We start from the raw sequence: 57671 nt of genomic DNA on the forward strand, positions 1-57671 counted from the left end.
AGCCAAGAACTGAAGGATCAAGTTGATGAATTTAGAGAAAAACTGGACGAAGAATATGGTGCAAAAGATGCGATTGTTTTGATGGAAGCAACAAAACGGTTCTATCCTGAAAATAATCTGGCGTCTCATGTTCTTGGCTACCTGAATAAAGAAGATGACCCCGTCTATGGCCTGGAGCTCTATTATGATGAGAAGTTAAAAGGACAAGATGGCAAAATGGTGTATCAGGCTGACAGGAAAGGCGTAGAGATTAATAATTCAACGGTTGAGTATACCCCTACTGTTAATGGTAAGAATTTGAAGCTAACCCTTGATGATACGATCCAGTTCTATATAGAAGAAGCAATGAAAAAAGCGGTGGATCAGTATGATCCGATCAGTATGACCGTTATCGCAGCCGATCCAAACACAATGGAAATCTTAGGAATGGCTAATATGCCAAATTATAATCCGAACACGTACTGGGAATCGGAACAAGAAGATTTTTATAATCACGCGATCCAATCTATTTACGAGCCTGGTTCTACCTTTAAGATTGTAACCCTGGCAGGAGCCGTAGAAGAAAAACTGTTTAATCCAAATGCTACCTATGAATCCGGCAGTGTTACAGTAGGGGGTCGCACGATTAGTGACGTAAGTCGTAGTTGGGGGACAATAACCTATCTCGATGGAGTCAAACGTTCCAGTAACGTTGCGTTTGTTAACCTCGGGTATAAAATGCTTGGCGGAGAAAAACTACGCAGTTATATTGATAAGTTTGGATTTGGTGTAAAAACAGGAATTGATTTGCCTAATGAATCTGCTTCGCCGATTCGCGAACTGCATTATGCTGCAGATATAGCTGCGGCTTCATACGGACATGGTCTCGTACAAGTTACGCCGCTTCAGCAGGTTGCTGCCGTTTCAGCTATTGCTAATGGCGGTAAATTATTGGTTCCGCATCTGGTCAAAGAGATAACAGATCCGAATACGGGTGAAGTAGAAAAGGTAGAGCCTAAGGTAGTAAGACAAGCGATATCGGCGTCTACTTCCAAAACAGTTAGCACTTATCTAGAACAAGTGGTTGCTGATCGGGAAAAAGGTTCTGGAAGAAAAGCATATATTGATGGTTATCGTGTCGCAGGTAAGACAGGGACGGCGATAAAGTATGTGAATGGTAAATATGATCATTCGAAGGCAGTTGTATCCTTTATTGGTTTCGCGCCTGCAGACAATCCTAAAATTGCAATGATCGTCGTAATTGACCAGCCGAATGACCCCACGGTAGGGGGAGGAACCGCAGCAGCTCCTGTATTTAAGGAGATCATGTCAAAGTCCCTTACGTATCTGGGTGTACCAAAAGAAACGGCATCTAAAGATGACACCGATAAATCAACAGTGGTGAGCAAAAAAGCACCGGATTTGGTTGGGAAATCGGGCAAAGAAGCAAGATCACAGCTTCTTGATCAAGGGATTGCTTATGAAACTCTTGGTAAGGGAAGTGAAGTCATTAAGCAATATCCAGAGTCGGGTACTGCTTTACAGCCTGGGCAGCGTGTCTATTTGTTAACAGAAGACAGCGATACGATGGAAGTACCGGATCTGACGGGAGAATCCCTGCGGGATGCCCTGGAAGTACTGACTCTAATTAAAGTAGGAGTTAAAGTCGAAGGTGAAGGTTTCGTATCTGAACAAAAGGTAGAAGTGTCCGGCGAACAACGGACGGTTATCCTTAGGCTAAAATCGGCCAAAGAAACTGTTACTGGAGAAACAGGAGAAGATGTGCTTTCTTCGGAAGAGGCAGAGGGTTTGAATAAAACCAATGCCGGTACTGAAAATAAAGAACCAGCGGAATCAACGGAACCTGAAATAAGCGGTACTACAGCTGAAGAACGCGGTGATAACTAAAGGCTTGTTCTATTCCCTGATTGTCCTGAATATTCATAATGATGAATGATATTGTGAATGAAGGAGACAAGTCGGGGGGAGATGAATATGGCCAAAGTGTCCAGCGTGATGCTTCGTCGCCGTTTACTATGGTGCATGCTGATACTTCTTATTTTATTTACAGCACTGGTCGTACGTTTAGCTTATGTACAATTTGTCAAAGGGCCAGCGTTATCGGAGGAAGCGGAGAACTTGTGGCGAAGAGAAATTCCGTACACAGCAAAAAGAGGACAAATCCTTGATCGGAACGGGGTATCTCTTGCTTACAACATTACAACGCCATCCGTGATGGCTATTCCTGTACAGATTAAGGACAAGGAGCAGACGGCTACGGCTTTAGCACCCTTACTAGGTATGACGAAGGAAAAAGTGCTGGGTATTATCTCGAAGAAAGAAAGAATAGTTCAGATCAAGCCCGGGGGCCGCAAAATTACGATGGAGAAAGCACAGCAGATTCGTGATTTAGAGCTTCCGGGCATTGTTGTAGCTGAAGATAATAAACGTTATTATCCTTTTGGGGATCTTGCAGGTCATATTCTTGGGTTTACCGGGATTGATAATCAGGGATTGACCGGTGTTGAAAAAACGTATGATGATAATCTGAACGGAATTGGGGGAGGTATTGCCTATCTCTCTGATGCCGCAGGCAGATTGATGCCGGGATCAAGCGAGACTTATCAAGCTCCTCAAGATGGACTGAACCTCAAACTTACGATTGACCAGCCGATCCAGTCAATTATTGAACGTGAACTGGATCAAGCAATGGTCAAATTTCAAGCGAATTCGGCTCTTGCCATTGCGATGAATCCTAAGACAGGCGAAATACTGGGGATGGCCAGTCGCCCAGGCTATGAACCCGGTCACTATCAGGAATATGACGCTGATGTATATAATCGGAATTTACCGGTATGGATGACATATGAACCGGGTTCTACCTTCAAGATTATTACGCTGGCGGCTGCCCTTGAAGAAAAGAAAGTGGACCTTAAAAATGACAGGTTTTTCGATAAGGGATTTGTTGAAGTCGGCGGAGCTAGACTTCGGTGCTGGAAGAAAGGCGGCCATGGCAGCCAGACCTTCTTACAGGTTGTGGAAAACTCCTGTAATCCAGGGTTTGTTGCTCTAGGTCAAAAACTTGGCAAAGAGTCACTTTTCAAGTATATTAAAAACTTCGGTTTCGGCTCTAAAACAGGCATTGACCTTAGTGGAGAAGCCTCTGGAATTTTATTCAAACTCTCGCAGGTAGGACCTGTAGAGCTTGCTACGACTGCTTTTGGTCAAGGGGTATCTGTTACTCCTATCCAGCAGATTACGGCCGTCTCTGCCGCCATTAACGGCGGGAAACTGTACAAACCATTTGTAGCTAAGTCCTGGGTTGATCCGGTGACAGGTAAAATAGTAGAAGAGACGAAGCCTGAAGTCGTAAGGCAAGTCATATCAGAAGAAACATCGAAGCAGGTTCGAGAAGCTCTTGAAAGTGTAGTCGCGAAAGGAACAGGCCGCCCGGCATTTATTGATGGATACCGAGTAGGCGGAAAGACGGGTACGGCGCAGAAGGTAATTAATGGAAGGTACTCGTCAACGGAACATATTGTTTCCTTCATCGGCTTTGCTCCAGCGGATGATCCGCAGATTGTCGTATATACGGCCGTTGATAACCCAAAAGGAATTCAATTTGGCGGCGTGGTTGCCGCGCCGATTGTACAGAACATTCTAGAAGATTCGCTTCATTATTTACAAGTACCGCCTCGGAGTGATCAGATCGCTAAGGAATACAAATATGGCGAAACACCGATCGTTACTGTTCCTGATCTTACAGGAGCAACAGTACAGGACCTCTATGAGGATCTTAATATGAACTTCATGCTGTCGAAATCCGGGTCTGGAAAAACCGTAGTAAGTCAAGCTCCAAAGCCAGGAGCAAGGGTGGAACGCGGCTCGACCATTCGAATCTACATGGGCAGTGAACCAGAAGATGCGCACCAGAGCGAAGAGAAAAAAAAGGCAGATAATGAAAAAGAAGAGCCTTAAGGTTTTTACTCATCTATCTATGGACCATACTGGCAAGTAACGGATACAATAGGTAAGGATGACGTCTTATTTCATGGAAAGAAGGAATACATGTGCAGTTAAAACAATTTGCTTCCCTGCTGGCAGTATGTGAACTCTCCGGCAATGGAAACACAGAAATCAAAGGAATTCAAACGGATTCAAGACAAGTTCAAGAAGGGGATATGTTTATATGTCTGCCTGGTCATACCGTAGATGGTCATGATTATGCTGACAAAGCAGTAAGCCTCGGTGCAGTTGCACTTGTCGTGGAGCGTAAACTTGAACTCGATGTACCTCAACTCATCGTAAGCAGCTGCCGGTTTGCAATGGCCGTTTTCTCGGATCATTTTTTTGGACACCCGAGTCAGAAGCTGAATATGATCGGCGTTACAGGTACAAATGGAAAAACAACGACAACTTATCTGATTGAACAAATATTGAATGATGCGGAATCAGAGACTGGCCTTATTGGCACGATTCAGATGCGTTATGCCGGTCAAACATTCCCGATGTCAGGAACCACACCAGAAGCTCTTGATCTGCAGCGCAGTCTTCATCATATGGTAGAAGCAGGCGTGAAAAATTGCGTCATGGAAGTTTCTTCTCATGCGTTGCAGCAAGGCCGCGTAAAAGGTACGGAATTCCGGACTGCGGTGTTTACAAACCTCACTCAGGATCACCTGGACTATCATCACACGATGGAAGAGTACCGTGGAGCGAAATCTTTGCTTTTTGCTAGATTAGGCAATGGATTTGAAGATGACCTTCATAAACGCAAGTATGCAGTTCTTAATGCAGATGATGCAGCATCGGTTTATTTTGCAGATTCTACTTCAGCTGAAGTGATTACATATGGAATCGATGCGAATGCTGATGTGCGGGCTTCTAATATTAAAATTACAGCACGAGGCACTTCCTTCCACGTGGATTCCTTTAAAGGAAGTACGGATGTAGAGCTTCGTATGGTAGGTAAGTTTAATGTGTATAACGCGCTCGCAGCGATCACAGCAGCTCTGCTTGAAGGAATTGAGCTTAATTCGATCAAGCGCAGCCTTGAAGCCATTCCAGGTGTAGATGGCAGGGTAGAAGCGGTAAACGAAGGTCAGCCTTTCGCCGTGATCGTAGACTATGCTCATACACCGGATGGACTTGAGAATGTACTGCGTACAGTTAACGAATTTGCTGAAAAAGAAGTATTCTGTGTCTTTGGATGCGGTGGAGACCGGGATCGCACAAAACGTCCAATCATGGGTCAAATCGCTGCTAAATACAGTGACAGAGTGTTTGTTACTTCTGATAATCCTCGGACAGAAAACCCGGATGCCATTCTTGAAGATATCAAGCAGGGTTTGATAGCAAATGCGGTTCCATCCGAAAAATATGAACTGATTGTTGACCGTAAGTCAGCTATTAAACGTGCTATTGAACTGGCAAGCCCAGGCGATGTAGTATTGATAGCGGGCAAAGGTCACGAGACTTACCAAATTATCGGAACTGTGAAAACAGATTTTGACGATCGGCTCGTGGCGAAAGAAGCGATAAGGGGAATAACAAAGTGATAAAAAGAACGTTAGAACAAATAGCACATATGTGCAGCGGCACCCTTGTAAGAGAAAGTGACCGTGAAACGCTCATTAAAGGAGTATACACGGACTCACGTAAACCATCGGCGGGACAATTATTTGTTCCGCTGACAGGGGAGCATTTTGATGGGCATGAATATGCTTCTAGCTGCCTCGGTTCGGGAGCTGCAGGGACACTGTGGCAAAGAGACCATGGAGATGCACCTGAAGGTGCTGTTATCCTCGTTGATGACACGCTGACGGCACTTCAGGAGATTGCGGCTGCCTATCTCAAAGAGAGCGGTGCTTCTGTAGTTGCGATTACGGGCAGCAATGGGAAAACAACAACGAAAGATATGGTGTACTCCCTTTTATCTACTACCTTTAAGGTACATAAGACACAAGGGAACTTTAACAACCATATTGGACTGCCTTTAACGATCCTCAGTATGCCGGAAGATGCGGAAATTGCGATTTTGGAAATGGGGATGAGCGGGCGTCAGGAAATTGAACGTCTAACGCAAATTGCTTGTCCAGATGTGGCCGTTATTACGAATATTGGAGAAGCGCATCTGTTACAGCTGGGTTCTAGAGAAGAAATTGCGCGGGCTAAGCTGGAAATTATGGCAGGACTCAAAAATGGCGGCCTTCTGATCTATAACGGTGATGATCCTTTAGCTGATCGTGTTCTTGCAGAACCCGCGACCAAAAAACCAATGGAATTTAAACGGTTTACTTTTGGTATGAATGCGACAAATGATGATTTCCCTACGGGAATGATGAATCACCCGGAAGGAATGGTATTCACTTCGGTTCGATCCGGGGAAGAAGCATTATCTATTCCTCTGATTGGCGCTCATAACGTGGTGAATGCACTCGCTGCGCTTGCTGTAGCAAGACATTACGGCGTGTCCTACGAAAACATGAAAAAAGGTCTATCCGAGATAAAACTAACAGGAATGCGTATTGAGGTCATAAAAGGTACAAGTGGGATTACGGTACTTAATGATGCTTATAATGCGAGTCCTACCGCGATGAAAGCTGCGATTGATGCGCTTGCCGGCCTTTCTGGCTATTCTCGCAAAGCAGCAGTTCTCGGCGATATGCTTGAGCTTGGACCAATGCAGGAAGAACTTCATGAAGAGATTGGACAATATTTGACACCTGATAAGCTCGATCTGGTTTTCACATATGGTCCCCTGTCTTCTTACATTGCCAAAGGCGCACGGCAGCACATGCCTGCGGAAGCAGTGTTCGCTTTTGAAGATAAGGATGCTTTAATTTCCCACCTTAAGGATAGAATGAGTTCTAAGGATGTAGTGCTTGTAAAAGCATCCCGGGGAATGAAGCTGGAAGATGTGGCGAATGCCTTAATTACGGAACCATTACAGATCTGAAGTTAACTAGAGAGGTGTTTTCATGGATTTTCAATTAATGCTCTTAACAATCGGGGTTTCTTTTATTCTTGCAGTGATTGCAGCCCCTTTGCTTATTCCGCTTTTAAGAAGAATGAAGTTTGGACAGCAGGTCAGAGAGGATGGTCCGAAGAGCCATCTTAAAAAATCAGGCACGCCTACGATGGGCGGAGTTGTCATCGTCTTGGCTTTTACACTTGCATTCCTAAAGTTTGCTCCTGTTAAAAATACCGATTTTTATGTTCTGCTCGTGGCTACTTTAGGGTTTGGTCTCATTGGATTTCTCGATGATTATATTAAAATTGTCGCTAGAAGATCACTTGGTCTGACAGCAAGGCAAAAACTCATCGGTCAATTGGTTTTTGCTGCAATTATGTCTTTCTTGCTTATTCAAAACGGACATAGTACGGAAATTTCCGTGCCAGGAACGGATTTTGGTTTTGATTTTGGCGGCTGGTTTTACTATCCGTTTATTGTCATCATGATGCTTGCCATTAGTAATGCAGTTAACTTTACAGATGGCCTTGATGGATTGCTTTCTGGAGTAAGTGCCATTGCATTTGGTGCATTTGCGATCGTGGCAATGCAGGCAACTTCCCTTCCTGCTGCGGTATGTGCTGCTGCAATGATCGGTGCAGTACTTGGTTTTCTAGTATACAATGCGCATCCTGCCAAAGTATTTATGGGTGATACAGGTTCACTGGCCATTGGCGGTGCAATTGGCGCTATTGCGATTGTTACGAAGACGGAACTTCTGTTTCTAGTCATCGGCGGTGTTTTCGTTGTGGAAATGTTGTCCGTTGTCATCCAGGTCATTTCTTTTAAAACAAGAGGGAAACGGGTATTTAAAATGAGCCCGATCCACCATCATTTCGAATTGTCTGGGTGGTCTGAATGGCGTGTTGTTATTACGTTTTGGGCCGTAGGACTGCTGCTTGCAGGACTCGGACTCTTCATCTACAAGGGGTTGTAATTATGAATCATCCGGAGAATTACAAAGGAAAGAACGTCGTGGTCCTTGGCCTTGCCAAGAGCGGCGTTCAAGTTGCTAAAGTGCTCCATCAAGCTGGAGCTTATGTGACAGTAAATGACCAAAAAGAAAGAGAACAGTGTCCCGAAGCATCCGAATTGGAGGCTTTGGGAATTTCTGTTCTATGCGGAGGTCACCCAGATGACCTCATTAACGAAGAGGTTGCTCTGCTCGTGAAGAATCCGGGCATTCCTTACAAAGTGGCACCAATTCAGAAGGCACTTGAGCTTGGTATTGAGGTAGTCACTGAGGTAGAAGTAGCTTATCACTTGTGCAAGGCACCGATCATCGGTATTACCGGCTCAAATGGAAAGACAACAACGACCACTTGGGTGGGAATGATGCTGGATGCTGCCGGCTTATCACCGATTGTTGCCGGTAACATTGGAACACCTCTTTCAGAAGCGGCTACCGCAGCTACAGAGAAGGATATTATGGTTGTTGAGCTGAGCAGTTTTCAGCTAAAAGGGACGACAGACTTCAAACCGGCGATAAGCTGCCTTCTCAATGTCTCTGAGACTCACCTTGATTACCACGGAGGAATGGAAGATTACGTAGCTTCAAAAGCAAAACTCTTTCGGAATCAGACGGAAAAAGACAAGGCTGTTCTAAACTGGGATGACCCGGTATGCAGACAGCTTATTCCTTATATCAAAGCGGAATTAATTCCTTTTTCGATGACGGAGACTCTCCAAACCGGTGTTTATGTTGATCCTCCTTATGTAGCCAATGTAGAGGATGAGATCAATAGAACCGTTGTTTATCGGGATAAGGAAGGCAAGGTTCATCCGATTATAACAGTGGATCAGATCGCAATCCCAGGACGATTTAATGTTGATAATGCACTTGCATCTTGTGCCATAGCTATTGCTGCTGGCGCATCACCGGATGTGCTTCACGGGCCGCTATCTGCTTTTAGAGGGGTAGAACATCGTCTCGAGTACGTTCTTACCCGTAATGAAACGGCATACTATAACAATTCCAAGGCAACCAATGCCAAAGCGACAACGATGGCACTTACCTCGTTTAAGAAACCAATTGTCCTGATTGCAGGGGGGCTTGACCGAGGATCGGATTATATGGATTTACTTTCTGTTTTCAGTGAAAGAGTAAAAGCTGTCGTTTTGCTGGGTCAAACGAAAGGCAAACTGGCGGAAGTTGCGAAACTTGCCGGATTAAAGGCAATAGAGGTTGTCGATAATGAAGTAGATGCCGCTGATACACTAAGAAAGGCTGTTTCGATAGCCGCTTCATTAGCTGTACCTGGAGATGTGGTTCTATTATCCCCTGCATGCGCAAGTTGGGATATGTATTCTTCCTTTGAAGAGCGTGGACGCATTTTTAAAGAGGCGGTGCATAACCTGTAAGTAGGGGGGTTGGATAAGCCCCTACTACATATGTAAGAGGTGGCCTCCAATGAAACAGACCCGTCCAGCGCCTGATTTTTGGCTGATCATCTGCATTGTATCTTTACTTGCCATCGGTCTTGTAATGGTATACAGTGCGGGTTCTGTCCTCGCTTTCCGTCAATACGGCGACTCTTTCTATTTTGTGAAGAGGCAGTTGTTATTTGCGGGGCTGGGGCTAGCTGCCATGTTCTTCACTGCAAATGTGGATTACCGGATTTGGCGCAATTATGCAAAGTATATCCTTATTTTTTGCTTTATCTTGCTTATTATCGTATTGATCCCTGGAGTCGGCGTTGTTCGCGGCGGAGCGAGAAGTTGGCTCGGAATCAGTTCGTTCGGTATTCAGCCCTCCGAGTTTATGAAGCTCGGGATGATCTTATTTCTGGCCAAATGGCTCAGTAAAAACCCGGATGAAATTAAAAATTTCACATCGGGATTATTGCCGCCGCTTGCTTTAATGGGAAGCGCATTTGCTCTTATTATGCTTCAGCCAGACCTTGGTACCGGCACGGTAATGATGGGAGCTTCTATGCTGATTATTTTTACGGCGGGGGCAAGAATGAAACATTTACTGTTGCTTGGTTTGGGTGGTTTAGTGGGTTTTGCGGGCCTTATCGCAGCAGCACCTTATCGTCTGCAGCGGATCACCGCTTTTCTTGATCCCTGGTCAGATCCGCTGGGCTCTGGTTATCAAATTCTCCAATCCCTATACGCGATCGGTCCGGGGGGCCTTGGAGGGCTGGGTCTTGGAATGAGCCGACAGAAATATAGTTATGTTCCGGAACCGCAAACGGACTTTATTTTTTCTATTCTAGCGGAAGAACTAGGGTTTATAGGCGGTCTCATCGTACTTATGCTCTTTTTGATGCTGGTATGGAGAGGGATGCGAGTTGCGATGACGATTCCGGATGCTTTTGGAAGTCTGCTTGGGGTAGGTATTGTGGGAATGGTTGCTGTTCAGGTCATCATTAATATTGGAGTTGTTATCGGGCTGATGCCTGTTACGGGAATTACGCTCCCGTTAATCAGTTATGGAGGTTCATCCCTGACGCTGATGCTTACAGCACTAGGAATTTTACTTAATTTATCACGTTATGCGAGGTGACGATATTCATGCGCGTTGTACTAACCGGCGGAGGAACAGGCGGACATATCTATCCGGCTGTTGCTGTCGCAAGACAATTAGAATCAGAAGATAACACGGCGGAATTTTTATATATCGGAGGTAAAAAGGGGCTGGAAAGCAAACTTGTTCCACAAGAGAACATCCCTTTTCAATCGATTGAAATATCTGGTTTCAAAAGAAAGTTATCTTTTGATAATGTGAAAACGATCCTTCGTTTTCTTGAAGCAGTAAAGGAATCTAGAAAAATGCTGAAGGAATTTAAACCTGATGTAGTGGTGGGTACTGGCGGTTATGTATGCGGTCCTGTTGTGTATGCTGCAGCAAAGCTGGGCATTCCAAGCATTATACATGAACAAAATGCGATTCCTGGGCTCACCAACAAGTTTTTGAGTCGGTACGTCGATACGGTGGCTGTCAGCTTTGAAGGAGCTGAGAAAGCCTTCTCTTCCGCAAAGAACACCATATATACGGGTAATCCGCGTGCTACTACGGTACAACATGCGAACCCAGAGCGTGGATTTGCTTCGCTTGGAATTCCGAAGGGAAGTAGAGTAGTACTGATTGTTGGAGGCAGCAGAGGAGCTAAAGCAATCAATGATGCAATGATCCAAATGGCGGATCAGCTGAAGAACCTAGGCGAGATCCATGTGGTATACGTAACAGGAGATGGCTATTATGAATCAACTCTTCAGGCAATAAAGGAGCGTTTAGGACATATTCCAAGTTATCTGCATGTTCTACCGTACGTGCACAACATGCCTGAGGTGCTGGCAGCTACCTCGTTAATCGTTAACCGGGCCGGCGCTTCTTTTCTTGCGGAGATTACCTCGCTTGGAATTCCTGCTATACTCATTCCTTCACCAAATGTAACCAATAACCATCAAGAAGCGAATGCAAGAACGCTTGAAAAAGCGGGAGCAGCTCGGATGCTGCTTGAGAAGGACCTTACGGGCATCTCTTTATTTCAGAATATTGATGAAATTATGAAAGATGAGAAGATTCAGCGCTCTATGATGGAAGCTTCAAAGCGTCTCGGAAAACCGGATTCTGCCTCCTTATTAGTAGCTGAAATGAAACGTATTGCGAAAAATAAATAAATAGAATATAAAAGTCTCCATGGAATGTAAAACGGTTCCTGGGCGATTGTCACACACAAGGTACTCCTTACATAAGATACCTTATCAATTGTGACATTCCCCTTTTGGACGAAGTAAATGTCCGGGTGTGTCATAAACAATACTATTATCCGCTGAACTGACTTAATGGGATGGCAAAGCAGTGTCTAGATCACGCTGATGCGCTTCCTAGAGAGAAACAGCAGAGGACGTTCTACCTTGTGGATGCTTCTCGATCAGGCATGAAATGGACGGTATAAACCGGGTCGAAGCGATCAAGAACTAGGGTGAACGGGTAAACTCGGAGGTGATACACTTGGACAAATTGGTGATTGAAGGCGGGAAACCCCTATCAGGATCCATACGTATCCATGGAGCTAAAAATGCTGCTTTGCCTATCATGGCAGCAAGTTTACTTGCAGAAGGAAACACGCAGCTCCATAATGTACCTCATTTGCTCGACATTGAGGTGATGTTACACATTTTAGAACGGCTCGGATGTGGTGCAAAACATGACTCAGGAAAAGTAACCATCGACACATCCTTAGTCAGTTCTGCTAGAGTACCGGAAGACTTAATGAGCAAGATGCGCTCCTCCATTTTTTTAATGGGTCCTTTGCTTGCAAGATTTGGAGAAGTGTCCATCTATCAGCCTGGAGGATGTGCGATCGGAGAAAGAAAGATAGATCTGCATTTGAGGGGACTCGAGGCGCTGGGTGCGGTGATTGAGGAGAAGGATTCTCAAATTACCTGCCGTGCTAAAAAACTAATCGGTGCAGATGTACAACTTGATTTTCCAAGTGTCGGGGCCACGGAAAATATCATGATGGCTGCTGCGACAGCCAGAGGGACGACAACGATCACGAATGCAGCAAGAGAACCCGAGATTCAGGATCTTCAAAATTTCCTGAATGCAATGGGAGCGAACATTATCGGAGCGGGCACGAGTACCATTACGATTAACGGAGTCGATTCATTAACCTCTTGTACCTATGAGATTATACCGGACCGGATTGTGGCAGGTACAGTGCTGATTGCTGCTGCTGCAACAAGGGGGAATGTCACTCTTACTCACTGCAATCCAGCGCACTTAAATTCTCTTATCCATGTGCTGAAGCGAGCCGGTGTTCAAACGAGTGTATGCAATGATATAATAAACGTAAGCTGTTTGGGGCGACCTAAAGCGGTTGATCGTATTGTTACTTCACCATACCCTTCGTTTCCTACAGATCTTCAATCACAGGTTATGGTGTTGCTCAGTTTGGCAGATGGATTTAGTGTGATGAAAGAGACCGTCTTCGAAGCCAGATTTAAGCATGTTAATGAACTGAATGTAATGGGTGCTGATATTTCTGTTGATATGAACGCTGCTTTTATACGTGGTGTTCCGCGGCTTTATGGGGCCACAGTAGAAGCAACCGATTTACGCGCCGGTGCTGCGCTTGTTATTGCAGGACTTGCCGCACAAGGGAGAACCGTCGTTGAACAAGTGCATCATATTGATCGGGGTTATGATCAAATTGAGCAGTTGTTTCAATCACTTGGGGCTTCTGTGGAACGTCAGCCGGTGAGCTTTGTTGCACCTTAATTGTTGTCCCCTTTGTCAGTGAGAATAACGATGCTTATATATATTCCAATCAGTATCATTTTAAGCACAAACTTGCCTTGAAAGTCCCCTCTTTTTGAGGGGACAATAGGGCTTTTATGGAGCGGAGATTTATGCCAAAAAATCAATTGCCCGCTCTCAAAAAAGAGAGCATGCCAAAACGTAAAACAAGCCGTAAATTAATCATGATCCTCATCCTTTTATTTATTGCTATACTTGCTGTTATATTTTTCAGATCGCCAGTTAGCAAAATTTCTCAGGTTCAGATTGATGGAAATGTGTTTACTACTAAAGATGAGATTTTAGCAAAGAGCGGCCTTAAAGTGGGTAATCCGTTTTTTAGTGATAACGGCAGTGATATAGAGAAGAAGTTGGAAGAGATGCCTTCTGTATCTGAGGCAACAGTGGACAAGCAGTTCCCGGGTACAATCGTAATCCACATTAAAGAATACGATCCAGTAGCTTACGAACTGGCAGCAGACGGACAGCTTCATGCTATTTTATCCAGTGGAGTGAGTGTTACGCTTCCTGATAGCGGAATTTCCGTAGAAAAACCGATCTTGACACATTGGGAGGATGGCAATCCGCTAAAAACAGAGTTGTCTGAGATCCTTAAGAACATACCTAATGAACTTACCACAGATATTTCTGAAATTATGCCATCGCCTACCCCGTCGTTTCCTGATCGGATTAAACTTTACACAAAATCACAGTTTGAAGTAATTACTACGGTGTCCTTGTTAGAAGACAAGGTAAGCTATTTGAATCAAGTAATTGAAACGGAAAAACCAGGGATCATCACTATGCTTGAAGCTGACTCCTATGAACCCTTTATTCCAGACACAGAGGAAGATGAGGAAGTAGAGACAGCTGAATGATCCAAATTTATGCAATTCTAATGGAAAACAATGGACGTGTGAAGATAGCACTTTCTGATCGTATGAAAAAATGTTACACTTTACACTATATGCATCTTGCTATCATTTCCTTCTTTTTTCTTTGAAATTTGACTAGAATCGTTTGTGACGGTTAAACTCGTGAACAAACTTAGAGACAATTAGGAGGTTCACCTCCTATCAACTGAGTAAAGGCAGTTAACAGGAGCTTATTATCTCCACCCTGAAGGCACCCAAAAAATTTGTTGAAAAAAGAGGGAAAGCCTTAAACGTGTTGAATATGTAGAGAGTGTTTGTTTAAAAGAACGTATATTAATCGGAGTCAGGAGGTGCCACAGACTTGAGCAACAATGACATCATTGTTAGTTTGGACATCGGTACATCCAAAGTTCGGGCTATTATTGGGGAAATTAATAATGGAACCTTTAATATTATTGGAGTTGGATCTGCCGACTCAGAAGGAATTCGTAAAGGTGCAATTGTAGACATTGACCAGACTGTACAATCGATCCGCAACGCAGTAGATCACGCGGAACGTATGGTTGGTATTCAAATATCCGAAGTTTATGTCGGGATCTCTGGAAATCATATCGGGCTTATGACAAGTCACGGTGTTGTGGCAGTATCAAATGAGGACCGCGAGATCGGTGAAGAAGACATGGAACGGGTGTTGAAAGCAGCAGAAGTCATCGCGATCCCGCCGGAACGCGAGATCATAGATGTTGTGGCAAGGCAGTATGTAGTTGATGGTCTTGAAGGAATTCAGGATCCTCGCGGTATGATCGGTGTTCGTCTTGAAGTGGAAGCGACGATCATTACAGGGGCGAAGACTGCCATACATAACTTGTTGCGCTGCGTTGAGAAATCAGGACTGAAAGTGAAAGATCTGGTGCTCATGTCTCTTGGATCAGGGCTGTTGTCCTTATCCAAAGATGAGAAAGGAATGGGTTCTGTACTGGTTGATATCGGTGCAGGAATGACCACGATTGCCGTGTTTGAGGAAGGCTCGATGGTTGCAACTTCGACACTGCCAATCGGCGGGGAGTTTGTTACTAACGATATTGCTTACGGACTGCGAACCTTGACAGAGCAAGCTGAGAAGGTCAAGCTTAAGTATGGTTGTGCTTGGCTTGATGATGCAGCTAGTGATGTTGTATTCAAAGTAACACGTATTGGCAGTAACGTGGATAAAGAATTTACTCAGGAAGATTTGGCAACGATCATAGAACCTCGTGTGCAAGAAATCTTCCAATTAATTCATCAGGAAGTGAAGCGACTGGGTTATACAGAGCTACCTGGAGGTTATATACTAACAGGCGGTACTGTAGCGATGCCAGGTGTGTTACAGGTTGCTAGACATGAACTTGCTGCTTCCGTTAGAATTGCAGTGCCGGATTATATCGGTGTGAGGGATCCAGGCTATACGAGCGGTGTGGGGATTTTGCATAATGTCATTCGTGGTATCAAAGTAAGACCAGCGAATAATAATCCTGGTGGCGGAGGCAATAACAAAAAACCAACCAATCGAGTTAAGCCGAATCCGGCTCCGGAAGAAGAACAAAAACCGGGGTTTTTCGAACGCTTAAAAAATATGTTCAGTGAATTGATATAGCATGTCTGAATCCATTTCATAGATCCTTGAACGATTCGTTTTCGAGTGATCTTTACGAAATGGTATTGTTCGTCGATATATGAAATGGTCTGGATTCATTTTCGGAACGTGGACGAGCCATCCATGCACACATGAGGGGGAGATGGAAAAGTATGTTGGAATTTGATTTCGATATGGAGAGCTTGGCTCAGATAAAAGTAATAGGTGTCGGTGGCGGCGGAAGTAATGCGGTTAACCGAATGATTGAAAATGGTGTGCAAGGAGTCGAATTCATTACGGTGAATACGGATGCTCAAGCACTGCATTTAGCCCGCTCAGAACACAAACTTCAAATCGGTGATAAGCTCACAAGAGGACTTGGCGCTGGTGCCAATCCAGAAGTAGGTAAAAAGGCTGCAGAAGAGTCTCGTGATCTGATTGCGAATACCTTAAAAGGTGCGGACATGGTGTTCGTTACTGCTGGTATGGGCGGAGGTACAGGAACAGGTGCTGCTCCTGTTATCGCTGAAATCGCTAAAGAGTGCGGAGCATTAACAGTTGGTGTGGTTACACGTCCATTCACATTCGAAGGACGTAAACGTTACAATCAAGCAGAGCACGGTATTGAAGCCCTCAAAGAAAAAGTAGATACACTGATTGTGATTCCAAATGATCGTTTGCTTGAGATTGTAGACAAGAAGACTCCAATGCTTGAAGCTTTCCGCGAAGCGGATAATGTTCTTCGCCAAGCAGTACAAGGTATTTCTGACTTGATTCAAGTTCCGGGTCTTATCAACCTTGACTTTGCCGATGTTAAAACCATTATGACAGAACGCGGTTCTGCACTTATGGGTATCGGTATGGCTACTGGAGAGAATCGGGCTGCAGAAGCTGCACGCAAAGCAATTATGAGTCCGCTCCTGGAGACTTCGATTGAAGGAGCACGCGGTGTTATCATGAACATTACAGGTGGTTCTAACCTGTCCTTGTATGAAGTAAATGAAGCAGCCGAGATTGTTACATCTGCTTCTGATCTAGAAGTAAATATGATCTTTGGTGCGATCATTGACGAGAACCTGAAAGAGGAAATCAAGGTTACGGTTATCGCGACAGGATTCGAGAGTAAGCCGGAGCCTATCCCGCAGTCTACTCGCAAACCGGTTCAATCTACTGAACCGCAAGAGAGCCGTCCGTCAAACAACCTGAAACCGTTCAGTAATGCACCGGGTTCGGATCAACTTGATATTCCGACGTTCTTACGTAATCGCTCGAGAAATAATGGCAGCAATCATAACGAATAATAAACTTTTTATGCATAACGAACTGTAGTCCATTGGACTGCTGGCAGACTGTAGACAAACTAGCCTATAACTAGTTTGTCTACAGTCTTTTTTATTTTCTTTTTACGACAAAAATAGTACAAATCACTTCCCACGTTTAGACAGACTTTGAGATATCTTCTCCTTATACTGAATGTATTCATGATTTACGTAAGGCAGGTGAGAGAACCTGGTTGTATATATCGACTTGATTTTTCTAACGAACCTGCTTATTGACTGGGTGCTGTTGTTCCTTACCGCTTGGATGCAGAAGAAAAAGCCAAAATGGTGGCGAATGATTATATCTTCAATCATCGGGGCTTTGTATGTAGTAATGATGTTTGTTCCGGAACTTACTTTTTTGTACACATTCTTAATCAAATTCACATTATCCCTGTTTATGATCTGGACCACATTTGGATTTCATAGTTTACAAGCATTTACAAAAACAATAGGGACGTTTTATGTAGTTAACTTTGTGGCAGCGGGCGGCATACTCGGCGTTCATTATCTGCTGCAGAGTTCAGCTGATTTATTTAATGGCATTTTATTTACGACAACAGGTGGCATCTCTTTTGAACTTCAAGTTGGCTTTTGGTTTGTGTTTATTACTTTTTTTGCGGTTCTGCTTGTTTTTAAAGGAGTACAGTCTAGTAAAAGAAAGACGGAACAAATGTCTGTTTTTTTCGGAGATATGATTGTTGAGATAGGGGGAGTGGAAGTCACTTGTACAGGGCTCGTGGATACGGGGAATCAGCTTACAGATCCACTCACACGGACACCGGTTACCGTGATGGAAGCTTCCTTGTGGGAATCCTATCTGCCCCCTTCTTGGAAAGGGAGAATCTCAGAAGTTTCAGCAGACACGTTAATTATGGAGCTCGAAGAAGAGTTCATCTGGCAGGATCGTCTTAGGCTGATCCCTTACCGGGGGATTAACAAAGGAACAACGTTTATGCTTGCACTTAAACCAGACTCGGTAAAAGTAATAATGAACGGGACTTGCTATACACCAAGGCGTACCCTGATTGGACTCGATGGAGGGAAGTTATCTTCGGAAGGGAAGTATCAGGCCATCATTCACCCGGAATATGTGCAAGAACCTGCTGTAGTCAATACAACGGCCGGTCAAACAGAAAAGCCGCTGAACGTGGTATAGGAGGAAGTGTACATGCTCGTCAAATGGAAACTTGCCGTACAGCTGCAATATTACAGATTCTTATTTTTGTTTGGGCTAAAAAGCGAAGAGATTTATTATATTGGTGGAAGTGAAGCACTGCCCCCGCCCCTGACAAGGGAAGAGGAAGAATTTTTACTGCAAAAACTGCAGACAGGTGACCCTGCGATCCGGGCTATGCTGATCGAACGAAACATCCGGCTTGTCGTATACATTGCTCGCAAATTTGAGAATACCGGCATTAACATTGAGGATTTAATCTCTATTGGGGCAATTGGACTAATCAAGGCAGTGAACACGTTTGATCCAGAGAAAAAAATTAAGCTGGCGACCTATGCTTCCCGGTGTATCGAGAATGAAATATTGATGTACTTGCGGCGTAACAGTAAGATCCGGTCCGAAGTGTCTTTTGATGAGCCGCTGAATATTGACTGGGATGGAAATGAACTGCTGCTGTCCGATGTACTGGGTACCGAGAACGATACGATTTACCGAAATATTGAAGAGCAAGTGGATCGTAAACTGCTGCACAAAGCATTAGACAAGCTGACAGATCGAGAGCGCATGATTATGGAACTAAGGTTCGGGCTGCAAGACGGGGAAGAAAAAACACAAAAAGATGTTGCGGACATGCTGGGCATTTCCCAGTCTTATATTTCTCGGCTCGAAAAGAGAATCATTAAGCGGCTGCGTAAGGAATTCAATAAAATGGTGTAAAATCAAGTCTTGGTTATAACTGGTAAGGTTTTGATTTTGGAATAAAAACACCGCTCAGGGAGATAATGTACATTAATGTTTCTCCTTGGGAGGTAAATCACGATGACTCGTAATAAAGTCGAGATTTGTGGCGTGGATACCGCGAAACTGCCGGTCCTAACCAACGTAGAGATGCGTGAGTTATTTACAAATCTACAGCAAAATAATGAGCGCTCAGCTAGAGAGAAATTGGTGAATGGCAATCTGCGATTAGTACTCAGTGTCATTCAGCGTTTCAATAACCGGGGAGAATTCGTTGACGATTTGTTTCAGGTCGGTTGTATTGGTTTGATGAAAGCCATCGATAACTTTGATTTGTCTCAAAATGTAAAATTCTCCACGTATGCGGTTCCGATGATTATCGGTGAGATTCGCAGATACCTTCGTGATAACAATCCGATTCGCGTATCAAGATCTCTGAGAGACATCGCATACAAAGCACTGCAAGTGAGGGATGCACTAACCAATCTCAATTCGCGGGAACCTACGGTTTCTGAGATATCTGAGGTGCTTGGTGTGCCCAAAGAAGATGTCGTGTTTGCGCTAGATGCAATTCAAGATCCGGTATCCTTGTTCGAGCCGATCTATCATGACGGTGGTGATCCCATTTATGTGATGGATCAGATCAGTGACGACAGGAATAAGGATGTAACCTGGATTGAAGAGATTGCGCTTAGAGAAGCAATGCTCAGGCTGGGTCAGCGGGAAAAAATGATATTGTCTATGCGCTTTTTCGAAGGAAAAACGCAAATGGAAGTAGCAGATGAAATCGGCATTTCTCAAGCTCAAGTATCTCGTCTTGAGAAGTCAGCGATCCAGCAAATGCAGAAACATGTGAAGACGTAAGGCTTTTGCAGTATGAGGAAAATGCAATGTATTAGGTAAATTGCATAATGAACTAAATTCCTAAACCTTTATTTCTGCCTTAGGCAGAAATAAAGGTTTTATCTTTTTGTACAGAAGTTCTAAGAGCTTGCAGCAACGATCTTAAAAAAGAGTACATTTTGGGCGATTGAATCATATAGTAGATTATAAGCACAAATAGCGGGATGTGATAAGGTATGAGTTCAGGAGATTTAACGGTTAGAGCGATGAAAATTTCAGATTTTCAAACCAAAGACGTGATTAATATTATCGATGGAAAAAGGCTTGGTCAGATTAGTGATTTGGAGCTTGACCTTAGGAATGGGCGAATTGATGCGATTGTTGTCCCAAGTTACAGCCGTTTTATGGGGTTATTCGGCGGTGGTTCAGACCTGATCATTCCATGGCGTAATATTGTCAAAATCGGTTCTGATGTGGTCCTTGTTAAGATGGATGAGATCAAGGAGCATTCGGGCGATGGAGAGCAGCCAAGTTCAGAACGATGGGAACGAAGCCGAGACGAGCAGCGGCGCGGGTTATGAAAGTTGGAGTGGAAAAAGGCACAGCCTTTCTTTTAAGCGAAGGTAGATGAGCAATTTAGCTGTATTTTTGTTACACTGTAAAAAAAGATGAGGTGAATTTTACTTTCATGGAACCGTTTGTATTTAAAAAGACAGCATCCTTAGATTCTCCCAGCTTGAATCCTTCTGCTGCTGGGAGCCCAGGATTGTTTGAAATAGAACCTTGGAAAAGCTATGAGGCAGACAAAGGACTCAAAGTTGGTTATACAAGCCGTCTGGGCGGAGTAGGGAAAGCGCCTTACAGCAGTTTGAACTGTGCTTTTCATGTGGGAGATGATCCGCAGGATGTTATCGAGAATAGAACGCGGATCGCTAAAGAAATCGGTATGAAGCCAGAATCATGGACATGCGGAGAACAAGTGCATAAGAATGAAGTTGCGATTGTAACCGAGCGAGATCAGGGCAGAGGTTTTCTAGATCGCGAATCGGCTTTTCAGGAAACGGACGGATTACTTACTAATGTAAGAGGTATTCTGTTAACTTCTTTTTATGCCGACTGTGTGCCCTTGTATTTCTTCGATCCGATAAAAGAAGTTGTTGGGCTTGCTCATGCAGGCTGGAAAGGCACCGTAGCCGGGATTGCGGAGCGAATGATTACACGAATGGAAGAGTATTATGGATGTCAACGTCAAGACATTAGAACTGCAATTGGCCCGTCGATAGGGAGCTGCTGTTATGAGGTAGACGACTATGTAATGAATAAGGTGAAGGTTTGGTATGAGGTTTCAGAGGGTAATGACAAACATAACAGCTTGACTTATGAAGCTTGCCATAAACCGGTTTCAGATGGAAAAAGTATGCTTGACTTGAAAGAAGTGAATCGACACATTATGATAAAAGCAGGAATATTGCCGGAACATATCGAAATTACTTCATGGTGTACAAGCTGCCATCCGGAATTGTTCTTCAGTTATCGTAAGGAAAACGGGATTACGGGTCGTATGGCAAGCTGGATCGGATTGGAAGAGAGGTGACCTCCTTGCAACTGGAGGAGAGAATTCAGCATGTTGATGAGCGTATAACGGCCGCATGCAAACGAAGCGGACGAAATAGAGAAGACGTCGGTGTAATTGCCGTTACAAAATATGTTTCGACTGCGATGACCAGTAAAGTACTGGATCACGGACTTATACATATTGGCGAGAATCGCTGGCAAAACGCTGAAGACAAATGGAATGCTCTGCACGATAGAGGGATATGGCATTTCATAGGACATTTGCAGACTAATAAGGTTAAAGATGTTATTGGCAAATTTGCATACATTCATTCACTAGATCGTCTTTCTCTTGCAAAAGAGATTGAGAAAAAGGCAGGTCAGGTTGATCTGCAAGTGGAGTGCATGCTTCAGGTGAATATATCTGGAGAAGAATCAAAATACGGACTTGAGCCGGAAGAAGTTGTACCATTACTCAAGCAAATTCGTGAATTTCCTCATGTTCATATTACCGGATTAATGACAATGGCTCCTTTTGAGGAAGATGCAGAACGTACCCGCCCTGTATTTCGCGGGCTTCGTGAACTAAGGGATGATTTGAACAGACAAGCTTTAACGAATCAGCCGCTGACCCATTTGTCGATGGGAATGTCAAATGATTATGAAGTTGCTGTTGAAGAAGGGGCTACCTGGGTAAGGCTGGGAAGTGTTCTTGTAGGAAAAGAGGAGGACTAAGGAGATGAGTGTAATGAATAAATTCATGAATTTTTTTGGCTTGCAGGAAGAAGAAGAGATTATTGAACGTGAACAAGTAAATACTACACGTAATGATGAACAGGAACAAGAAGTTGAAACCCCGAACTTCGATAAACGTAGAAATCAGAAGGGAAATAATGTGGTGAGTATCCATTCCCAAAAAAATGTAAAAGTTGTTCTCTATGAACCACGCAGTTATGACGAAGCTCAAGAGATTGCGGATCATATTCGTGCTCATCGCACCGTTGTGATCAATCTTCAGCGTGTCCGCAAAGATCAAGCTCTGCGGATTATTGATTTCTTAAGCGGAACGGTATATGCACTGGGTGGGGGTATTTCCAAAATAGGCGGTAATATTTTCTTATGCACACCAGACACGGTGGAAATTCAAGGAACGATTGCTGAGATTTTGGCTGAAAGTGAGAGCGACACAGATTACGGCAGAATGAGGTGAATTGTTTTTGGATATTGCAGTTCGAGCAATCACAGCTATAGTAGATATTTACTACTGGCTGATTCTTATTTATATCTTAATGTCCTGGTTGCCTAATGCACGCGAGAGTAAATTTGGAGAAATAATAGGCAAATTTGTAGAGCCGTATCTTGCGCCTTTCCGGCGTTTTATACCGCCAATCTTCGGTATGATTGATATCTCTCCAATCATTGCGCTTTTTGCTCTGCGTTATGCAGCAATGGGACTCATTGCTATTCTAAGCAGTATATTAACGTAGATTGTACGAAAGCCTTTAGGTAAGTATGATATGCAAAGCAGGGTGATCTTGAAATGAAAACAGAAGTTTACGATCATTTTCACCCCGATGAACGGGATTTTGTAGACAAAGCCTGGGAGTGGGTCGAACGTGCGGGACAGTTTCATGAGATGAAACTGACGGACTTTCTCGATCCTCGCCAGGCTTATATTTTGGAATCGATTATGAATCGCCGAAACGATGTACAGATACATCTGGATGGGGGTTTTGCATCAGCTGAGCGTAAACGGGCACTCGTAGCACCGGATTATGCTTATTTAGAAGAGGAGAGCATGGAGCTGGCTGTGCTGGCAATTACCTCAGCAGACCAAAAATTACTACAGCTCGAACACGGGGATTATATGGGTGCACTCTTGAGTCTTGGCCTCAAAAGAGGTAAGATTGGAGACATTCATGTACTTGATGATGGTTGCCATACGGTAGTTGCAAAAGAAGTTGCAGATTATTTATCAATCCATCTGCATCAGGTTCACCGTGTGAACGTATTTACAGATATTCTGCCGATCGATCAGCTTCGGACGAGTGAGGTATCACTTCAGATGATGGATCTGACGGTAGCTTCTTTGCGTCTCGACGGGATTTCAAGTGATGTGTACAGGCTCAGCCGCAGCAAAATTCTTATACCCATCAAGGCTGGCCGCTGTAAAGTGAATTTCCGAGTTGTTGAAGATCCGTCAAAAGCTCTTCAGGCAGGAGACGTAGTTTCTGTTCAAGGGTTAGGACGTTTTAAAGTACTTGAAATAGATGGAGTTACTAAAAAAGGCCGTTTTCGTGTCAAAGTTGGCAGATTTGTCTAAGTATGTTGCAGGAATTCTGCTTTTCTTGTCGAAAAGTATAGGTCTAGGCATTATGACAACATATGAAGTTGCCGATATAAACTACATGTTAATATACAGGTGGTGAATATTACATGATTCCGTAAGTCTTCTGCTGCCTATGGTGGCAGAAGGTTCACCATTATTTTTTTTGTTTCATAAATCTCCTTTTTTGGAGGTTAATATTATAGGAGGTGGACAGTATGCCGCTTACACCGCTGGACATACATAATAAAGAGTTCTCTCGCAGAATTCGTGGGTATGATGAGGATGAGGTTAACGAATTCCTGGATCAGGTCATTAAAGATTATGAGGCTGTGATCCGCGAGAATAAGGAACTTAATAACCAGCTGCTGTCCGTGCAGGAGAAGCTGGATCATTTCTCAAACATTGAGGAGACGCTGAGTAAGACTATTATCGTTGCTCAAGAAGCTGCAGATGAAGTGAAGAATAATTCGAAGAAAGAAGCGCAGCTGATCGTGAAGGAAGCGGAGAAGAATGCAGACCGCATCATAAACGAAGCTTTGTCGAAGTCACGCAAGATTTCGATGGAAGTTGAAGAGCTGAAGAAACAGGCTTCAATCTATCGTGCGCGTTTCCGTACACTTGTGGAAGCTCAGCTTGAACTTTTGACACAGGATGGATGGGAAGCGCTGGAGAACCGAGAATTTGAGGTTCGTGAGCATGAACGTCATGAACGTGAAATGAAAGAAATTTATTAATATTTCATTTATTTGGATATGATATAGATAAGAGCGGATTATGAACCATTTGCAGGTTACTGATCCGGTTGACTTTTTTTATAAAAGAGGCTATAAATATTCTTATATGAATTTCATATTTTATTTTTGATGATGGGAATCAGTACGTTGTGAAGATTGTTCACAGAGAGTTGGCGGTTGGTGCAAGCCAATGAACAGGTCATGACCGAATATCCTCCCGGAGAAGTGAAGCCGAAAGGATCTGCATTTATTACGATTGTACTTGCGGATACGAATAAGCTGATACCGTAAGCCGAACGTTATATCGGCTCCTTATGGAAGTTTCATAAGGATTAGAGAGCTGTCTCTATTTGCTCATCGTGATGATCATGAATTTGATTAGAGCGAACAGGCTGGAGATGGAACTAGGGTGGTAACGCGAGCACAGTCTCGTCCCTTTTCGGGGATGAGGCTTTTTTTATTTTTCTAAATATAGTAATGCGCTATAAAGAGAGGGAGTTTGAAGATGAAACGAGTCGATGTCAAAGAAAAAGCTCGCGCTCGCGAGCAGCGAATCCTCAGTAAATGGAATGCAGAAGATACATTTAAAAAATCAATTGAAAATCGTGAAGGCAAGCCTAATTACGTTCTTTATGAAGGACCTCCTACCGCGAATGGTGCTCCGCATATCGGGCACGTACTTGGCCGCGTTATTAAAGACTTTGTAGGTCGCTATCAAACGATGAACGGCTACCGTGTGGTTCGTAAAGCAGGATGGGATACTCATGGTCTTCCCGTAGAGCTTGGTGTGGAGAAGCAGCTTGGCATTAACGGAAAACATGAGATTGAAAACTACGGCGTAGAAGCTTTTATCAAGAAGTGTAAAGCTAGTGTGTTTGAATATGAACACAAATGGCGTGAACTAACCGAGGCAATCGGGTACTGGACGGATTTGGATCATCCTTACGTTACACTTGATAACAAATACATTGAAAGTGTGTGGAATATTCTTGCAACGATCCATGACAAAGGGCTTCTTTATCGCGGACATCGTGTTAGCCCATATTGTCCTTGCTGCCAGACAACGCTTAGTTCTCATGAAGTAGCTCAAGGATACGAGGACGTTAAGGATCTGAGTGCAACAGCCAAATTCAAACTGGATGATCGTGATGAATATATTCTGGCTTGGACGACAACACCTTGGACGCTTCCTGCTCACGTGGCACTTGCTGTAAATCCAGACATGGAATATGCACGAGTGAAACAAGAAGATGGCACCTATATCGTGGCGAAGAACTTGGTGGAAAAAGTGATGAAAGGCGACTATGAAGTTCTTTCTTCACTGAAAGGTTCGGAGCTTGTGGGTCTTACTTATACACCGCCGTTTAATTACATCAAAGCAGATAAAGCAAACATTGTCGTTGGAGCAAGCTTTGTAACGGATGCAAGCGGTACAGGTATCGTTCATATGGCTCCTGCTCACGGGGAAGATGACTATAAAACTTGTCGTGAGAATGGAATCAGCTTTGTAAGTGTAGTTAATTCCGCAGGGAAGTATACAGAAGAAGTTACTGATTTTGCAGGTCGTTTTGTAAAAGATTGTGACCTTGATATCGTGAAGTATTTGTCCGAACAAGGCACGCTTTACAGCAAAGAAAAAATCGAACACAGCTATCCGTTCTGCTGGCGTTGTAAATCACCGCTTCTCTACTATGCAATGGACAGCTGGTTTATCGAAACAACAGCTGTGAAAGATCAGCTGATTGCCAATAACAATACCGTAGAATGGTATCCTGGTCATGTTCGTGAAGGACGTTTTGGTAAGTTCCTTGAAGATCTTGTGGACTGGAACATCAGTCGTAACCGCTACTGGGGTACTCCACTGAACGTATGGGTATGTCAGGACTGCGGCGGACAATTTTCACCGCATAGCCATGAGGAACTTCGCAAACATGCGGTAGGCGAAGTGAGCGAGGATCTCGAACTCCATAAGCCATATGTAGATGAAGTGAAAGTACACTGTACACACTGTGAAAATGGGGTAATGGAAAGAACATCCGAAGTGATTGATGTTTGGTTTGACAGTGGTTCGATGCCATTTGCACAGCATCATTATCCTTTTGAGAATAAGGAAACATTTGAACAGCAATATCCTGCAGACATGATCTGTGAAGGGATTGACCAGACTCGCGGCTGGTTCTACAGCTTGCTTGCAGTATCCACTTTATTTACTGGCAAAGCTCCTTATAAAGCAGTTATGGCAACAGGACATATTCTGGATGAGAATGGACAAAAAATGTCCAAATCCAAAGGCAATGTTATTGATCCATGGGAGATCATTAATGAATATGGTACAGATGCATTCCGCTGGGCACTACTTGCAGACAGTGCGCCATGGAACAGCAAACGTTTCTCCAAAGGGATCGTAGGCGAAGCAAAATCGAAAGTGATCGACACGATTGTAAATACACATGCATTCCTTGCGCTGTATGCTGATATCGATGGTTATGATCCAAAAGATCATCCATTTAACGGTTCTGAGAACAAACTGGATCGCTGGGTGCTGTCACGTTTGAACTCTTTAATCGCAAAAGTTCGTAAAGGGCTTGAAGTGAATGATTTCCTGAATGCTGCAAAATCAATCGAAGTATTTGTTGATGAGCTGAGCAACTGGTATATCCGTCGTTCCCGTGATCGTTTCTGGGGAAGTGGCCTTAGCGAAGACAAACTGGCTGCTTATGGTACGCTGACAGAAGTACTGCTTACGTTGTCCAAACTCATGGCTCCATTTACACCGATGTTGTCAGAGGATGTATATGGAAACCTTGGCGGAGAAGGCAGTGTTCACCTTACTGACTATCCAGTAGCGGATTCTGCTCTGATTGATGAGAAGCTGGAGAAAGACATGGAGACGGCACGTAATATTGTTGAACTTGCGCGTAACGTACGTAATGAGACAGGAATCAAAACACGTCAGCCATTGTCCGCTCTGATTGTATCTCTACACCAAGATTTCGATCTGCCAGGATATGAAGAGATCATCAAAGAAGAGATCAATGTGAAATCAATTGAAGTAGAAACAAGCGACAGCGGCTTTGTTGATTTCTCATTGAAATTGAATTTGAAAGTAGCAGGTAAAAAATACGGTAAAAATGTAGGCTTCCTGCAAAATCATTTTAAAGGGATGACCGCAGACGAGACTCGTTTGGTTGTAGAGTCTGGAGAATTTAACATTGTCTCCCCAGAAGGAACTGAACTTCACATTACTAGTGAGGAACTTCTAATCGAGAAAAAAGCAAAAGAAGGATTTGCAGCAGCATCCGGTTACGGTCTGACTGTTGCGCTGAATACAGAGATCACGCCAGAACTTGAACAAGAAGGTTTGGTTCGCGAGGTTGTTCGTGCCGTTCAGGATACAAGAAAGAAACTGGATCTTCCAATTGAAAAACGAGTAAATCTTGTGCTAGATGTTGATGATGAGTTAAAAGTAGCGATTGAAGCATTTGAAGATGTACTTCGTGAAAATGTACTCGTAACCGATGTTTCCTTTGGGACTGCGGAAGATATGGAAAAAGTAGAAGCGGGATCTAAAACGATTGGTGTTAAAATCTCGTAAGATATGTTTAGGTAGAGGCTAATTCGGTTTTAAAGCGGATATAATAGCATAAAGAACGATATGCAAAAACGAGCCTGAGGGAAATATGTTTCCCCTGGCTCGTTTCCGCTTTTTTTAATCCTATAAAGGAAAGGATAAGACCATTTACCGATGACAACAAATAAGAAAGCATCAGATGAAATCAAAGCACTTGAAGGGCAAATTGATGAGATGCACGGGTTGTTACAAAAATTAGCTACGAGCCTTGAGAAGTCACGGATTGCTGATTATACACAGCTCTTGTATAGACCAGCGCGACTCATCTGGCTTAATATTCTTTCAGGTACAGCAAGAGGAGTCGGAATAGCGATTGGCTTCACCTTTTTTGCAGCAACAATCATTTATCTCCTTCAGTTGCTTGGAGCGTTAAATCTACCCATTATTGGAGACTACATTGCAGATATCGTACGTATTGTTCAAAGACAATTAGAACTCGATACGCTGTGATTTAATCGTCACCCGGAAGAACATCAGGGGCAAGAATGTTCATTCCTTCGTCATCCTCAAGGTATTTACGATATTGGTTATTTCTTAGAACATATACATTTTCTCCATAGATATCGGTTGCGAGAAAGCTTTCGTAAGCTTCCACACATCCATCAATTTCTTCCGATGCTTCAATGTACATCGCATTGTAATCATCGACGTTATTGCTTTCTGCCAGAGCAGGACTGTTAGAGTTTCCCCAGCTCTCAACGATTTGCCAGGCATCTTCGCCGTCAAAACCATTCTGAGTATCCTTTTCGTCCAGGCTTGTTCTGCCAAATGGAGGGGTAAGGAACTCTTCTTCGACTGGGCGATCATTAGAAACTGCGGTTTCTGGTGCATGTTCTCTACAATAAATCGTATAGGGTACAGCTTCTAGCCGTTCATAAGGAATCGGCTTACTGCATACAGCACATACGCCGTAGTCGCCTTTTTCCAAAAGGGCTAATGCAGAGTCAATGCGCTCAAGCATAAATTCATCATGTTCGTTTAAGGAAATGTCTTTTGCTCGTTCGAACATTTCAGTACCAACATCCCCGGGATGATTATCAATCGTGGAAAGCTCTCCTGCCTGATAACGCATGGAACCGCTAAGTCCGTAGTGATCATTTGTTTTTTCACGGTGCTGAATATCTTGTTTTCGCTCAAGAAGCTGCTTGCGCAAATCTTCCATCTCTTGCTTACTAAGATGCGTCATGGGCATGAATGCTCCTTTACTTATTACTGGCTTGTGTAGTATTAAAATTGCACTGTCTTGGTGTCTGTATAGAGTGCGCAAAAAGCAAAGGTTTTAGAGAAGGTGTATTTTGCATAATCGAGGGTGAGCTCACTCTATCACTTCAAATAGACGCTGTTCCAGCGGGTGTGCTACAATAAATAAGGCATTACCCATCGAATGGTAAAAGACAAGAACGGAGTGACAAAAACACGGTGATCTATTACGTTATTGCTTTGATTGTTTTTCTGGTGGATCAAGGAAGTAAATGGCTCGTTAAAACCAATATGGATTTGGGCCAAGAAATTTCGGTGATCGGAGACTTTTTCTACATTACTTCTCACCGTAACCGGGGAGCGGCTTTCGGTATTCTCCAAGATCAGCGTTGGTTTTTTATTGTAGTAACCATTATTGTGGTAGTCGCACTCGTTTGGTATATCCAAAAAATTAAATCCCAGCCTGATAAATTGCTCCCACTGGCATTATCTTTAGTTCTTGCAGGAGCTATTGGTAACTTTTTGGATCGCCTGCTAATGGGTGAAGTCGTTGATTTCTTTAAATTTAATTTTGGAAGCTATACGTTTCCGATTTTTAACGTTGCCGATTCTGCGATTGTAGTGGGGGTAGCTCTTATTATCTTGGACACACTACTTGAATCAAGAAGAGAAAAGCGGCGTGAAGAAGATCAACAAGTAGGTCAACAAGAAGGGAAGGAATAAAGATGACAGATCGGTCCGAACAAGAATCGGCTCAAGACATCCAGGAGTGGACCGTCACTGCTGATTATGCAAAGGAACGAATTGATAAATATATTGCGGAGAGCATGGATGATGTTTCCCGTTCTCAGGTTCAATTGTGGATTGCAGACGGTCATGTTACCGTAAACGGTGCAAAAGTAAAGTCTAACTATAAGCTCAGTGAAGGAGATAACATTACGGTTATCGTCCCAGAGCCGACGGCAGTAGAAATCGTCCCTGAAAACATTCCGCTGCAAGTAGTATATGAAGATGCAAGCGTCATTGTAGTGAACAAACAAAGAGGACTTGTTGTTCACCCGGCGCCGGGTCATACTTCTGGAACACTGGTGAATGCACTTATGTATCATTGTAAAGATTTATCCGGTATCAACGGCGAACTTCGTCCGGGAATTGTCCACCGAATTGATAAAGATACATCAGGTCTCCTTATGGCTGCCAAGAATGATAAGGCGCATGCCTCGCTTGCTGCTCAGCTGAAAGAGCATAGTGTCAATCGTCGTTATATTGCACTGGTACATGGTCATGTACAGCATGATCAAGGAACCGTAGATGCTCCTATTGGGCGTGACACAAATGATCGTAAAATGTTTACCGTAACTGATCGCAATAGCAAAGAAGCAGTAACCCATTTTACTGTATTAGAACGTCTTGGCGACTATACCCTGCTTGAATTAAAGCTGGAGACAGGCCGTACACATCAAATCAGGGTACACATGAAGTTTATTGGCCATCCTCTCGTCGGTGATCCCATGTATGGACGGAATAAAGGGATAAAAATGAATGGCCAAGCACTTCATGCTCAGACGCTTGGTTTTGTACATCCAGATACAGGAGAACAGATGGAATTCACGGCTCCACTTCCGCAAGATATGGAAGATGTGCTTGCTTCTTTGCGAAGCAGGTAGCCTATTTTTACAGTTTAGAATCAGTTCATTAAGAGTGTCGCTTTAAGCGGCGCTCTTTTTTGTGCTTTATTGATAATTAATGGTGCTTTCGTGCAAACTAAATGAAGCGCTTAGAACGTATAATATCGGGTATATAGGGTTATAAGCGTAACTTAGCATAAAATGATAGTGCAAATGATCGGATGTATAGTCCATGGTTTTAACGAGCAGAATCCTTCATATTTATACATGGAGATATTCGTTACACGAGGAGATGAAGATACGCGATATGAGTACTAATAAATATCAAGAAACTTTCATTCAAACGAGTTTTGCCGATCGAATCGGCGGTGCGAACTATGGTAAAGACACAAACATTTATAAATTCGAAAAAATAAAACGAGCAAAACAAGCAGCAAAAAAGGACTTTCCAAATATTGAACTCATTGACCTTGGGGTTGGTGAACCAGATGAGATGGCAGATGCAGGGATTGTTGCAAAGCTTGCGGAAGAAGCTGCAAAGGCCGAAAACCGTGGTTACGCGGATAACGGGATTCCTGAATTTAAGGAAGCTGCGTCTAAATACTTAGAAGAAGTTTTTGGGGTAAAAGGAATTGATCCTGTATCTGAAGTTGTACATTCAATTGGCTCAAAACCGGCGCTGGCTATGATCCCTTCTGTATTTATTAATCCTGGGGATGTTGCGATCTTGACTGTACCTGGATATCCTGTTCTCGGAACTCACACCAAGTATCTTGGCGGAGAAGTGTACAACGTACAGCTCACCAAAGAAAACAACTTCTTACCGGACCTAGCGTCGATACCAGAGGAAATTGCTCACCGAGCGAAGCTGCTTTATTTGAATTATCCGAATAACCCAACAGGGGCAAGTGCCACTGCGGAATTTTTTACAGAGGTTGTAGCATGGGCTAAAAAATACAACGTAATCGTTGTACATGATGCTCCTTATGCGGCACTTACGTATGATGGTCTGAAGCCGCTGAGTTTCTTATCCGTGCCTGGTGCGAAGGATGTGGGCGTTGAGCTTCACTCTCTGTCCAAATCCTATAATATGACAGGATGGCGTATTGGTTTTGTTGCGGGTAACCCTCTTATTGTCAAAGCATTCAGCGATGTAAAGGATAACAATGATTCGGGTCAGTTTATAGCGATTCAAAAAGCAGCAGCGTATGGATTGTCTCATCCGGAAATCACAGAAAAGATTGCAGAGAAATATTCTCGCCGTCACGACATGCTGGTGGAGACTCTTACAGAACTTGGATTCAGAGCGGAAAAGCCGAAAGGATCTTTCTTCTTATATGTTGAAGCTCCAAAAGGGATCAAAGGCGGTCGTCGTTTCGAAACAGGAGAAGACTTCTCTCAGTTCCTGATCCGCGAGAAGCTAATCTCCACTGTACCTTGGGATGATGCAGGTCATTTTGTACGTTTCTCCGTTACATTTGAAGCGAAAGGCGAAGCTGAGGAGAGACGGGTGATGGAAGAGATCAAACGTCGTTTAAGCGACGTAGAGTTTGAATTTTAATAGGAACCGTTTTTAGTCATAGTTAAAAAAATGAGGATGCAACCTTTCGGTTGTGTCCTTTTTTCATGCGATCATGAGCCGGAGCAGTTTCATAAATGATTTATGTGAAACGTTTCACAGTATTGTAAATTTTAGCACGACAAAAGGAAAAATTTCAGGATACAATAAGGTTATCAAATAAAGAGGGGGACGTTACTCATGGCGTTTATTGCAATGGTCGCGTTGATTATGGTCTTAGGGTTCACTGGAGTTACTTTTCTCTTTAAACGATTGGCGAAAGACGATCACTAATAAATTTGGAACCAACCATAAATGGAACTTAAATAGTTAAATAAATAATCAAGTAAAAATGGAACAAAAATAAATGTAAAGGACCTGGCGCTGTCAGGTCCTTTTTTTATGGAGAAAAGAAAAGATGGATAATTATACATTATTAACGTATAATTATAGAAAATATAACCATTGAAATGCATAATGACAGGTGTATGATGTATAAACGATTGTGCTGAAACCCTTTTATCAATTAAGGTGTTGACAGAGGATAAGCTATCTGTCATAATTCATGTCAATGAAGATTTGTTTGAATTGGTTAATCCTGAGAGGTTAACATTCAGACAAATACATGAATAGCACCTTTAAATCAGTCCCGTGAGACTGGCAAGGTAACGTGATTGGACCCGTTCAAAGCTGCGGCTTTTGTTTCGGATGTCCTTTAGAGCTTAATGACCCGGCGTACGCCTGTCGCGGTTATAAGACTCCTTGCCATGATTTTACGGCAGGGAGTCTTTTTTTATCTCTTCACGGGACCACTGGTAAAAGGGAAATCCAGAGGAGGTTCGTAAAGCACATGAGTAATGAAGCACATGTCATTATGGATGAGATTGGAATCCGCAGAGCACTAACAAGGATTGCACATGAAATTTTAGAGAAAAACAAAGGAATTGATGACTGCATTCTTGTTGGAATTCGGACCAGAGGAGTTTACCTCGCCGAACGAATTGCAGCGAAGATCGAAGAGATTGAAGGAAAGAAAGTCCCTTGTATCGATTTGGATGTTACTCCTTACCGTGATGATCGGGGTACGGAAGGTAGCAAGAAGAACGAAGAAATTCAGAAACAGTTAAAAGAAGTCACTCACAATAAAAAAGTAATTTTGTTTGATGATGTATTATACACAGGTCGTACTATAAGAGCGGCAATGGACGCATTGATGGATAGTGGACGTCCGCAAATGATACAGCTTGCTGTACTGGCAGATCGTGGTCACCGGGAGCTACCCGTAAGACCCGATTTTATCGGGAAAAACATTCCTTCCTCTCGTTCGGAACTCATCGATGTAGCTCTGAAAGAAGTTGACGGCGTAGATCAAGTCACCATTCAGAACCGGAGGGAAGAAGGATGACAGTTACAGCGAAGAGTGTGAAAGAGCGGAGTTTGCTCGGTCTAAAAGATCTAAGTGTTAGTGAAATTGAATCCATTCTAAGCCGTGCAGCTTACTTCGATGCACAGGCGGAGAAGCTGAATCCAATTCTAGCTTCTAAGTTTGTAGCCAACATGTTTTTCGAGAACAGTACACGAACTCGTTTTTCATTCGAAATGGCAGAAAAAAGACTGGGTGCTGAAGTCCTGAACTTCGCAGCAGCAGCCTCAAGCGTCGAAAAAGGCGAATCAATCTACGATACGGTACGCACACTCGAATCCATGGGAATCGATGCTGGTGTTATTCGGTTAAAACCGCAAGGCGTTTTGCAAGAGCTTGCTCAGAAAGTGAAAGTGCCTCTTATTAATGCAGGGGACGGAAATAATGAACATCCAACTCAAGCACTTCTTGATCTATACACAATGCGACAAACTTTCGGTGAACTTCGCGGCTTGAACGTATCCATTATTGGAGACATCAAACATAGTAGAGTAGCCCGTTCAAATCTATATGCACTGCAAAAATTCGGAGCGAAAGTCAGCTTCTGCGCACCAGACAGCATGAAAGCTCCTGAGCTGGAAGCACTTGCACCTTATACCACTCTTGATGAAGCGCTTAAAGCAGACGTTGTGATGTTACTGCGTGTCCAGCTAGAGCGTCATGATAAAGGAATTGATATGAAAGCAGATGAATATCGCCAAAATTACGGACTTACGGAAGAGCGAGCTGCTAAACTCAGTCCGAAAACGATCATTATGCACCCTGCCCCAGTCAACCGGAATGTAGAGATTGACGATGCAGTTGTAGAAAGTCCAGCATCCCGAATTTTCCCGCAAATGTCAAATGGGGTTCCAATCCGCATGGCAGTTATGGAGAGAGCTTTGATTCTATAATAGAAGAATTCGAAAAACATGGGCATTTGTTAACCCTTACAGTAGTCAAAACATACAATTTAAACATAATGTCCGTTGTTACGATAAAACGGTACCGGAGCGGAGGATATAACTATGTTACAAATGATTAAAAATGCAAGTGTACTGAATAAAGCTGGGGAACTTGAACAAAAGAACATTATCATTTCCGAAGGAAAGATTTTGAGTATACATGATGTGAACGCGGGTTTCTCCCTATTTGTTGAAGAAGGAACGAACCCTAGCGATGTAAACATAGAAGAGATTGATGTAGAAGGTAAATTAGTGGTCCCGGGTCTAATTGATATGCACGTACATTTGAGAGAACCAGGATTTGAACATAAAGAAACAATTGAGTCTGGCGGCCGTTCTGCTGTAAAAGGTGGCTTTACTACAATCGCTTGTATGCCGAACACGAGACCTGTAACAGACGACCCCGAAACCGTACAACTCGTACTTAACAAAGCAAAAGAAGCAAATCTTGCGAAAGTGCTTCCTTACGCTGCAATTACCGTAAACGAACTTGGTCGTGAGCTGACTGATTTTGATGCACTCAAAGCAGCGGGTGCAATCGGATTTACCGATGATGGTGTTGGCGTACAAAGTGCACAAATGATGAAAGATGCGATGAAAAAAGCAGCAGCGATGGATATGCCCGTTATTGCTCACTGTGAAGACAACTCTTTGGTAGAAGGTGCTTGTGTAGCAGAAGGCGCTTTTGCCGAGAAACATGGTCTAAAAGGCATTCCGAATGAGTCTGAAGCGATTCATGTTGGACGTGATATCTTACTAGCTGAAGCAACAGGTGTACATTATCATGTCTGCCATGTAAGTACAGAGCAATCGGTTCGATTGATCCGTGAAGCGAAGAAGATCGGAATCAAAGTAACTGCGGAGGTTTGTCCACACCATCTGATTCTGGCGGATGAAGACATCCCAGGTCTAGATGCAAATTGGAAAATGAACCCTCCACTGCGCTCGCGCCGTGATGTAGAAGCATGTATCGAAGGTCTTGAGGATGGCACAATCGATATTATCGTTACAGATCATGCACCGCACAGCGAAGAAGAAAAAGCAAAAGGAATGGAGCTTGCACCATTTGGTATTGTTGGTTTTGAAACAGCATTCCCACTGCTCTATACAAAGTTTGTGGCAACAGGAAAATGGAGTCTTTCCTTCCTGGTAGAGAAAATGACGACTGAACCAGCTCGGGTATTCCGCCTTAATACGGGACGTTTGGAAGAAGGAGCACCAGCGGATATTACGGTCATTGACCTTAATACGGAGCGCGCTGTTGATCCAACCGAGTTCGCTACAAAGGGACGTAACACACCATTTACAGGATGGGAACTTACGGGCTGGCCTGTAATGACTTTTGTAGACGGGAAAAAGGTATATTCTGATCCAACATTAAGCTAAACAACAAGTGATTACGACTAACAACGGTTTATTGAACTTTTATATAGAAGCTTATTGATAAAACCCAAATTGAGTCAAGACAACATTAAGGAGTGAAATTGGATGCAGGCACAAGCAAGATTGTTACTAGAAGACGGCACATTGTTCACCGGAAGATCTTTCGGTGCAGAGGGTGAAACAACAGGTGAAGTCGTTTTTAATACAGGTATCACAGGCTACCAAGAGGTGCTGTCTGATCCTTCTTACTGCGGACAAATCGTAACGATGACTTATCCGCTGATCGGAAACTACGGGATCACACGTGATGATTTTGAATCCATTCGTCCTTATGTACATGGCTTTGTTACTCGCCGCCACGAACCGGTACCGAGTAACTGGCGTGCAGAATGCAGTGTTGATGATCTTTTGAAAGAGTATGGAATTGTAGGAATCAGCGATATCGATACACGGATGTTAACACGCCGTATTCGTCATCACGGAACAATGAAAGGAATTTTGACAACAGGTTCGAAGCCGGTTGAAGAACTTCTAGAAATGATGAAAGATACGACGATTGATGAACTTCGTAATCAGGTGCCGCTTACTTCAACCAAACACGTATACAGCAGCCCGGGTACGGGAGAGCGGATCGTAGTTGTAGACTACGGGGCGAAGACAGGTATCTTGCGCGAACTGAATAAACGTGGCTGTGACATTGTGGTTGTACCGCATGATACAACGGCTGATGAAATTCGGAAACTGAATCCAGACGGCATTCAGCTGTCTAATGGCCCTGGGGACCCGAAAGACGTTCCTCATGCAGTGAAGATGATCTCCGAACTGCTTGGTGAATATCCAATCTTCGGCATCTGCCTTGGTCACCAGTTGTTTGCGCTGGCTGCCGGTGCGGATACAGAAAGACTAAAATTTGGTCATCGTGGTGGTAACCATCCGGTCAAAGATCTAGAAACAGGCCGCTGCTATATTACATCTCAAAATCATGGATATACCGTAAATGAAGAGTCAATTAAAGGTACGGACTTGATTGTTACACATATTAACAACAACGATAAATCCATTGAAGGATTAAAACATAAAGAATATCCAGCATTTACAGTACAGTATCATCCAGAAGCAGCACCAGGACCGGAAGATAATTCTTACTTGTTCGACCGTTTTATTGATATGATTCGTGAACACAAACTCAACCATCCGAAAAAAGCGCGCCAAGCCGTACTTGCCGCAGCAGTGAAGGGAGCACGTTAACATGCCGAAAAATACAGACCTCAAAAAGATTCTTGTTATTGGCTCCGGTCCGATCGTAATCGGTCAGGCAGCAGAATTTGATTACGCAGGAACGCAAGCATGTCAAGCACTTAAAGAAGAAGGCGTGGAAGTTGTTCTCATCAATAGTAACCCTGCAACGATCATGACAGACACCAATATGGCGGATAAAGTATATATTGAGCCGATTACGCTTGATTTCGTAACACAAATCATTCGTCAGGAACGTCCCGATGGACTTCTTCCAACGCTTGGCGGTCAAACGGGTCTTAACATGGCGGTTGAATTGGCGCGCGCTGGAGTACTGGAGAGCGAAAATGTAAAACTTCTGGGTACACAGCTGACTTCTATTGAAAAAGCAGAAGACCGTGACTTGTTCCGTGATTTGATGCGTGAACTAGAACAGCCGGTACCTGAAAGTGTTATCGTTACAACGCTTAATGAAGCTCTCGATTTTGCAAATGAGATTGGTTATCCAATTATTGTTCGCCCTGCCTACACCCTTGGTGGAACAGGCGGCGGGATCTGTGCGACAGAAGAAGAACTTCGTGAGATTGTTGCTTCTGGTCTTCGCTACAGCCCAATCGGACAATGTTTGGTCGAGAAAAGTATCGCTGGTATGAAAGAAGTAGAATATGAAGTTATGCGCGATGCGAATGACAATTGTATCGTTGTATGTAATATGGAAAACTTTGACCCAGTGGGTGTACATACGGGAGACAGTATTGTTGTGGCACCGAGCCAAACACTCTCAGATCGTGAGTACCAGATGCTGCGTACGGCATCAATCAAAATCATCCGCGCACTCAATATCGAAGGCGGTTGTAACGTTCAATTTGCCCTGGACCCGCAAAGCTTCCAGTACTATGTTATTGAAGTGAATCCGCGTGTAAGCCGCTCTTCCGCTCTGGCATCCAAAGCAACCGGTTATCCAATTGCGAAGATGGCAGCTAAAATTGCAATGGGCTACACCCTTGATGAAATTATTAACCCAGTAACGGGCCAAACCTATGCATTCTTCGAGCCAACGCTGGATTACATCGTAAGTAAGATTCCGCGCTGGCCATTTGATAAATTTGTATCTGCGAACCGTAAACTGGGTACACAGATGAAAGCAACAGGGGAAGTAATGGCGATTGGCCGTACTTTTGAAGAATCGATTCACAAAGCCGTTCGTTCGCTTGAAATTGGCACACATCGTATTCATTTGAAAGATGCGGGTCAGCTTGAAGACGAAGTGCTGAGAACACGTCTGATTAAACCGGATGATGAGCGTATGTTCCTCGTAGCAGAAGCATTCCGCCGCGGTTATACCTTACAAGAGATTCAGGATCTTACCAAAATCGATTGGTGGTTCCTTGACAAAATTGAAGGAATTATCAAATTTGAAGATCAACTGCGTTCCGAAAAAGAGCTAAGCAAAGAAATGCTCTATCAAGCAAAACGTATGGGCTTCACAGATCGTTCAATTGCCGAGATTCGTGCCGAAGGACAGCCGGGAGAGGCATTCACAACAGAGAAGGAAGTTCGCGAGATGCGTGAAAGAATGCAGCTGCGTCCTGTATACAAAATGGTAGATACATGTGCTGCTGAATTTGAAGCTTCTACACCGTACTACTACTCTAGTTACGAAACAGAGAATGAAGTCATTCCATCTGCAAAAGAGAAAATTGTGGTGCTTGGTTCCGGTCCAATCCGAATTGGTCAAGGAATTGAGTTCGACTACTCTACCGTGCATGCTGTATGGGCGATTCAGAATGCTGGTTACGAAGCAGTAATTATTAATAATAACCCAGAGACAGTATCTACGGACTTTAATACATCCGATCGTCTCTACTTTGAGCCTTTGTTCTTTGAAGATGTAATGAACGTGATTGAACAAGAAAAACCAATCGGTGTTATTGTACAGTTCGGCGGTCAAACTGCAATTAACCTGGCTGCACCGCTTGCAGCTGCAGGAGTCAAGATTCTGGGAACAGATCTTGCCAGCATTGATGAAGCAGAGGATCGTAAGAAATTCGAAGCACTTCTCTCCAAGCTTGATATTGCACAGCCGCTCGGTAAAACAGTAACGACTGTAGATGAAGCCGTTGTGACTGCACAAAGTATAGGTTATCCTGTACTGGTTCGTCCTTCTTATGTCCTTGGGGGACGTGCAATGGAGATCGTCTACTCTGACAGTGAACTGCTGAGCTATATGGAACAAGCTGTGAAAATCAATCCTGATCATCCGGTACTGATTGACCGCTATATGCTCGGTAAAGAGGTAGAAGTGGATGCAATCTGTGATGGAGAAACCGTGCTGATTCCAGGGATTATGGAGCACATCGAACGCGCAGGGGTTCACTCCGGTGACTCGATAGCGGTATACCCACCGCAGCATCTGGAACCGCATTTGAAAGAAAAAGTGGTTAACATCACGATCAATATTGCAAAAGAACTGAATACTATTGGACTTGTAAATATCCAGTTCGTCATCTACAAAGATGATGTGTACGTAATTGAAGTGAATCCTAGATCTTCTAGAACGGTACCATTCCTGAGCAAAGTAACCGGCATTCCAATGGCGAACCTAGCAACACAAGCCATCCTTGGTAAAAAGCTAGCCGATCAAGGGTATGTAGATGGTTTGTGGCCGGAAAGCGAACATGTATCGGTAAAAGTTCCGGTGTTCTCTTTTGCAAAACTTCGCCGGGTAGAACCTACACTTGGACCTGAAATGAAATCAACGGGTGAAGTAATGGGCCGTGATGTTCAGTATGCGAAAGCACTTTATAAAGGTTTGATTGGTGCAGGAATGAAGATTCCTTCTTCCGGTGCGATTATTGCAACCGTAGCTGATAAGGATAAAGACGAGGCTGTTTCACTGCTTGCTGGATTCTTTAAACTGGGTTACAAAATTATCGCTACAGGCGGTACAGCTGCAGCTCTTGAGCAAGCAGGTATCCCTGTTCAAACCGTTAACAAGCTTAGCGAAGGTACGCCGAACATTCTTGATATGATCCGTACGGGCGAAGCAAACTTTGTCTTTAATACACTGACTAAGGGTAAAACACCGCAGCGTGATGGATTTAGGATCCGCCGTGAAGCGGTAGAGAACGGTGTTGTATGTATGACTTCCTTGGATACAGTTCGTGCACTCCTGCAAATGCTGGAGACGATTAACTTCTCCTCGGAATCCATGCCAACTTTTAGCCGCTAATTACACATGGATTCTAGAGAACTTTTTACTGTAGGACATCGGTCAGCCCATCATCCCTTGGGCTGGACTTGATGTCCTTTATCACGGATAGGAACGAAATTACGTTAGCGAAGGAGTATGGCTCATGACACCTGAATATAAACAAATGGCTGGACGTTTAATGGTTGCTCTGGATTACCCTAATGCAGATGCAGCTAGAGAACTGGTAGAACAGCTGAAGGGTATTCCTTGCTATATGAAAGTAGGAATGCAGCTGTTTTACACAGCAGGACCTGAATTTGTTAGCGAACTCAAAGAAAAAGGATATTCAGTATTCCTGGACGTGAAAATGCATGATATTCCTAACACGGTTCGCGGAGGTTCCCACAGTGTAACTCGGCTTGGTGTAGATATGTTTAACGTGCATGCTGGAGGCGGAGCTGCCATGATGCGTGCCGCACTAGAAGGAGCTAAGCAGGCAGCAGAAGAGGAAAACCTACAGCTGCCTACCATTATTGCTGTGACCCAGCTGACGAGTACAGATCAGCAAACGATGAATGATGAGATTGGTATTCCTGGACAAGTTCAGAATACCGTTGTAAGGTATGCACAGCTTGCTAAGGAAGCGGGACTGCACGGCGTAGTGGCATCTCCTCTCGAAGCGGGCAGTATTCACGAAGCGTGCGGAGCAGAATTTATTACCGTAACCCCGGGGATTAGACCACGCGGTAGTGCAGCGGGCGATCAGTCCCGAGTAACTACACCGCAAGAAGCCATTGCAGGCGGAACTCAGTTTATTGTGGTCGGAAGACCGATTACGGCAGCAACGGATCCAAGAGCAGCAGCAGAACAAATTATTGAGGAGATGATGAACGCATGACAACGACAACAATCGCAGAAAAAATCGCATCCGCCCTACTTAGTATTAAGGCTGTAGCTTTACGCCCAAATGATCCTTTTACTTGGACTTCGGGTATTAAATCTCCCATCTATTGCGACAATCGCCTGACCATGTCTTATCCGGAAATCCGTGATCTCATTGCTGAATCCTTCGCCTCTATTATCCGTGAGCAGTATCCGGAGACAGAAGTGATTGCGGGTACAGCGACAGCAGGTATTCCTCATGCAGCTTTTGTTGCTCAGAAGCTGGGTCTTCCTATGATCTATATTCGCGATAAAGCGAAAGGACATGGCAAAGAGAATCAAATCGAAGGACTTGTAAAAGAAGGTCAAAAAGTGATTGTTATTGAGGATCTTATCTCCACAGGCGGAAGTTCCATCAAAGCAGCACAAGCAGTTCAGCAGTCCGGCGCTGAGGTTCTGGCTGTACTTGCCATCTTCAGTTACCAGCTAGACCGTGCAGTGAATGGTTTTGAGGAAGCAGGAATCGCGCTTCAAACCTTGTCCAATTATTCTGCTCTCATTGATGTAGCTCTTCGTGAAGGAGCCATTGCGGAGGGAGATATTGCTCTTCTTCGTTCTTGGAGAGAGAACCCTGCGGCGTTTGGAGTATAAGTGAATTCATTTCATAATACCTTTTAGTTGTAATAATCAGGAGTATATAGATCAACAGGGTTCGTATGTCTATAAGAAGATATGAAATTGAATAATATATAATATAGTATGAGAAAAGAGAGTGGTTCCTTTTAAAAGGGGAGACACTCTCTTTTTGTTGTGGAGATACTTGACTAAAGCAATAACCGCACTTTTTACCGACAATAGCTTCATATTTGCAGTGTTTTATAAAACTGAATATAAAAATATCTTTAAAAGGTTGTAACTTCTTCCTCATTTATGTCGTTTATAATGCGAGATAGAAATATTTGTAAGCAAAGTATATTAATTTCCTTATTGAAGCAGGGGGGAGCTACGATTCGAATACCCTTTCGAAAAGCCAAAGAAGAACGTAAATCAACAGTGGATGTGGCAGAGAGGATCGCTCTAGAGGAGCAGCTTGATATAGAAGATGAGTTCGGAGCAGAACAAGAAATAGAACAAGAGGTACTACAAGAATCAGCACAAGAAGCAGAACAAGAAGTGATCCCTAAAGGTCCTGTGCTGCAGGTACAAGAGGTCCACCGTAGCTTTGAAACAGGCGGAAGAGCGATTCATGTACTGAAAGGAATTAATATGGAAGTGCAGCCGCAGCAGCTTGTTATGCTGAAAGGTCGTTCAGGTTCAGGAAAGACAACCCTTCTTAATATGCTTGGAGGACTGGACCAACCGACAAGCGGGGAGATCTATTTTGACGGAAGAGCTTTTCATGAAGCAGGTGATGCTGCTCGCACCCGGATGAGAAGGCAGGAGATTGGCTTTATTTTTCAGGCGTATGCCCTCATGCCCCTGTTATCTGCTTGGGAGAATGTAGAACTGTCACTTCGTATGGCAGGTGTTCCTAAGGGGGAATGGAACCAGCGTGTTGCCTATTGTCTTGATATGGTAGGTCTTACAAAACGAGCGAAACACAGGCCATTTGAATTATCAGGGGGGGAACAGCAGCGTGTTGCCATTGCCAAAGCAATTGCACATAGACCTAAACTGCTGCTGGCTGATGAACCAACTGCTGAGCTGGATTCCAAAATGGGAGCCCAGATTATGGCCGTATTCCAGAAAATTATTGCCACAGAAGAAGTTAGTATTTGTATGACGACACATGATCCTACGATTTTGGAGGTTGCAGACCATGTTTACGAGATGGTGGACGGTAAATTTATTACATAAAAAGCACCTGCCTAGAGTGGGTAAACGATGGACCCAGTATGTTTTGATCGGAACCCTAAGTCTGTCGTTGACCGGTTGCTCCTTACTTCCGGCTGAGCCGGAAGAGGAAGTGCTGCCGCCGATTACACCGCCGACGATTTCCAAGAAACCCGAATATGAAGTGAGAACCGAAACCATTGAGACGAAAGTGTCTGGTTCTGGCAAACTGATGAGTCAGCGAGAGGAAAAGGCGTATTTTACACTTGATGGCATGCATGTGAAGGAACTCTATGTGAAGCCCGGGGATAAGGTAAAGGCAGGACAGCAAATTGCGGTGCTCGATGTAGAAGAGCTGAATAAACAAATTCGTCAAAAGAAATTACAGATTCGTAAATCCGAAGTGCAAATGAAAGAGACCCTTCGTAAAAAAGAGGAAATGGATCCTGTAGAGTACGAAGAAGCGGTCATTACTTTTGAAGAACAAAGACAGGAACTTTCGGACCTGGAGGAACAAGTCGGTAAGTCTACACTTGGGGCACCTTTTAGCGGTACGGTACTTAGCGTTGAAGTTGAAAAAGGAGCATCGGTAAAAGCGTATGACCCGATTGCTACGATTGCGGATACAGCTAATCTGGTCGTTGCCGCCACCTTTGCGAAGCAGGACCTCGAAGTGATTGCTGCAGGTATGAAGGTAGAGGTGGATATTAACGGAGCTGGTGTGCATCAGGGTACGATTAAAGTGATGCCGGTGAATCTGGGATCAGATTCGAATGGAGAAAATAATGGAGGAGAGGGTAAACCTCCTGCACAAGACTCGCTAGATACATACGTTATTGTTGAGATGGATAAATGGCCTAAGGGACTAAACAGAGGTACGCCGCTTACGGTAAGTGTCGTAACGAAGCGCAAAGAGGATGCCGTACTGATTCCAATCTCAGCTCTTCGCTCTATTGGTTCAAGAACGTATGTCCAAGTGGTAGAAACGGATGGGAGTAAACGAGAAGTGGATGTAGAAGCAGGTCAGCAGACATCCACTGATGTGGAGATTCTCAAAGGGCTTACACCAGGCCAAAAGGTGGTTGGAAGGTAATGAAAGGTATCCCCTTGTTACGGTTATTGTCTCGCAAGATGTGGAATACACGCTGGCTGACGTTAAGCACCTTGATTGGTCTTATTGTGGCCGTTGGCTTCACGGTGAGTATACCTATGTATGCTGATGGCGCACTAAAGCGAGTTGTTGCGCAGTCCCTTGAGGATGAGAGCAGCGGTATGCCGGCCGGTTCACTGCTTATGAGTTATCAAGCTCCCGGCGGTACCAAAACGGATCTTAGGTCACTTGAGGATGTAGATCGATTCATTCAGCAGGATATTCCTGCGAAGATCGGATTTGATTACAACACGTATGTTAATATCAGATCCATTCGAAGTACAGAAGTCAGCCCAGAAGATCCGGAAAAAGTAGATGCAAGCCGAATTCGTACCATGACACTCGGGTCAATGAATGATCTCAAAAATCATGTCACGATGAATCAAGGTGTACTTCCCGGAAATCAGGCTCAGGGTGATCTTATCGAAGCCGTCATGCTGGAAGAAGGGATGTACCGCAATGATCTGCATGTGGGAGACATCATGGAATATCCCGTATACAGCGGTCTGGATCTTACCCTTCGAGTCAAGATTGTGGGTGCATTTACCCCGGATGATACAGCTGATCCATACTGGGTTCAGGGTTTTGAAGGAATGATGAACGGATTTTATGTAGACCCTGGCTTATTTGATACGTATCTTCTTGCAGACCAAAACGTGCCGATACAAACATCAAAATGGTACTACGTTTTTGATCTGAGTCAGATTAAAACAAGTCAGCTTCCTTCCTTAAGCAGTACACTCGAGCGTCTTGATATTGAACTTTATCAGAAGCTAAAGGACACAAAAGTAGATATTTCTTTCGGAGATTTACTCGCTAATTTTCGAAAACAAAGCCTACAGCTCCAAACCATGCTTTTTACTCTAGCGGTGCCCATGATTGCGATGGTTTTTTATTTTATCGTGATGAATGCTAGACAGTCTCTGCAAAAGCAGGAAAGTGATATCGCTGTTCTTCGCAGCCGCGGGGCATCCGCCAAGCAGATCGTCATTTTATATTTACTGGAGGGCATCGTCCTAGGAGCAATTGCGATGGTAGCGGGACCTTTTCTCGGCTGGTTTATGGCAAAAAGCATCGGCTCAGCAAGTGGATTTCTGTCCTTTGTTGATCGTAAATCAATCCCAATTGGAATCACACAAGATGCAATTCTTCTTGGCGCCATTGCCGTTCTTGCTTCGATTATTGCTTCGGTTATTCCCGCTATGGGGTATGCCCGGTCGACAATTGTTGATGCCAAACGCAGGCAAGCAAGAAGTGATAGAAAACCTTTTTGGCAGCGTTGGTATATGGATATTTTATTGCTGGGTCTTGCGGGTTACGGCTACTACCTGTTCTACGAAAGGCAGATGCTGACTTTTCAAACCGGGATGACCACAGATCAGCTTCAAGTACAGCCGTTTTTATTCTTTGTCCCAGCACTTTTCATTTTTGCAGCAGGATTATTCTTCTTACGTATCTTCCCTTGGATTCTCAGGTTCTTCAGCTGGATGGGACGTAAAATTTTTCCGGTACCTATCTACCTTACGCTAACACAGCTTTCTCGCTCCTCTTCTTCTTATTACCCGCTTATGATCTTGCTCGTACTTACTTTGGGTCTTGGTGTATATAATGCATCAGCTGCGAGAACGATTGACTTGAACTCTACGGAACGTACTCTTTATCGATATGGAACGGATGTTGTGATGCAGACGGTATGGGAAGGAACCGCAGAGATGTTACCGAGCACCGGCGGAAATGCAGGGAATGGGGGAGGTTCTGGTTCACCAGGTACTGGAGGAGGAAACCCAGGTGCAGGAGGCGGAGGGAACCCTGGCGGTGGAGCTGGCGGCGGCTCGGGTTCACCTGCTCCAAGTAAAATAATATATTCAGAACCTCCTTTTGAAGTTTTTCGCCAGCTGCCTGGTGTAAAACATGCGGCGAGAGTGCTGCAGACTAAGGGAAATGTAGTCATATCAGGTAAATCGGCAGGCCAAGGGATGATAGTGGGCATCGATAACGTTGATTTTGCAGAGGTTGCCTGGTTCCGTAATGATTTGTTCCCCGCGCATCCGAATAAATATCTAGACCTGTTGGGTCATTATGAGGGAGCGGTCATCATTCCGTCCGGGTTTGCTGCAAAATATCAGCTGGAAAGTGGAGATGTACTATCGATTGCCTTGCAGGAACAGATGATGGATTTTGTTGTTTTTGGCATACTGCCTTACTGGCCGGCGCAGTATCCGGATGAGACGCCCTTTTTTATAACTAATCTGGATTATATCTACGATCAAGTTCCTATGATTCCATACGAAGTGTGGCTCAAAATGGAACCTGATGCGCTGGTTGCACCGCTTATTGAGAGACTTGGCAAGGATGGTATCGAGTTGTCATCGGTAAAAGATGTACGGACTGAACTTGTCGCTGAAGGTAAACATCCTTCAAGAGGAGGGGTGTTTGGAATTCTCAGTCTCGGATTCTTGGTATCCATCTTGATTTCACTTATTGGATATGTGCTGTATTGGTTCTTTAACTTATCTGGCCGTGTTGTTCAGTTCGGGGTACTCCGCGCCATGGGTCTGCCTCGAGCACAGCTCAGCGGGATGTTGCTACTAGAACAGATTTTTACCGCAGGATTATCGATTGTACTCGGAATTGGGATCGGTGAACTCGCAAGTCGGTTATTTTTACCGTTCCTCCAGACTACAGATAATGTGAAACAGCAAGTACCTCCATTTCGAATTGTTTTTGAACAAAGTGACACGCTTCAGTTGTACGCAGTGACGCTTGTAATGCTGCTGATTGGTGCAGGAATGCTGCTGTGGCAAATCCGGAGACTGAAGGTGCATCAAGCCGTCAAAATGGGAGAGGAGCGGTAAGATGATCCACTGTGAAGGTCTTGTCAAAATTTATAAATCAAGTGAAGTGGAAGTGGTTGCCCTGCAAGGACTCAACCTCACGGTTGAGGATGGAGAAATGATGGCGATCATTGGGAACAGCGGAAGCGGGAAATCTACGCTTTTAAATATTTTAGGCGGGCTAGATCGCCCTTCTGCAGGAACTGCTGTTGTTGGTGATTGGGACCTGCTCAAGATGACAGAACCTCAGCTCGTCGAATATAAACGTCATACCGTCGGATTTATATGGCAGAATAACGGCCGCAACTTACTTCCATACATGACAGCGCTCGAGAATGTGGAGACACCGATGATGCTTGGCGGTAAATATGACCGGGCTTATGCCAAACAGCTGCTGGAGTGGGTAGGTCTTAAAGATCGCATGCATTCAAGGCTTTATCAACTATCTGGAGGGGAACAGCAGAGGGTTGCGATTGCGATCTCCTTATCTAATAAGCCAAAATTGCTGCTTGCGGATGAACCTACCGGTTCGGTAGACAGCGAGACGAGTGACCGTATTATGGATATTTTTCGCAAAATGAACCGGGAACTAGGGATTAGTATTGTCATTGTTACACATGATCTAGAACTCGCGAACAAAGTGGACCGGATTGTTGCTATTCGGGATGGACTGACGAGTACCGAATTTGTGAAACGAAATGCTAGTCTTGATACGGAACGCGTTCCAGGCAGTAAAGAGGTACATGAGGCATTTGTTATCATTGATCGCGCTGGAAGATTACAGGTACCAAGAGAATACTTAGAGGCACTATCCATCGATGAGCGGGCTACACTTGAATTTGATGGGGAGCGCATCGTCATTACGCAGCCGAAGTAACCATAGAGAGGAAGATTTTCTAATGAAAAAGAGGTCTTTGTTAGCTCGTCCTGTTGTGACATTACTTACTTGTATGACCCTGGTGGCACCAGCAATTGCGGGCTGTACAGCAGCCGAACCATCACAGCAGCAAGAGCGAGTATTGCGATTGGGAACGCTATATGGAAGTAATGATGATTCCTATTTCCGTCAGCAGTATACGGATGTGTTTGAAGTGTTAAATGATAATATAACGATTGAGATTGTCCCTGCCATTGATCAGACCGAGTATCAGTACTATGATTACACGCAAAAGGAACAGCCTGAACAGCCCGATCAACTTGAATCCGTGAAAAAGATGCTGACCGGGGATAATCCAGTAGACATTATTATTGGCGATGTAAGTACAATGAAGTCTTTGGTTCAGGAAAATATGCTTAAGCAGCTAGATCCCCTCATTGCCGAAGATAAATTTGATACAAGTGATATTGTACCGACAGTCCTGGACGGAATTAAAGATATAGGTGATAACAGTATCTATGCGCTAACTCCGACATTCTCTTCTTCTGCTTTATTTTATAACAAGGCGATCTTTCAGAAAGCAGGTGTAGAACCGCCCGTTGATGGATCCACGTGGGATGACATTTTTGATAAAGCGCGCCGTGTTACGAGTGGAGAAGGGAAAGACCAAATTTATGGGATATCCTTAAATCAATGGGGAAGTGATGCGTTCTATGATGCGCAGACCTATGCAGCTCCTCTGCAATTGCGTACTTACGACGATAAGGCGGAGAAGATGACAGTGGATAATGATTCATGGGAAAAAGTATGGTCAACTATCTCAAAGCTTTCTCGTGACAAAATTTTAGCGGGGCAAGATGCGATGAACAATAACTCGGGGTCACCTGAGGAATTTAATCCATTCCAAGGCAACTTGTTTATGGAAGGCCGTGCCGCGATGGTTATCGCTGATTATGGTTATGTAACCCGTCTGATCAATGACAATAAGTATGCAGAGAAGAACGAGAAATTTAATCCTATTGATTGGGATGTCGTGACTCCGCCCGTGCATCAAGAGAAACCTGGTGTTGGCGGCAACGTCTATCTCAGTAATTTAATGGCCATTAACAGCAGTGCTCAGAATCCAGATGACGCATGGGAATTTATTAAATTTCTAAATGGTGAAGAATGGGCAAAGATAAGAGCCAGAAGCAGTTACGAACTTGTGTCTCGGAAGAGTTATATTAAGCCAAAAGAAGGTTTGGATTATAATATCGGCGCATTTTATACCCTAAAACCAACTCCACCAGTTAATATGAATCAATACCAGCTGTATCAAAAAATGCCGAATCTGTGGCAAGTTGATCAAGTAGGACAGAAATATTTTAAACAAGTAATGGATAACAAAAAGACACCAAAAGAAGCACTGGCAGAATGGCAAAAAGAAGGGAATGAAATGTTGCTTAAGCTTCAAAAAGATCCAAAAGCCTCTTTTGAAGATAAATTGCAATAGGGAACATCTAGGAGAGATTACTTACCATGCTTATTATGAGGTGGGTTCGGAAATTGCTGGTTTGGCTATTGTGGGTGTTACTGATCGTGTTATTCCTTTTTAATCTCGTTATCTTGATTGCGATCGTGTTGATGGCCATTGCAGATTTTAAGGGACCGTCATAGAAGGGTAAGAAAATTATTAATAATAATATGTGTTTGAATATTTGATCTATAGCTCTGAGTAACAGCGATTTGCTGCTGCTCAGAGTTTTTTTATGGAGAGGGTTATTTCATATGAAAGAAGGGTATCCTGCTAAAGCAACTTTAAAATAGAGTAGTGTCAAAGGAAGATGACTCGGTTGAACTGGATCTATTATGCTAGACTATATGTATCAAAGTTCCAGGCAGGATGTCTGGCTAAACGGATGGAGCAAGACGGATGGATTTACGGTCATGATGATCCTAAGCAGGTTGAAGTATATCAATCTCGTAAAGGAAAATACGGTGTTCGATTTATTCCGTAAAAGGCCTTGACATTTCTATTACATATCGTGTATATTATTAGAGGTCGCTGTTTTAATTAACTAATTGACGCGGGGTGGAGCAGCTCGGTAGCTCGTCGGGCTCATAACCCGAAGGTCGCAGGTTCAAATCCTGCCCCCGCAATTGAAGTACCTACACAGCGCTTCAGCAACAATTACCTGATGTGTAATTGAAATGATCAGGGCCCTTAGCTCAGTTGGTTAGAGCGGTCGGCTCATAACCGATTGGTCGGGGGTTCGAGTCCCTCAGGGCCCATTATGGAGGAAAAGACCTCTTGCATTTCTGCAAGAGGTCTTTTCCTTTTTTTTATTTTTAAAACGTTGCATATGATTCTATTGAAATATGTCTTTAGTAGCAGGAATTTAGTCCTATATATCGAATATATATCTAGATTCAAGAAAGACGGAGGACTTTTATAATGGCTAGACGCAAAAGTAAAGTAAAAAAGCGGGAGGAGCTTATTCAGTCAACCTTTCTATTTGTAATCTTTGTAACGGGTTTTGGTACCTTTGTGATGACAAAATCAGTTTATTTATCTATCGTGGTAAGCCTTATATCTCTAGGTATTCTTATTGCTGTTTTAATTAATATTAAGTATCAGAGAATCAGACGACTCAAACGTTCAGGAATAGAGGATATTGATCAGATGAATGGGATTCAGTTCGAGAAATATCTAAGTCATCTGTTTGCTGTTCAGGGCTATAAGACTCAGGTTACGAAAGCTGCCGGGGATTATGGGCTGACCTGATTTTAGAGAAAGTGGGAAGCAAGATTGTTGTCCAAGCTAAGCGTTACAGTAATAATGTAGGAATCAAAGCGGTACAGGAAGCTAAGGCTGCTATTGCTTATTACGGGGCTGCAGAGGCGTGGGTAGTAACGAGTAGTGATTATACGGAGGCTGCACGTAACCTCGCTAGTTCGAATCGAGTGAAATTAATTAACCGAGATATGTTAATAGAGATGATCCTGGTAATGAAGGACAAGGGAGAGCCAATCCCTGAGCCAAGTGAAGTAATTAGTGATGTTCCAACCAAGGAATTTACGTGCCTGAGGTGTGGAAATCCTCTAGTACTGCGAAACAGTTCTAGAGGTTCTTTTTATGGCTGCAGCAGTTTTCCGAAATGTCGGTATATAAAGAAACATGAAGCGATATGAAAGATTTGCATTTCAGCACCGAAGCGAGTCAGCTAGTATAGCAGATCCTATATTGACTGCTACTTTAGTATTTACCAGCTATTACGAGTCAGTCCAGAAGCATAAGGAATAAATAACGCCAGCCTAGTCTTCAGTGATGGAAGAGTGGGTTGGTGTTTTTTTTGTAAAAATAAGGAGATTGCAAAGGAACACTTGTTCTTATATAATAAATGCAAACAAACGTTCTGGTGGGGTGATACATATGCCGCGTAAATATATTGGCAGGCAAGTGGAAATTGTATATTTAGATCGCCGTGGGAAGGTAACCCAGCGGAATATTGAAATTCATCAAATCCGTAATACGGGTGAACCTCGTACCTTTAATGAAGAGAACGTGCTGGCTTATCAGCCTGTACGAACGACAACAACACGAACAGCCTAAGGAGTTGAAGAGGATGTTACCTGATTTTGAGCGTAAACTATTGCGGATTTTAGTTAATTTTAGTGGGCAACGTGGCCGAATGCCAGAGGTCGCTGAATTAGAAATAAAAACGGGAAAGTCACGGTCTCAAATCCGCAAGGCACTTGCGGAACTGGAACGAAAACAGTTTATTGTATGGAAAGATAAGTCGAGTGCTCGTGGAATTCTTATTATTGAGGGTTGGGAACCTTTAGGAGAAAGCAATTATCTAGCACCGAGTATTGGACCGATTACACGTGGAAATGGACTCGACTACTGGACTCTATACTAGAGGTGAATATTTTTTATTTTATTTCATAAAATAACGAACAATCCAGGATATCACACTAAGAAGTACGCTGATGATGATACATGTAACCACTGGAAAATAGAAAGTGAAAATCCCTTTCTCCACATGAATATCACCAGGTAGACGTCCAATCGAGATAAATCTACCTACAAACATCCAAATGACGCCTGCTGCAATGAGTGCGATGCCTGCTATGATAAGCAGTTTTGGGATATTAGTCATTTCGAGCGTACCTCCCTTACCTTTTCTTTATTTGCTGCCTGTTCTCTTCTTAACATATCCATCAGCACCTATAAGATATGCAGAGATATCCTAGTCATTAATCTTAATAAAGATATACAAATAAATAAAGCCGGAAGAGTAACCTCCCGACTTTATTTCTATGATTTCGTTCAAATAGTTGCATTTAGCTTAGCGAGTACAAGTTTGAAAGGATTTTTTAGACCTTTTTATGCTTAGAATTCTCGTGACCTGTTCTACTTCCTCATAAGGGATCCACACAGGTCCGAATGTCGTACGAAGGATAAGACGAGAAGGGTGGTCGGTTTCGACCGGAAAGCCTGAGATCGTTTCCCCATTTTTACTTTTCACTATAATTTCCTGGTTTCGTTTGATGGCAATCGCCGCTTCTTTATTCATAAGCCTATTCTCCTATGCAGATCGTAATAAGTACATAATACAGGTCTTCGTGCATCTAAAAAAAGATACTTTGTACACATGCAGTTTATTTTCTCATCTACAAATAGTCTAACAGAACTAGTTCAATATTTCTACAAATATCCAAAAAGAATCTTAAAATTAAATTAAACGGCTTTTATGCTTTCTAAACAAAATATTGCATAAATGTTTATGTATTGTTTACAAAACAGCAGAAAGTTTAAGAATAGGACATAGATGGTTATAAGAAATGAAGAGGAGGTAAGATTAAGATGAATATACATGGCTTTTATATTATCTTCTTGGCGGTTATAATAGCTATTGGTGTTGGCGGGATGGCTTGGTGGATTCATTTAATAAGTAAGAAGAAAAGTTACAGGGAGGAATAATAGCTGCAAATGTGATTTCCTTAAAGTACGAGGGTCTGGACTACATAACTTATGAATGGTATGAACCCTTAACTTCACTTAATATTAACTACAACTAACGAACAACATGAAGGGAAGATAGAATGAATATTTTTAAATTATGTAAAATGACTGCTGTTTTGAGTTTTATGCTGATGATTGCTGCTTGTGGAACAAATGAGGTACAGGATACTTCAAGTCCTAATCAGACAATTCCTCAGGAAAATCAAGTGGAAGAAACCAACGATAAGGCTGTAGAAGAAGCAGAAGCAGCTGAAATAGATGATGAGGTAGTAGAAGAGGAGGTAGTAAAAGAAGATTTAGCTAGTGCAGAATCCAAAAATGAAGCGAGTGAGCAACTCTCTGCCTATCCATTTCTAGTATGGGCTGATGGAAGTACATTCAAGATTATTACAGAAGCAAACCTTCCTGATAAGTTAAAAGGAAAAAAACTTGGTGAAGTGACTTCCACACTCACAGATGAAGAAGTAGGGAATCTAGAGCAAGGCCAAACGTATGAAAAGCTGGATCGTGCGGATGGAGAGAGTAACTATTTGAAAAAGGGCTCAGCTATTTATCAACTTAAAAAAGCGAACACAAGTGAAGTAGTTCTCGTGGAAAATAACGGTTTACTCCATAAGGCTGTTCGGATTGGCAAGTAATGCTTAATTAGTAAAAGTGCATAAACAATAAATTTTTAAAACGTCCACGATCGTAGTGGGCGTTTTTTGTGTTTGTTTCCAATTATCTTTTATTGTATAAATCTGAAAAGCAATGATATAATCTTGTAGAAATTTGTTGTTTTATAAATTTATGTCTGCAATAATTGCATTAATATGAAAATACATTAAATGGTGTTGAGGAAAATGAACAATCTATTCGTGCGTTACAAAGCAGCATTTGGTTATACCTTGTTAACACTCCTTTTGATATTACAGCAGGCTGGGATTTTTATGCATGTTTCTCAGGAACAAGGTTTTACCGCAAGTGAACTTCTTATTAGCAGTCTGTCGCTGGTTGCTTTGTTACTTGGTTTTTTAGTTTCAGGAGGCATTACAGCGGTATGTGTCTTCGTCTTTATGGTAGCTTATTTTGTATGGCTTGTGACTCTAGCAGATAAGAATTGGATCACTTTGCAGTCTTTTCTATGGATTCCAGGAAGCATGGTTGTAGCATCCGTTATTCGAGAGGGTTTAATCCAGCAAAAACGCCTGGCTCAGCGAATGGAAGACCTCCGTTTGCGAAATCCAGATGTGGATTTTGATACAACGCTCGGAAATACAGAGGCTTTCAAGGATACGCTGATAAAACAGACAAATCTAGCGAATCGATATTCCGATCAATATCATTTTTGTATAGCGATCTTTAAGATTGAATTCCTGCCTTTAGTTCGTGAAACCCTTGGTTCAGGGGGATATGCAGAACTGCTCTTAGAACTATCAGATACAATTCAAACCCATATAAGATATGAAGATTATAAGTTTTATGTGGATAAAGGAAGGTTTATCGTTATCTTCCCTCTTACAAAGAAAGAGCACTTAAAATCGCTAACCGACCGAATTAAAAATGCACTCATGGACGTTAAGCTACTCAGCCGAAGAGATAAGGAGCTCAATCTCATTATTCGTTCCGGAGCCCTGGTTTTCTCAAAAGATCAATTTAACGAATATGAAGATTATGAAGCCGTACTCGCTGCTTTGGAACGGAATGCGGAGACTGATTTGATAGGTGAGTATATCTGATTGTTAATTTTAAGAAAGAATGGTGATGAAAATGTCTTATAACAGTTGGTTTGTCCCATTATGCATCTTTATAAGTATCGTTTTCGGAGTTGCTATTTTGTTTATTACGATTAATACGCTGATCTTGCGCAGAAAAACGATGAATAAATATAACCGGAGGAAAATCAGTGGGTGATTTCTTGCTCATACCAGCGATCATTAGTATCTGGATTTCAGTCTTTATATCGATTCTTATGATGATTGGCGCACAGCGTTTTATAATTAGGCAAAGTAAAAAAGAACTCGTTATACCTTCCATATCAGAACAGGCTCCCAAAGTTACGGTCATGGTTCCCGCCCATAATGAAGAGTTAGTTATACAAATGACGGTTGAACATATTCTTAGAATGAATTATCCGCATGATAAACTACAAGTTATTGTAATTGCGGACAACTGTACAGATAACACGGCTAAGAAGCTCTACGATCTTAAAAAACATCCCGATTATCAGTCAAGGGATTTTATGATTATGGAGAGAAAGGGGACGGGAGGTAAATCAGGGGCTCTGAATGATGCACTTTCTCATGCTACAGGGGAGTGGATTTGTATCTATGATGCAGATGCAGCTCCAGAGCGGAATGCACTTCTGTTTTTGGTCGATAAAGCATTAGAAGATCCGGAAACCTATGGAGCCGTATTCGGTCGTAATAAGGCTCGGAACAGAGCTCAGAATTTTTTGTCCAAATGTATAAATCTCGAACTTGTCACTGCGCAGCGAATTTATCACACAGGAATGTGGGAGTTATTTAAGCTTGGTACCATTCCAGGCACAAATTTTATTATAAAAACAGAATTGATTCGTGAAATCGGCGGTTGGGATGAAGATGCAATTACCGAAGATACCGCCATATCTTTTGACATTTTATCACGAGGTCAGCTCATAGCACTGGCACCACAGGCAGAAGCATATCAACAAGAGCCTGAAGATTTACGAGTTTACATGAAACAGCGCGAACGATGGGCCAAAGGAAATTATAGCGTTGTGATGGATCATATTCTCGAACTTTTTAAACCATCGACCAGCTGGAGGGTTAAAGTTCAGGTCCTTTATTATGGAACCAGCTATTTCTGGTTTTTACTTGCGATCCTTGTATCAGATGTTCTTTTTGTTATTAATGTGGTGTATCAGGTCTTATTTTTGTTTGGGATGGACGTCGTCATGCCATTTCAGTTCTCCTCTGATGTGTATATCTTTTTAATGATTGCATGGGCACTGATGTATTATTTGTACGTCCTTCAAATTAACTTGGCGCTTGCTACAGACTATGGACAAAGCAACACACGGAATTTCGTGCTGGCTTGTATTTCTTACTTTACGTATGCACAGCTTTTTCTTATTATTTCTCTCAAAGCATTCATCTCCATTTTTCTGGATAAAGTGTTTAAGCGAAAATCCAAATGGTATAAAACAGAGCGGTTTGGTTGATCGATCTGTAAGAGATAAGCTGGAATCTGATAAAAAGAGAGAGTGGTATGGGATTTTTCATTGAATTATATTTATCGGGCAACGGCAATAGTGATGATATGAAGACGTTTGGGCTCATGTTTATATACTATGCCGTTGTCACTATGCTGCTCCTTCACTTGATTTTGAAAAGAACCCATGAACAAATATCGATGATACGATTCATATCTGGAACCTTACTTTTGTATATCATGGCAATTATGCTGTTAGACCCCGTTCTTATCATGATAAGCGGGCTAGGTAAGGTGGTGCAGAGTCCTGGTGCCGGTTTGCTGGCGATATTTCTTGTCATGCTGCCTATTGTGGTTTTTTTCTTCTATCTTATTAATGTCTTTATATATCGGACAAGAGATATATGGAAAGTAATAACCTTGTTTATGGCGACTCAGCCTCTAGTAGCATTTCTTTTTCTGATTCTATTGACGGTAGGAAGTTTTTTTTGTTTCATCTAATCATTTTAGATCTGTTAATTTGTAGGTTTTATGATGATGAATATTATTTTTAAAAAAATGTTGTATAAAATTTATAATCATGTTATAATCAATTTCGCAGGATTTTTTGAAGTTTAATAGCACTTAGATAATTCAAAAAATCGGTGTATATGCGCAAGATAAGCGCTATATATGCCGGGGTGGCGGAATTGGCAGACGCACAGGACTTAAAATCCTGCGGTAGGTGACTACCGTACCGGTTCGATCCCGGTCCTCGGCATCTTATATGTATAAGCTGGCTCCTTAGCGGAGACCAGCTTATTTTTTTATAAGTTTCCATTTACTCTTACTGCGAAAGGAAGATACTCCATGTTCTATAATGATTGGGATACTATTTTACACAATGAGATGAACAAGGAATATATACAAGAGCTTCGCAATGCACTTATAGTAGAATATAAAACAGAGCATGTATTTCCACCGAAAGAGGAAATATTTAATGCACTAAAGTTAACTTCTTATTCGGATACCCGAGTGGTTATTCTTGGACAAGATCCTTATCATGGACAAGGTCAAGCGGAAGGACTGAGCTTTTCGGTCAAAAAAGGGGTTAGGATTCCTCCTTCTTTACGGAACATTTATAAAGAGCTGCATGCAGATCTTGGGACACCTATTCCTTCCCATGGTTCACTTACACATTGGGCAGAAGAAGGGGTATTATTATTAAATAATGTATTAACTGTACGAGAGGGTCAGCCTAATTCACACAAGGGTCTTGGATGGGAACGATTCACAGATGCTGTCATTGAGAAAAT

General features: G+C 43.1%; 52 protein-coding genes, 3 tRNA genes, 1 pseudogene and 1 other annotated feature (2 of these 57 only partly in view). Of the genes and pseudogenes, 53 read left to right on the forward strand and 3 right to left on the reverse strand.

The window, feature by feature from the left end; translation table 11 throughout:
- The 24 genes from GQY27_RS10880 to GQY27_RS10995 all read left to right on the forward strand — a co-directional run.
- Window positions 1-1887, forward strand: partial view of a penicillin-binding transpeptidase domain-containing protein gene (locus GQY27_RS10880; protein WP_160034207.1) — the 3' portion only. Its footprint begins 408 nt before the window's first position; the window shows 1887 of its 2295 coding nt (coding positions 409-2295); its start codon lies off the left edge, out of view; the stop codon is at window positions 1885-1887.
- 87 nt (window positions 1888-1974) lie between these two features.
- Complete coding sequence (locus GQY27_RS10885; protein WP_160034209.1) at window positions 1975-3957, forward strand: stage V sporulation protein D; 1983 nt, start codon at window positions 1975-1977, stop codon at window positions 3955-3957.
- A gap of 92 nt (window positions 3958-4049) precedes the next feature.
- Window positions 4050-5537: a UDP-N-acetylmuramoyl-L-alanyl-D-glutamate--2,6-diaminopimelate ligase gene (locus tag GQY27_RS10890; protein ID WP_160034211.1), complete on the forward strand. Its 1488-nt coding sequence runs from the start codon at window positions 4050-4052 to the stop codon at window positions 5535-5537.
- Window positions 5537-6937: a UDP-N-acetylmuramoyl-tripeptide--D-alanyl-D-alanine ligase gene (locus GQY27_RS10895; RefSeq protein ID WP_160034363.1), complete on the forward strand. Its 1401-nt coding sequence runs from the start codon at window positions 5537-5539 to the stop codon at window positions 6935-6937. Before GQY27_RS10890 ends, GQY27_RS10895 begins: the two co-directional genes overlap by 1 nt.
- A gap of 22 nt (window positions 6938-6959) precedes the next feature.
- Window positions 6960-7928 (forward strand): phospho-N-acetylmuramoyl-pentapeptide-transferase, encoded by a 969-nt coding sequence (mraY, locus tag GQY27_RS10900; RefSeq protein ID WP_160034213.1) that lies wholly within the window; start codon window positions 6960-6962, stop codon window positions 7926-7928.
- A gap of 2 nt (window positions 7929-7930) precedes the next feature.
- Window positions 7931-9352 (forward strand): UDP-N-acetylmuramoyl-L-alanine--D-glutamate ligase, encoded by a 1422-nt coding sequence (gene murD / locus GQY27_RS10905; protein WP_160034215.1) that lies wholly within the window; start codon window positions 7931-7933, stop codon window positions 9350-9352.
- 49 nt (window positions 9353-9401) lie between these two features.
- Complete coding sequence (spoVE, locus tag GQY27_RS10910) at window positions 9402-10499, forward strand: stage V sporulation protein E (RefSeq protein ID WP_160034217.1); 1098 nt, start codon at window positions 9402-9404, stop codon at window positions 10497-10499.
- An 8-nt stretch (window positions 10500-10507) separates the two neighbouring features.
- Complete coding sequence (murG, locus tag GQY27_RS10915; protein WP_160034219.1) at window positions 10508-11617, forward strand: undecaprenyldiphospho-muramoylpentapeptide beta-N-acetylglucosaminyltransferase; 1110 nt, start codon at window positions 10508-10510, stop codon at window positions 11615-11617.
- 334 nt (window positions 11618-11951) lie between these two features.
- A complete protein-coding gene (gene murA, locus GQY27_RS10920) occupies window positions 11952-13223 on the forward strand; it encodes a UDP-N-acetylglucosamine 1-carboxyvinyltransferase (protein WP_160034221.1) in 1272 nt (423 codons plus the stop codon).
- Window positions 13224-13354: 131 nt separating this feature from the next.
- Complete coding sequence (locus GQY27_RS10925; protein WP_160034223.1) at window positions 13355-14119, forward strand: cell division protein FtsQ/DivIB; 765 nt, start codon at window positions 13355-13357, stop codon at window positions 14117-14119.
- 358 nt (window positions 14120-14477) lie between these two features.
- Window positions 14478-15749, forward strand: coding sequence for a cell division protein FtsA (gene ftsA / locus GQY27_RS10930; RefSeq protein ID WP_160034225.1), 1272 nt, complete (start codon window positions 14478-14480; stop codon window positions 15747-15749).
- 152 nt (window positions 15750-15901) lie between these two features.
- Entirely contained in the window at window positions 15902-17029 is a 1128-nt protein-coding gene (gene ftsZ / locus GQY27_RS10935; protein WP_160034227.1) for a cell division protein FtsZ, read from the forward strand.
- A 208-nt stretch (window positions 17030-17237) separates the two neighbouring features.
- Entirely contained in the window at window positions 17238-18206 is a 969-nt protein-coding gene (gene spoIIGA, locus GQY27_RS10940) for a sigma-E processing peptidase SpoIIGA (RefSeq protein WP_160034365.1), read from the forward strand.
- 12 nt (window positions 18207-18218) lie between these two features.
- Window positions 18219-18941: an RNA polymerase sporulation sigma factor SigE gene (gene sigE / locus GQY27_RS10945; protein ID WP_160034229.1), complete on the forward strand. Its 723-nt coding sequence runs from the start codon at window positions 18219-18221 to the stop codon at window positions 18939-18941.
- 102 nt (window positions 18942-19043) lie between these two features.
- Entirely contained in the window at window positions 19044-19826 is a 783-nt protein-coding gene (sigG, locus tag GQY27_RS10950) for an RNA polymerase sporulation sigma factor SigG (protein ID WP_160034231.1), read from the forward strand.
- A 215-nt stretch (window positions 19827-20041) separates the two neighbouring features.
- Window positions 20042-20386, forward strand: coding sequence for a YlmC/YmxH family sporulation protein (locus GQY27_RS10955; protein ID WP_160034233.1), 345 nt, complete (start codon window positions 20042-20044; stop codon window positions 20384-20386).
- A gap of 107 nt (window positions 20387-20493) precedes the next feature.
- On the forward strand, window positions 20494-21399 hold the full coding sequence (gene pgeF, locus GQY27_RS10960; RefSeq protein ID WP_160034235.1) for a peptidoglycan editing factor PgeF: 906 nt from the start codon (window positions 20494-20496) through the stop codon (window positions 21397-21399).
- A gap of 5 nt (window positions 21400-21404) precedes the next feature.
- Entirely contained in the window at window positions 21405-22094 is a 690-nt protein-coding gene (locus tag GQY27_RS10965; protein WP_160034237.1) for a YggS family pyridoxal phosphate-dependent enzyme, read from the forward strand.
- 4 nt (window positions 22095-22098) lie between these two features.
- A complete protein-coding gene (locus GQY27_RS10970; RefSeq protein ID WP_160034239.1) occupies window positions 22099-22569 on the forward strand; it encodes a cell division protein SepF in 471 nt (156 codons plus the stop codon).
- A gap of 7 nt (window positions 22570-22576) precedes the next feature.
- Window positions 22577-22846, forward strand: a complete 270-nt coding sequence (locus GQY27_RS10975) for a YggT family protein (protein ID WP_236570561.1) — start codon at window positions 22577-22579, stop codon at window positions 22844-22846.
- Window positions 22847-22899: 53 nt separating this feature from the next.
- Window positions 22900-23682, forward strand: coding sequence for a YlmH family RNA-binding protein (locus GQY27_RS10980; protein WP_160034241.1), 783 nt, complete (start codon window positions 22900-22902; stop codon window positions 23680-23682).
- Between the two features lie 221 nt (window positions 23683-23903).
- Complete coding sequence (locus GQY27_RS10985; RefSeq protein ID WP_160034243.1) at window positions 23904-24422, forward strand: DivIVA domain-containing protein; 519 nt, start codon at window positions 23904-23906, stop codon at window positions 24420-24422.
- Between the two features lie 120 nt (window positions 24423-24542).
- Window positions 24543-24862 (forward strand) — a binding site (T-box leader).
- Window positions 24863-24927: 65 nt separating this feature from the next.
- Window positions 24928-28017 (forward strand): isoleucine--tRNA ligase, encoded by a 3090-nt coding sequence (gene ileS / locus GQY27_RS10990; protein ID WP_160034245.1) that lies wholly within the window; start codon window positions 24928-24930, stop codon window positions 28015-28017.
- A 210-nt stretch (window positions 28018-28227) separates the two neighbouring features.
- Window positions 28228-28503, forward strand: a complete 276-nt coding sequence (locus GQY27_RS10995; RefSeq protein WP_236570565.1) for a DUF5665 domain-containing protein — start codon at window positions 28228-28230, stop codon at window positions 28501-28503.
- Between the two features lies 1 nt (window position 28504).
- Here the strand turns inward: GQY27_RS10995 and GQY27_RS11000 are convergent, their stop codons facing one another.
- Window positions 28505-29239 (reverse strand): TraR/DksA C4-type zinc finger protein, encoded by a 735-nt coding sequence (locus tag GQY27_RS11000; protein ID WP_160034249.1) that lies wholly within the window; start codon window positions 29237-29239, stop codon window positions 28505-28507.
- 233 nt (window positions 29240-29472) lie between these two features.
- Between GQY27_RS11000 and lspA the strand changes: the two genes are divergently transcribed.
- The 23 genes and pseudogenes from lspA (at window position 29473) to GQY27_RS11105 (ending at window position 52096) form a co-directional block, all read left to right on the forward strand.
- Window positions 29473-29976, forward strand: coding sequence for a signal peptidase II (gene lspA / locus GQY27_RS11005; protein WP_160034251.1), 504 nt, complete (start codon window positions 29473-29475; stop codon window positions 29974-29976).
- A gap of 2 nt (window positions 29977-29978) precedes the next feature.
- The gene (locus GQY27_RS11010) at window positions 29979-30920 is read left to right on the forward strand and encodes an RluA family pseudouridine synthase (protein ID WP_160034253.1); all 942 of its coding nucleotides are present in this window, start codon (window positions 29979-29981) and stop codon (window positions 30918-30920) included.
- Window positions 30921-31188: 268 nt separating this feature from the next.
- Window positions 31189-32442 carry an LL-diaminopimelate aminotransferase gene (locus tag GQY27_RS11015; protein WP_160034255.1) on the forward strand — a complete coding sequence of 418 codons (1254 nt, stop codon included), beginning with the start codon at window positions 31189-31191 and terminating at the stop codon, window positions 32440-32442.
- Window positions 32443-33289: 847 nt separating this feature from the next.
- Window positions 33290-33844: a bifunctional pyr operon transcriptional regulator/uracil phosphoribosyltransferase PyrR gene (pyrR, locus tag GQY27_RS11020; protein WP_160034257.1), complete on the forward strand. Its 555-nt coding sequence runs from the start codon at window positions 33290-33292 to the stop codon at window positions 33842-33844.
- The gene (locus tag GQY27_RS11025; protein ID WP_160034259.1) at window positions 33841-34755 is read left to right on the forward strand and encodes an aspartate carbamoyltransferase catalytic subunit; all 915 of its coding nucleotides are present in this window, start codon (window positions 33841-33843) and stop codon (window positions 34753-34755) included. The genes pyrR and GQY27_RS11025 overlap by 4 nt, the downstream gene beginning before the upstream one ends.
- Before the next feature lie 114 nt (window positions 34756-34869).
- Window positions 34870-36192 (forward strand): dihydroorotase, encoded by a 1323-nt coding sequence (gene pyrC / locus GQY27_RS11030; RefSeq protein WP_160034261.1) that lies wholly within the window; start codon window positions 34870-34872, stop codon window positions 36190-36192.
- A 102-nt stretch (window positions 36193-36294) separates the two neighbouring features.
- Complete coding sequence (gene carA / locus GQY27_RS11035) at window positions 36295-37437, forward strand: glutamine-hydrolyzing carbamoyl-phosphate synthase small subunit (RefSeq protein ID WP_160034263.1); 1143 nt, start codon at window positions 36295-36297, stop codon at window positions 37435-37437.
- Window position 37438: 1 nt separating this feature from the next.
- Window positions 37439-40657, forward strand: coding sequence for a carbamoyl-phosphate synthase large subunit (gene carB / locus GQY27_RS11040; RefSeq protein ID WP_160034265.1), 3219 nt, complete (start codon window positions 37439-37441; stop codon window positions 40655-40657).
- 124 nt (window positions 40658-40781) lie between these two features.
- Window positions 40782-41516, forward strand: a complete 735-nt coding sequence (gene pyrF, locus GQY27_RS11045; RefSeq protein ID WP_160034267.1) for an orotidine-5'-phosphate decarboxylase — start codon at window positions 40782-40784, stop codon at window positions 41514-41516.
- Window positions 41513-42151, forward strand: a complete 639-nt coding sequence (gene pyrE / locus GQY27_RS11050) for an orotate phosphoribosyltransferase (RefSeq protein ID WP_160034269.1) — start codon at window positions 41513-41515, stop codon at window positions 42149-42151. Before pyrF ends, pyrE begins: the two co-directional genes overlap by 4 nt.
- 291 nt (window positions 42152-42442) lie before the next feature.
- Complete coding sequence (locus GQY27_RS11055) at window positions 42443-43357, forward strand: ABC transporter ATP-binding protein (protein ID WP_160034271.1); 915 nt, start codon at window positions 42443-42445, stop codon at window positions 43355-43357.
- On the forward strand, window positions 43320-44426 hold the full coding sequence (locus tag GQY27_RS11060) for a permuted SH3 domain-containing protein (protein WP_160034273.1): 1107 nt from the start codon (window positions 43320-43322) through the stop codon (window positions 44424-44426). Before GQY27_RS11055 ends, GQY27_RS11060 begins: the two co-directional genes overlap by 38 nt.
- Complete coding sequence (locus GQY27_RS11065) at window positions 44426-47338, forward strand: ABC transporter permease (protein WP_160034275.1); 2913 nt, start codon at window positions 44426-44428, stop codon at window positions 47336-47338. The genes GQY27_RS11060 and GQY27_RS11065 overlap by 1 nt, the downstream gene beginning before the upstream one ends.
- A gap of 1 nt (window position 47339) precedes the next feature.
- Complete coding sequence (locus GQY27_RS11070; protein WP_160034277.1) at window positions 47340-48194, forward strand: ABC transporter ATP-binding protein; 855 nt, start codon at window positions 47340-47342, stop codon at window positions 48192-48194.
- Window positions 48195-48216: 22 nt separating this feature from the next.
- A complete protein-coding gene (locus GQY27_RS11075) occupies window positions 48217-49686 on the forward strand; it encodes an ABC transporter substrate-binding protein (protein ID WP_160034279.1) in 1470 nt (489 codons plus the stop codon).
- 26 nt (window positions 49687-49712) lie between these two features.
- Window positions 49713-49850: a hypothetical protein gene (locus GQY27_RS11080; RefSeq protein ID WP_160034281.1), complete on the forward strand. Its 138-nt coding sequence runs from the start codon at window positions 49713-49715 to the stop codon at window positions 49848-49850.
- 176 nt (window positions 49851-50026) lie between these two features.
- Window positions 50027-50191, forward strand: coding sequence for a hypothetical protein (locus GQY27_RS21500; RefSeq protein WP_191798927.1), 165 nt, complete (start codon window positions 50027-50029; stop codon window positions 50189-50191).
- Window positions 50192-50259: 68 nt separating this feature from the next.
- Window positions 50260-50333, forward strand: a tRNA-Met gene (locus tag GQY27_RS11085).
- A gap of 58 nt (window positions 50334-50391) precedes the next feature.
- Window positions 50392-50465, forward strand: a tRNA-Ile gene (locus GQY27_RS11090).
- A 391-nt stretch (window positions 50466-50856) separates the two neighbouring features.
- Window positions 50857-51116, forward strand: a pseudogene (locus GQY27_RS21715) (restriction endonuclease); the annotation flags it as partial.
- Window positions 51117-51182: 66 nt separating this feature from the next.
- Window positions 51183-51365, forward strand: coding sequence for a topoisomerase DNA-binding C4 zinc finger domain-containing protein (locus GQY27_RS21720; protein WP_236570566.1), 183 nt, complete (start codon window positions 51183-51185; stop codon window positions 51363-51365).
- 241 nt (window positions 51366-51606) lie between these two features.
- Entirely contained in the window at window positions 51607-51786 is a 180-nt protein-coding gene (locus tag GQY27_RS11100) for a hypothetical protein (RefSeq protein ID WP_160034283.1), read from the forward strand.
- Window positions 51787-51799: 13 nt separating this feature from the next.
- On the forward strand, window positions 51800-52096 hold the full coding sequence (locus tag GQY27_RS11105) for a helix-turn-helix domain-containing protein (protein WP_201450719.1): 297 nt from the start codon (window positions 51800-51802) through the stop codon (window positions 52094-52096).
- 18 nt (window positions 52097-52114) lie between these two features.
- Here the strand turns inward: GQY27_RS11105 and GQY27_RS11110 are convergent, their stop codons facing one another.
- Window positions 52115-52336 carry a DUF2905 domain-containing protein gene (locus tag GQY27_RS11110; protein WP_160034285.1) on the reverse strand — a complete coding sequence of 74 codons (222 nt, stop codon included), beginning with the start codon at window positions 52334-52336 and terminating at the stop codon, window positions 52115-52117.
- A 189-nt stretch (window positions 52337-52525) separates the two neighbouring features.
- Window positions 52526-52753 (reverse strand): hypothetical protein, encoded by a 228-nt coding sequence (locus GQY27_RS11115; protein ID WP_160034287.1) that lies wholly within the window; start codon window positions 52751-52753, stop codon window positions 52526-52528.
- 529 nt (window positions 52754-53282) lie between these two features.
- Here GQY27_RS11115 and GQY27_RS11120 point away from each other — a divergent pair.
- The 6 genes from GQY27_RS11120 to GQY27_RS11145 form a co-directional block, all read left to right on the forward strand.
- Window positions 53283-53840, forward strand: coding sequence for a hypothetical protein (locus GQY27_RS11120; protein WP_160034289.1), 558 nt, complete (start codon window positions 53283-53285; stop codon window positions 53838-53840).
- A gap of 204 nt (window positions 53841-54044) precedes the next feature.
- Window positions 54045-54920 (forward strand): diguanylate cyclase domain-containing protein, encoded by an 876-nt coding sequence (locus GQY27_RS11125; protein ID WP_160034291.1) that lies wholly within the window; start codon window positions 54045-54047, stop codon window positions 54918-54920.
- A 167-nt stretch (window positions 54921-55087) separates the two neighbouring features.
- Window positions 55088-56386, forward strand: coding sequence for a glycosyltransferase family 2 protein (locus tag GQY27_RS11130; RefSeq protein ID WP_160034293.1), 1299 nt, complete (start codon window positions 55088-55090; stop codon window positions 56384-56386).
- A 47-nt stretch (window positions 56387-56433) separates the two neighbouring features.
- Entirely contained in the window at window positions 56434-56877 is a 444-nt protein-coding gene (locus tag GQY27_RS11135; RefSeq protein WP_160034295.1) for a hypothetical protein, read from the forward strand.
- Window positions 56878-57050: 173 nt separating this feature from the next.
- Window positions 57051-57136: transfer RNA gene (locus tag GQY27_RS11140), tRNA-Leu, on the forward strand.
- Window positions 57137-57225: 89 nt separating this feature from the next.
- Window positions 57226-57671, forward strand: the 5' portion of a protein-coding gene (locus tag GQY27_RS11145; RefSeq protein ID WP_160034297.1) for a uracil-DNA glycosylase. The gene runs 223 nt beyond the window's last position; only the first 446 of its 669 coding nucleotides appear in the window; the start codon lies at window positions 57226-57228; its stop codon lies beyond the right edge, outside the window.

The organism is Paenibacillus sp. An7 (assembly GCF_009870785.1).
Taxonomy (GTDB): Bacteria; Bacillota; Bacilli; order Paenibacillales; family Paenibacillaceae; genus Paenibacillus.

What these genes read in the sequence shown, in the direction of transcription:
- mraY (WP_160034213.1), top strand. Translation starts at nt 6,960, where the DNA reads ATGGATTTTCAATTAATGCTCTTAACAATCGGGGTTTCTTTTATTCTT.
- pyrR (WP_160034257.1), top strand. Translation starts at nt 33,290, where the DNA reads ATGAGTAATGAAGCACATGTCATTATGGATGAGATTGGAATCCGCAGA.
- sigE (WP_160034229.1), top strand. Translation starts at nt 18,219, where the DNA reads ATGCTCGTCAAATGGAAACTTGCCGTACAGCTGCAATATTACAGATTC.
- murD (WP_160034215.1), top strand. Translation starts at nt 7,931, where the DNA reads ATGAATCATCCGGAGAATTACAAAGGAAAGAACGTCGTGGTCCTTGGC.
- GQY27_RS10955 (WP_160034233.1), top strand. Translation starts at nt 20,042, where the DNA reads ATGAGTTCAGGAGATTTAACGGTTAGAGCGATGAAAATTTCAGATTTT.
- carA (WP_160034263.1), top strand. Translation starts at nt 36,295, where the DNA reads ATGCAGGCACAAGCAAGATTGTTACTAGAAGACGGCACATTGTTCACC.
- GQY27_RS11115 (WP_160034287.1), bottom strand. Translation starts at nt 52,753, where the DNA reads ATGAATAAAGAAGCGGCGATTGCCATCAAACGAAACCAGGAAATTATA.
- GQY27_RS11000 (WP_160034249.1), bottom strand. Translation starts at nt 29,239, where the DNA reads ATGACGCATCTTAGTAAGCAAGAGATGGAAGATTTGCGCAAGCAGCTT.
- carB (WP_160034265.1), top strand. Translation starts at nt 37,439, where the DNA reads ATGCCGAAAAATACAGACCTCAAAAAGATTCTTGTTATTGGCTCCGGT.
- GQY27_RS10885 (WP_160034209.1), top strand. Translation starts at nt 1,975, where the DNA reads ATGGCCAAAGTGTCCAGCGTGATGCTTCGTCGCCGTTTACTATGGTGC.
- ftsZ (WP_160034227.1), top strand. Translation starts at nt 15,902, where the DNA reads ATGTTGGAATTTGATTTCGATATGGAGAGCTTGGCTCAGATAAAAGTA.
- GQY27_RS11060 (WP_160034273.1), top strand. Translation starts at nt 43,320, where the DNA reads ATGTTTACGAGATGGTGGACGGTAAATTTATTACATAAAAAGCACCTG.
- GQY27_RS10980 (WP_160034241.1), top strand. Translation starts at nt 22,900, where the DNA reads ATGAAAACAGAAGTTTACGATCATTTTCACCCCGATGAACGGGATTTT.
- murG (WP_160034219.1), top strand. Translation starts at nt 10,508, where the DNA reads ATGCGCGTTGTACTAACCGGCGGAGGAACAGGCGGACATATCTATCCG.
- GQY27_RS11070 (WP_160034277.1), top strand. Translation starts at nt 47,340, where the DNA reads ATGATCCACTGTGAAGGTCTTGTCAAAATTTATAAATCAAGTGAAGTG.
- pyrC (WP_160034261.1), top strand. Translation starts at nt 34,870, where the DNA reads ATGTTACAAATGATTAAAAATGCAAGTGTACTGAATAAAGCTGGGGAA.
- GQY27_RS10970 (WP_160034239.1), top strand. Translation starts at nt 22,099, where the DNA reads ATGAGTGTAATGAATAAATTCATGAATTTTTTTGGCTTGCAGGAAGAA.
- pgeF (WP_160034235.1), top strand. Translation starts at nt 20,494, where the DNA reads ATGGAACCGTTTGTATTTAAAAAGACAGCATCCTTAGATTCTCCCAGC.
- GQY27_RS10985 (WP_160034243.1), top strand. Translation starts at nt 23,904, where the DNA reads ATGCCGCTTACACCGCTGGACATACATAATAAAGAGTTCTCTCGCAGA.
- spoVE (WP_160034217.1), top strand. Translation starts at nt 9,402, where the DNA reads ATGAAACAGACCCGTCCAGCGCCTGATTTTTGGCTGATCATCTGCATT.
- GQY27_RS11100 (WP_160034283.1), top strand. Translation starts at nt 51,607, where the DNA reads ATGCCGCGTAAATATATTGGCAGGCAAGTGGAAATTGTATATTTAGAT.
- GQY27_RS11110 (WP_160034285.1), bottom strand. Translation starts at nt 52,336, where the DNA reads ATGACTAATATCCCAAAACTGCTTATCATAGCAGGCATCGCACTCATT.
- GQY27_RS11025 (WP_160034259.1), top strand. Translation starts at nt 33,841, where the DNA reads ATGACAGTTACAGCGAAGAGTGTGAAAGAGCGGAGTTTGCTCGGTCTA.
- pyrE (WP_160034269.1), top strand. Translation starts at nt 41,513, where the DNA reads ATGACAACGACAACAATCGCAGAAAAAATCGCATCCGCCCTACTTAGT.
- pyrF (WP_160034267.1), top strand. Translation starts at nt 40,782, where the DNA reads ATGACACCTGAATATAAACAAATGGCTGGACGTTTAATGGTTGCTCTG.
- GQY27_RS10995 (WP_236570565.1), top strand. Translation starts at nt 28,228, where the DNA reads ATGCACGGGTTGTTACAAAAATTAGCTACGAGCCTTGAGAAGTCACGG.
- GQY27_RS11135 (WP_160034295.1), top strand. Translation starts at nt 56,434, where the DNA reads ATGGGATTTTTCATTGAATTATATTTATCGGGCAACGGCAATAGTGAT.
- GQY27_RS10925 (WP_160034223.1), top strand. Translation starts at nt 13,355, where the DNA reads ATGCCAAAAAATCAATTGCCCGCTCTCAAAAAAGAGAGCATGCCAAAA.
- GQY27_RS11105 (WP_201450719.1), top strand. Translation starts at nt 51,800, where the DNA reads ATGTTACCTGATTTTGAGCGTAAACTATTGCGGATTTTAGTTAATTTT.
- GQY27_RS11055 (WP_160034271.1), top strand. Translation starts at nt 42,443, where the DNA reads ATGCGAGATAGAAATATTTGTAAGCAAAGTATATTAATTTCCTTATTG.
- sigG (WP_160034231.1), top strand. Translation starts at nt 19,044, where the DNA reads ATGACTCGTAATAAAGTCGAGATTTGTGGCGTGGATACCGCGAAACTG.
- GQY27_RS11075 (WP_160034279.1), top strand. Translation starts at nt 48,217, where the DNA reads ATGAAAAAGAGGTCTTTGTTAGCTCGTCCTGTTGTGACATTACTTACT.
- GQY27_RS21720 (WP_236570566.1), top strand. Translation starts at nt 51,183, where the DNA reads ATGAAGGACAAGGGAGAGCCAATCCCTGAGCCAAGTGAAGTAATTAGT.
- GQY27_RS11125 (WP_160034291.1), top strand. Translation starts at nt 54,045, where the DNA reads ATGAACAATCTATTCGTGCGTTACAAAGCAGCATTTGGTTATACCTTG.
- GQY27_RS11010 (WP_160034253.1), top strand. Translation starts at nt 29,979, where the DNA reads ATGACAGATCGGTCCGAACAAGAATCGGCTCAAGACATCCAGGAGTGG.
- GQY27_RS11080 (WP_160034281.1), top strand. Translation starts at nt 49,713, where the DNA reads ATGCTTATTATGAGGTGGGTTCGGAAATTGCTGGTTTGGCTATTGTGG.
- GQY27_RS11015 (WP_160034255.1), top strand. Translation starts at nt 31,189, where the DNA reads ATGAGTACTAATAAATATCAAGAAACTTTCATTCAAACGAGTTTTGCC.
- GQY27_RS11120 (WP_160034289.1), top strand. Translation starts at nt 53,283, where the DNA reads ATGAATATTTTTAAATTATGTAAAATGACTGCTGTTTTGAGTTTTATG.
- ileS (WP_160034245.1), top strand. Translation starts at nt 24,928, where the DNA reads ATGAAACGAGTCGATGTCAAAGAAAAAGCTCGCGCTCGCGAGCAGCGA.
- GQY27_RS11065 (WP_160034275.1), top strand. Translation starts at nt 44,426, where the DNA reads ATGAAAGGTATCCCCTTGTTACGGTTATTGTCTCGCAAGATGTGGAAT.